Source organism: Phreatobacter sp. GW821-FHT04C01 (assembly GCF_059420385.1).
Genome location: NZ_JBWKTP010000011.1, coordinates 167844 through 222778, shown reverse-complemented (window position 1 = coordinate 222778; position 54935 = coordinate 167844). Strand labels below are relative to the sequence as shown.

Below are 54935 nucleotides of genomic sequence, written 5' to 3'. Positions count from 1 at the left end.
CTTCTATCGCGCTTTCGAGCGTGCGCTCGACGGTCTCGCCGACCGTCACGCCTTTACCCTGATGCTGCTCGATCTCGATTATTTCAAGGAAATCAACGACAGCCACGGCCACCACGCCGGCGATGTCGTGCTCGCCCAGGTCGGGCGCCGGCTGCGCCAGGTCTGCGGGCCGGAGCCCGAGATCGCCCGGCTCGGCGGCGACGAGTTCGCCATCATCATTTCGTCGAGCTCGCAGGCCGCCCATGTGCTCACCGCCTGCGCGCTGATCTCGGCCGAAATCGCCAAGCCGATCACGGTCGACGGCAAGAACCTCAATGTCGGCGTGTCGATCGGCTTTCTGCAGGTCGACCGGCCCTCGGGCGACCGCGACGAACTGATGCGCCGCACCGATCGCGCGCTCTACGCGGCGAAGGAACGCGGACGCGGCTGCGCCGTCGCCTTCGACGTCGAGATGGACAAGGACGTGGCGCAGCGGCGCTTCTTCGAGCGTGAATTGCGTGGGGCGGTCCTGACCGGCGAGATCGACGTGCACCTGCAGCCGATCTTCGCCTCCGACGGCGAGACGCTGGTCGGCATGGAGGCGCTGGCGCGCTGGAACCACAGCTATCGCGGCGCCATCATGCCGGGCGAGTTCATCCGGCTCGCCGAGGAGACCGGGCTGATCCACCAGCTGGGCAACATGGTGTTGCAGCGCGCCTGCCGGGTGGCGGCGCGCTGGCCGGGGCTGTTCATCTCGGTCAACGTGTCGCCGGTGCAGATGCGCCGGCCGGACTTTCCCGACGTCGTCATGGCCGTGCTCGCCGAGACCGGGCTGGAGCCTGGCCGCCTGGTGCTCGAGATCACCGAGAGCGTGATGATCGACGATCCGGAAAAGGCCCTGGTGGCGCTGCGCGGCATCCGCGATCTCGGCGTGCAGATCGCGCTCGACGATTTCGGCACGGGCTTTTCCTCGCTGTCCTACCTGCGCAAATTTCCGATCGACAAGCTGAAGGTCGACCGTAGCTTCGTGCTCGATCTCGACGAGGGCGTGGAAGCGGCGACGATCCTGCATTGCGTGATCAATCTCGGCCGGGCGCTGGGGTTGCGGGTGATCGCCGAAGGCGTCGAGACCGCGGAACATGCGCGTTTCCTGCGGGCCGGCGGCTGCCACGAGATGCAGGGCTATCTGTTCGGCCGGCCGGTACCGGTGGCGGAGTTCGAAGCGATCCACGGGCTTGCGCCGGCGCCCGAGCGCGAGGTCGCCTAGGGGCGGGGCGCGAGGGCTCCAGGTCCATCGACTGTTTCGCCGGCTTGCCTGTCGCCGTGTCGGCGTGGCTATCATCACCGGCGATTCGCCGGCTGCCTTTGTTCCGCTTGGTTCAGCCTGCATCCAGCCCGGCCCACGGGGAGCGGGCCGGGCGCTGCCAGGTGCAGGCCGTGCCGGCAGGCCGCGTCATTTGCCGGCGCGCGGGAGGAACCACTGACGTCAAGGCCGGACATGAAGCGCAGGACGCGCCTGACCATCGCGATCGGCGCGGCGCTCGCCGCCGCCAGCCTGGTGGTGGCCGTCGTGGCGCTGAGGCGGCCGGTCCCGGCGCCCGAGCGGCTGCAGCCGGGCCGCTGGGCGGTGGCGACCGGGCTGAACGGCGCGGCGCTGGGAACGCCTGTTTCCACCTGTATCAGCGCGCAGGACGCGCTGGCCGCCAATGGCAGTCACGACGATATCGCCGAGGCCGCGCGGCGCGAGGGGGCGGCCCATTCCTGCCGGGTCAGCGCGGTGCTCGTCGCCGGGCAGACGATCACCGTCGACATGGTCTGCCAGGGCCAGCCGGCGCGATCGACCATGACCTATGGCGGCACGCGCTACGAGGGCACCATGGCCACCGGCATCGGCCGGCCCAATGCGCAGGTCATCGCCATGAAGGGCCAGCGCATCGGCGACTGTCCGTGAGCGGAGGCGGAGACGCCGGCGCCGCACCGCGCCCGGCCCTGCGCTCCGGCCGCTCGACAGGACCGTCCGCTTCAGGCAGTTTCGCGCCTGAAACGCCCCGTCATATCCCGCCCCGAAGAGTTCCCGACATGACCGAAGTCCTGCCGCTCGATCCAGCCGTCAAGGCGGCGCTGGAAGCCACGACCACCGCGACCTTGACCACGATCCTGCTGAAGAAAGGGCTGCGCAAGACCTGGATGGCCGGCCCCATGCCGTTCTCGAACGCCGACAGGCGGCTGGTCGGGCGCGCCTTCACGCTGCGCTTCGTGCCGGCGCGCGAGGACCTGGCGACGCCGGAAAGCTGGTCCTCGCCGAGGTCGACCCGCGGCGCGATCGAGGCCATGCCGTCGGGCGTGATCGCCGTGGTCGACGCCATGGGCATTCAGGAGGCCGGCATTTTCGGCGATATCCTGTGCGCGCGCATGCACAAGCGCGGCGTCACCGCGCTGGTCACCGACGGCGTGGTGCGTGACGCCGCGGGTGTCGACGCCTCCAACCTGCCGGTCTGGTGCTCGGGCGCGGCGGCGCCGGCCTCGGTCGCGGCGCTGACTTTCGTCAATTGGCAGGAGCCGATCGGTTGCGGCGGCGTGGCGGTGTTTCCCAACGACGTCATCGTGGTCGATGGCGACGGCGCCGTGCTGATCCCGCAGGACCTGGTCGAGGTGGTCGCCAAGCTCGCGCCCGAGCAGGAGCATCTCGAAGGCTGGATCATGGGCGAAGTGGAAAAGGGCGTGCCGCTGCCCGGTCTCTATCCGCCTAACGCGGAAACGAAAGCTCGTTACGAAAAGGAAACGGGTCGGAAAGCATAATCGCTTCCACCCTTGCGGCTTTTTCCTGGCCGCGATCCTTTTTCGGCCATGATTTGTGGCCATTGCGCTCGGTCCATGCTGGTTCGCTCCGTTCCCCGCATCGCGCTCGTCCTGTTTGGCCTCGCCCTGGCGGGGTGCGGCAGCGTCCCCATGCAAACCGCGGAACCGGGTGGCGATCACCCGTTTCCGACGCTCACCCAGACCAGCGGCCAGTCGTCGCACGAGATCCACGGGATCGACGTGTCGAAATGGCAAGGCCGGATCGACTGGGAGGCGGTGCGCGGCTCCGGCGTGACCTTCGCCTTCATCAAGGCGACCGAAGGCGGCGACCGCCTCGACGACCGGTTCCGTGAGAACTGGGAAGGCGCGCGGCGCGCCGGCATCGCGCGCGGCGCCTATCACTTCACCTATTGGTGCGGCTCGATGTCCGACCAGATCGCCTGGTTCCAGCGGCATGTGCCGAACGAGCCGGACGCGCTGCCGCCGGTGCTCGACGTCGAATGGAACTTCGATTCGCCGACCTGTCCGCGCCGCGTGCCGGTGCATGTCGCCCAGCAGAAGATGCGCGAGTTCCTGCACGCCATGGAACGGCATTACGGCAAGAAGCCGATCATCTATGCCGACATCACCTTCCATCGCGAAGTGCTGGCGGGCGGCGAATTCGCCCAATATCCGTTCTGGGTGCGCTCGGTGCGCGCGCTGCCGCACGAGCGCTATCCGGGCCGGCGCTGGGCGTTCTGGCAGACGACCGCCACCGGCCGGGTCGCCGGCGTGACCGGCAATGTCGACCGCAATGTCTTTGCCGGTTCGCGGGCGCAGTGGCAGCGCCTGGCGCAATCCGGCTTCCGCCATCAGGCGGTCGCCCAGGCTTCGACCAGCCATCCGCCGTCGGCCGCGCCGCAGGTGGCCTCGGCGTCGGCGGCGCCAGCCCCGGCGACCGATCCGCGCGGCGGCCATCAGGCCGAGCCGGTCCTGGCCGCGGTCGCGACCCAGCCCGCGACCGTCGAAGCCGGACGGGTGATGTCGGAGACCGCCAGCGCCAATCCGCCCGCCGCCGCCGTGCCGGCGCCGGACACGCCGGCGATGGTCGCACCGCTGCCCCGGCCGCGGCCAAGGCAGTAAATTCCTCGTTGCCGATGGTCCCTTGGCGACGGTCTGAGAATCCGTTTCGGTAAGGTCTCACGTCGCCTTGGCCGGGCTTGTCCCTGATACCTACGATTTCAGTCGGGTTGTCCGCGGAAAACATCGCGCCGCGGAAGCGTCGGGACGTTTGGGCACAATTCGTGGGTGCCCGGGACAAGCCCGGGCAAGACGATGTGTTGGGCCCATGGCGAGCTGGGCCACGACGCGGGTCCAGCGCCCGCCGTTCCAGGGACAATTCTCGCCTTCCGGGCTTGTCCCGGCCATCCACGACTTCTCCGTCTTGAATGCGCGGTCTCCGGGCCGAGCCCGGGGATGACGAGCGGCGGCGAATTGTCCAGATGAGGTGGTAAGGTGGCCTCTTACAGCCAGCGCCGAACCCGGGTCCGATAGGCGGCCCATTGCTCGCCGAACCGCAAGCTGAGATGCGCTTCCTCGGGCAGAATGGCGAAGCGCGTGATCAACATCAGATAGACCACCGAGGCGGCGAGATACCAGGGTGAGGCCTGGAGCGCGCCGAAGCCGGCGATGATCAGGGTCTGGCCGAGATATGTCGGGTTGCGGGTGAAGCGGAACGGGCCATTGGTCACCAGATGGCTGGCCGGGGCATGGGGCAGGCTGGTGGTCCCGCCGCGGGCCAGCGTCGCCGAGGCCCAGACCGAAAGCGCCAGGCCCGCGGCGAGGCAGATCGAGCCCTTGATGCGCAGGAGTTCGACAATGCCCTGGTTGATCGGCAGCAGCGTGGTCAGCGCCCAGCCGAGCGCGAGGCAGCCGACAAAGATCGCCGAGGGCCAGGGGAAGCGGCTTGGGCGTTCGAGATAGGCGCTCGCAGGCTGTTCACTCGACATCAGGTCCTCGACATTGGCCGACGCTATCCGGTCCCCGCGCCGCCGCTCGGCCGCACGGCCGATCATGACAGGTCGCATGGGGACTTCTATAACGCTTGGCAAAACTTGTCCCAGGGAGGATGTCCCATGCTGCCCAATGCGCCGCGCCCGTTCGATTTCGACCTCGGCGAGACCGCCGACATGCTGCGCGACACGGTGGCGAATTTCGCCCGCGCCGAGATCGCGCCGCGCGCCGCCGAAATCGACAAGACAGATCAGTTCCCGATGGACCTGTGGAAAAAGTTCGGCGACCTCGGCCTGCTCGGCGTGACGGTCGAGGAGGAGTATGGCGGCACCGGCCTCGGCTATCTCGAGCATTGCATCGCCATGGAGGAGATTTCCCGTGCCTCCGCCTCGGTCGGCCTGTCCTACGGCGCGCATTCCAACCTTTGCGTCAACCAGATCCGCAAGAACGGCAATGACGAGCAGCGTCGCCGCTATTTGCCGAAGCTGATGTCGGGCGACCATGTCGGCGCCCTCGCCATGTCGGAGCCGGGTGCCGGCTCCGACGTCGTGTCGATGCGGCTGAAGGCCGACAAGAAGGGCGACCGCTATGTCCTGAACGGCACCAAGATGTGGATCACCAACGGTCCCGACGCCGACGTGCTGGTGGTCTATGCCAAGACCGATCCGGCGGCCGGCTCGCGCGGCATCACCGCCTTCCTGATCGAGAAGAGCTTCAAGGGTTTTTCCTGCGCCCAGAAGCTCGACAAGCTCGGCATGCGCGGCTCGCATACCGGTGAGCTGGTGTTCGAGGATTGCGAGGTGCCGGAAGAGAACGTGCTGGGCGCCGTCGGGCGCGGCGCCGCCGTGCTGATGTCGGGCCTCGACTACGAGCGGGCCGTGCTGTCGGCCGGGCCGATCGGCATCATGCAGGCCTGCATGGACGTGGTCATGCCCTATGTCCACGAGCGCAAGCAGTTCGGCAAGTCGATCGGCGAGTTCCAGCTGGTCCAGGGCAAGCTCGCCGACATGTATGTGTCGATGAACGCGACCCGCGCCTATGTCTATGCGGTGGCCAAGGCCTGCGATCGCGGCCAGACGACCCGTGAGGACTCGGCCGGGGCCATCCTCTACGCCGCCGAGAACGCCACCAAGATGGCGCTCGACGCGATCCAGCTGCTCGGCGGCAACGGCTATATCAACGACTATCCGACCGGACGGCTGCTGCGCGATGCCAAGCTCTATGAAATCGGCGCCGGCACCAGCGAGATCCGGCGCATGCTGATCGGCCGTGAATTGTTCGAAAAGACCGCGTAGGAACGGCGGCGCATCCGTCATCCCGGCGTGATGGGACGGCGGGGTCCGCATGTTCTTCTACGCATCCAAGATCCTCTGGTGGCTGGTCACGCCGTCCAATGTCCTGGTCGGGCTCGTCATTCTGGGCGTTTTGCTGCGGGCGACGCGTTTTGCCCGCTGGGGCCGGCGTTTCGGCGTGCTCGGTGCGCTCGGGCTGGTCGTCGCCGGTCCGCTGCCCACGGGGGTCTGGCTGGCGCGGCCGTTGGAAAACCGCTTCCCCTTGATGTCGCAGGACATGCCGGCGCCATCGGGCATCCTGGTGCTCGGCGGCTCGATCGACCAGGTCACCACCGCGGCGCGCGGCGGCCAGGTGACCATCGGGGCCGCGCCCGGCCGGATCACCGAGGCGGTGGCCCTGGCGCGGCGCTATCCGCAAGCGAGGCTGGTGTTCACCGGCGGCTCCAACGCGGTGTTTTCGCGCGATGGCCTGGACGAGGCCGAAGCGGCGAAAAAACTGTTCATCGAGCTCGGCATCGCCGCCGAACGCATCACCATCGAGCGGGAAAGCCGCAACACCTGGGAAAACGCGGTCTTCACCAAGCGGATCGTCAATCCGAAGCCGGGCGAGCGCTGGGTCATGATCACCTCGGCCTGGCACATGCCGCGCTCGGTCGGCATTTTCCGCGTGGCCGGCTTCGACGTCGTGCCATACCCGGTCGATTTCGAGACGCGCGACAATGACCGCGAACGCTACATGCCGATCCTGCCGGTGAGCCGCGGGCTCGACCTGGTCGACCGCATGTCGCGCGAATGGATGGGATTGCTGGCCTATCGGCTCGCCGGCCGCACCGACGCCGTGTTGCCGGCGCCGTGAGGCAGGGCATCCTGCATCGGGTGCAGAGCTCCTCCGGCCCCCTCAATCGGTGGCGATGTCCGGCCTGGGCAACGTCAGCCGATAGACGCCCTTGAAATCGTTCGGGTCGGCAGGCTTGCCCTTGCGCAGGATGGTCAGCCGGCCTTCCAGCGCCAGCCGGATCGCGGCGCGCCGGACCGGCTGCAGCAATGAATGCCAGTCGACGTCGCGTTTGGCTGCAACATCCTTGGCGGCATCTTCAGGGGAAATGGACTTGTCTGCCCCCTTGGCTTCGGCAAGCCTGAGGATGGCGTTTTCGAGATCGGATTCGAGTGATGTGCTCATATCTTCCTCATGCCGCGTGGAAGGCCGCGCGTCGAGGCCTCTTGATCGCCGGGCTGGTCACTCTGTCGGCTTTTCAGGCGGTCGCCGCCACCGCTTTCGAATCGGGCCGGCCGGTTGTCGCGGTCACCGACAATGCGACGCTGAGAGCCCTGGAGGAGGGCGGCTTCGGTTTCGGGCGCGGTCTCGGCGGCCCAGGGGCCGCCTCCAACGAGACGCTTTCGCGCGACAATCCGGCCTATCGCCACATCGTCTCGACCATTTCCGACGATGTCCGCCAGCTCCGCAAGGAGATCGAGGCGAGCGGTCGCCGGCTTCTGGAAATCACCGACGACAATGTCGGCCGCATCTTCGAACTCGCCTGGCTGTCGTCGCCATCGGCCCGGTTCCGTCTGGTCGGGCTGGTCACGCGTTTCGACCGCCGGGATTTCCTGCCCGACGAGAGCCGCGAGGCCAGTTGCGGCGAGCTCCGGCTGGTCTACCGGCTGGCCTATCGTTTCGAGCGCGGCGGGCGCAACTACGCCTCGCGCATGCCGTTCTCGATCAATGTCGTGTTCGACCTGCCGCGCCCGGCCGAGGGGGGATGCGCCGCCGTCGTCGGCCGCTTCGTGCCGCGCCAGGCGATCGGTGACGCGCAGGCGCGCGCCGCCTGGCTGACGGCAGGCCCGCTGGCCGCGGCCGGCGCCTTGCCGAAGCAGATCGAGATCAATGCGCAGGTGGTGCGGTTTCCCTCCGGGCTGGAGACGACCTTTGGCGGCCAGGCCGCCTATGTCATGCGGATCTTCGCCGTCGCGCCCGGCGCGGGCGTGCCGGTGCTCTCCGACAAGGTGCTGGAAAACACGCCCGACGTGGCGCGGCTCGGCGCCGATGCGGCCCTGCGCGACGAGCTGGTGGCCTTTCTGGCGTCGCGCGGCGCGGCGATCGATCAGGGCGTCTTCGCGATTCCCGACCGGTTTCTCGCCACCAAGGCGATTTCCTATTCGACCTATGGCTCGGCGCGGCTCGCCAACAAGCCGTTCACCCAGCTGTTCGGGCCGGCCGGCGCGGCATTCGCCGGCATGTCCTTCGACGGGCTCGGCCTGGTGCGCACGCCCCAGGCACTGCTGGAGCGGTTGGATACGGCGAGCTGCCAGGGCTGCCACCAGTCGAACGCCACGGCCGGTTTCCACCTGATCGGCGAGGACGACCCGGCGATCTCGCCGCTCAACCGGGTGCTGATCGGCGTGTCGCCGCATTTCCACGCCGAACAGCCGCGCCGCCAGGCCTATGCCGAGGCGATGATGGCGGGGCGCGAGCCGAACCGGTTCCGGCCGCTGCCGGCGGCGCCGCCGGCAGTCTGGGCCGGCGACCAGCGGCCGGCCTATCGGGCGGCGACGCTCGGGCTCGCCTGCGTGCCGGCGGAGGCGCGCCGGCATCTGGGTGAAGCCTGGTCCTGTTCGGCCGGCGCGACCTGCACGAGCCTCGCCAGCAACGCGGCCGTCGGCATCGAGCTCGGCCAATGCCTGACCACCGAGCGGCGCCAGGAATTCTCCGGCCAGGCCTGCCTTGCCGGCCGGATCACCACGACGGCCGCCGCCCAGCCGTGGCGCGACCGCTTCGCGGTGACGGCGCAATTGAACAGCCGGGCGACCGCGATCAATTTCACCGCCCATACCTGCCGACCGCCGGTCGGCGGCGCGCCGGCGGGCCTCGCCTATCGCAAATGCACCGACGAGGACCGGCGCTTTTCGGCCTTCCGGCCGGGCGCCGCGCCGCCCAACGAGATCTGCGGTTTCGCCGGCGGCAAGGCCTTCGACATCTGCGTCGCTTCCAATGATTTCGCCGCCTGCCTCGGCGCTTCGATCGTGCGCGGCATGCGCGCGACCTGCGGGCCTGAGCAGTTCTGCCGCGAGGACTTCATGTGCCAGGCGCTGCCGTCGGACCTGCCCGCCGGCGACAGGGTCACCGGGCTCGGCTACTGCTCGCCGACCTATTTCCTGTTCCAGATGCGGCTCGACGGCCATCCTGATCCACGGCGGAGGGGGTAGGATAACGGGAATGATCGGTCAGTCGTGAAGACCCCGCCGCCAAGCGAATGGCGCCGCTGAATTGACCCTCTCCCAAAGGGAGAGGGTGGGTCCGTCAGGACCCGGGTGAGGAGCGTGAGCCCTCAGAACTGGCGCTGACGCTCGTCGCCAATAGAGCCTATCCGGAGAGGGACGACCCCGCACCCGGCAGCTGACGCTGTCACCCTCTCCCTATGGGAGAGGGTTGTTTTACCGGTGCTTTTCCTCAGTGGCGTCGGCTCAGGTACCCGCGCCGCAACGCCTAACCCCGCTTCGCCGCCTCCACCGCCGCCCGCAGCGCCCTGACCGCGGCGTCGGGCGTGGTGATCACTCGCGCCTTGCCGACGGCTTCGACCGCCCCACGCGCCCGCGCCAGCGAGAACTGGCCGAGAATGATCGCGTCGACGCCGGAAAGCTTTGCGGCGGCCTCCGCCACCAGCCGGTCATGACCTGCGCCGTCGCCGGCCTTGAGGGCGGCGAGCGCGCCTTCGGCGACGATGCCCTGGATCTTGACGTCGAGGCCGCGCGCGTCGGCCTCGTCCTGCAGCTCGCGGGTCAGCGAGGCCAGCGAGGGCGGGAAGCTGACGAGAATGGCGATCTTTCCACCGTGGCCGAGCGCTTCGCTGAAGGCGGCTTCGTTCGGCCGGAACACCGGGATCGGCAGGGCTTGCTTGACGGCGTCGATGGCCGGTCCGAAGGCCGAACAGGTGAACAACATGGCGGCTGCCGGGCCACCCGTGCCGCGGGTCGCGGCGGCATAACGCCCGAGCGTCAGGAAGCGGTCGACCATATCCTGGTCGAGGCTGCCGCGCGCGGCGAGATCCACCGCGAGCGCGGTATCGAGCAGGTCGAAACAGGCGGCTGCGGGCCAGAGCTCCCGGAACGCCGCGCGCGCCGGCAGCACCGATTCCTCGAGGGCATGGACAAGCGCGATGCGGGGCGGAGGGGCGGAGGGGGCGCTGGTCATGTCGGTTGCTTCCGGAGGCTGTTCAGAATGGCGATGGTGGCGGTGTCACGCGCCGCGGCGATGGCGTCAACCGGGCGCCCGGCGGCTTCTTCGGCAATGCCGGCGACGAGGGCGGCCCGCACCTCGGGCGTCAGCGACGGCGTCCCGAGGCTCGCCCAGCGGCGCTCCTGGCTGGGGCCGAGCGTTGCCAGATAGTGCTCGATGCCGCCGTCGCCGCCGCCGAGATGATAGCCCATATGGGCGCCGACCACGGCCCAGCGCAGGCCCGGGCCGCTGACCAGGGCCTTGTCGATGTCCTCGACGCTGGCGGTGCCGTCGGCGACCAGCGCCACGGCTTCGCGCCAGAGCGCCGCCGAAAGCCGGCCGGCGATATGGCCGGGGGCAGGGCGCTTGAGCACCACCGGCACGCGCCCGAGCCCTTCATAGAAGGTCCTGGCGCGCTCGATCACCGCCGCATCGGCCCCGAACAGCTCGACCAGCGGCATCAGATGCGGCGGGTTGAACGGATGGGCGGTGATGAAACGCGAGGCGTCGCTCATGCCGGCGGAGAGATCGGGCCAGATCAGGGCCGAGGTGCTGCTGGCGATCACCGTGCCGGGGCCGACCGCCGCTTCGATCTGCCGGTAGAGGGCCTGTTTCAGCTCCAGCTTTTCCGGAGCGTTCTCCTGCACCCACGCCGCGCCGGCGCAGGCCTCCTCCAGCGTCTCGCAGATCGTCAGCGGCCGGTCGGCGAGATCATGCAGGGCGGCGAGCTGCTCGACCATGGCCGCCGCGCGCCTGGCAATGTCGGCCCGTACCGTCTCCGAGGGGTCCCAGACCCGGACCTCATGGCCACCGACGGCCGAAAACAGGGCCGCCCAGCTGATCCCGATGAGGCCGGCGCCAATGACGGCGACCGGGGAAACTGCACTGATCATGGGTCTGTCCTAATTTGCCGGTCGTCGATCGCAGGCTGCGGTCGCACATCGTCGTCGCCGGCGCCTGCATAGGCGAGATGGGGTTTGAGCGCACGCATCCGCGCCGCAATGTCCTGGCTGCCGGCATCGCCGGCCCGGGCCAGCCGGTCGGCCACCGCGCGGTAATCCTCGTCGGATTTGTGCTGGTTCAGCTTGCGTTGGCCCTCGACGGTTGCCACCGTCATGTCGATCACCACGATGCCGTCGAGCATGGCCTCGCGCTTGACCGGCTCCATGGTCGAAAGCGCCCAGGGCGGCTTCGGTGCGAGCCGCTCCTCGAAGGTCGAGAGCAGGGCGTCGCCATGGTCGCGATGGACATCGCGACTCAGCCGGCACGCCGGGCCCGTCAGGTGCACGGCCTCGTAGAGCCAGGTCGAGACATGGTCCGGCGTGGCGTACCAGTCGTTGGAAACATAGGCGTCGGGCCCCCAGACGGCGACCAGGAAGGGGCGGCCGTCGGCGAGCCTCGCGAGTGGGTTCGCGGCCGTCACGTGGAAGCGGATGCGGGCGGCTTCGCCGTCGCGGTGGAGCGTGAAGGGAACATGCGAGCCCCGCGGCCCCGCGGTATCGCTCGCGGCCACCAGGCCGAAACCGCGCCGGGCGGCGAAGTCGAGCGCGCCGTCGCGGCCCCAGTCGAAGGCCGGCCGCAGGATATGCATGGGCTGGGCTCCCCTTTTCTTTTCGCGTGCCTGGCGAGGAGGCGCGAGATTGCACGATCGGCGCGGCGCATCCCAGGGGTATCGGGCAGGGAAGCTACGCGCTGTGGACAGATCCGGGCGAAGCGGTCACGCCGGCTGAAAGGGCTCTGGTACGACACACGCGGTGAGACCGAAGTCGCAGTTCGCCGACACCCGCGCCACGGCGAGCGGCCGTGCATCCCGGGCAGCTTCGACGGCGTCTTGCCCGGGCTTGTCCCGGGCATCCACGACTTGCATGTCCATGGTCAAGCAGTTCGCAGTCGTGGATGGCCGGGACGAGCCGGGCCAAGACGTGAATGACCCTCGGGAGGTGCGCGCCGGGTCGCCGGCCAATGCTCTAGAGCCGCACGGCGTCGAGGCTGTCGGAGCGGAACTGGCGCCGGTAGATCACCGAGACGACGGCGGCGGTGGTCACCACGAGCACGATCGGGCCGGCGAACCAGCCGAGATAGCCGAGCGCGAAAAAGAAGGCGCGCTGGCCGCGGTTGAAATGGCCGGCCGCAATGGCGTTCATCTTGGCCGCGCGGCCGGCCATGGCGATGGCCTCGTCGGTGCCGCGCCGGTCGCCGTCGGGCGTCGCGCCGATCAGGATGGCGCAGTAGTTGAACAGGCGGTAGGCCCAGGCGAATTTGAAGAAGGCGTAGACGAAGATGATGGTCAGGCCGGCGACCTTGACCTCCCATTGCTCGCGGCTCGGGTGATAGCCGAAGGGCAAGGTCTGGACGAATTCCACCGCCCGGTCGGTGGCGCCGATCAGCGTCAGTCCGCCGCCGACCGCCAACAGCGAGGTGGAGGCGAAAAAGGCGGTGCCCTGCTGAAGGGTCATGTTGATCTGGCCATCGACGATGCGGTTGGACCGGTGCAGCATTTCGTGCATCCAGCGCTCGCGATAGACCGCCATGGTGGATGTCAGGCCACGCTTGGCGCCGATGACGTCGACGAGCCAGGAATAACCGGCCCAGGCGATCGCGAACCAGGCAAAGGCGAAGGCGTCGAGGGGCGTCAGACCGAGCATGTCAATCGGTAGCGCATCCGGGGGCAGGCCGTCGAGCCCCGCCCGAGGCGAATGGGGGGCGTGGCGAATGGCGAGTCGCGAATGGGGCATGATGCGAAAGGCCAGGCGAATAACCTTCTCCCTTCGGAGAAGGTGGCGCCGCATCGCGAGTGCGAACGCAGCTCGCGTTCGCTCGATGCTATGAGGCGCCGGATGAGGGGCGCCGCCGTCCGGCGAGGCCATCATGCGTGGTGAGCGTATCGCGACCAGCCTCACCCGCGAAGACGCGGGCGAGAGTTATTGGTCCGGCTTCTCGCATCGTGCCCCATTCGCCATTCGCCATTCGCTACTCGCCCCCTAATCGCCTGCGATGCTATGGGAGAGGCCGACGACGAAATCGACCAGGGAGGATGACATGCCGCAGACGATTACCACCGGATACAAGGCGCTGCTCGCCGATGCCGAGCGCGAGATCGAGACGCTCTCCGTGGACCAGGCCAAGGCGCTCTACGGCCAGGATGGCGTGGTGTTCGTCGACCTGCGCGATCCGCGCGAACTGGAGCGCGAAGGCAAGGTGCCCGGCGCCTTCCATTGCCCGCGCGGCATGCTGGAATTCTGGATCGACCCGGAAAGCCCCTATCACAAGCCGGTTTTCGCCGAGGACAAGAAGTTCGTGTTCTTCTGCGCCGGCGGCCTGCGCTCGGCGCTGTCGGCACAGACGGCGCAGAAAATGGGGCTGAAGCCGGTGGCCCATATCGAGGGCGGTTTCGGTGCCTGGAAGAAGGCGGAAGGCGCGGTCGAGGCGGTCAAACCGCGCAGCTGACGCCGGCTCATCGATCAGCCGCATCAATCGTAACCTTCAACCGAATGCGTTATTGGTGATGCCGGCCTTGGCTCATCATTGCGGCTCCACCGGTCGTGGGGTCGCACATGAAACTCGTCATCGCCAACAAAGCCTACTCGTCCTGGTCGTTCCGGCCCTGGATCCTGATGAAGGCCTTGTCGATGCCGTTCGAGGAGGAAGTGATCCGGCTTTATCAGCCGGACACCCAGAGCCGCATCGCGCGCTATTCCCAGGCCGGCCGGGTGCCGATCCTGATCGACGGCGCGGTCGTCGTCTGGGACAGCCTGGCGATCGCGGAATATCTCGCCGAGACCTTGCCCGCGGCCGGCGTCTGGCCTGCCGACCGCGCGGCCAGGGCCCATGCCCGGTCGCTCTCCAGCGAGATGCATTCGGGTTTCATGGCGTTGCGGGCGCGCCTGCCGATGAATCTCCGGCGCCAGCCGAAGGCGATCCCGCATGACGAGGACGTCGACGCCAATATCGACCGGATCTGCCAGGCCTGGATCGAGGCGCGCGATCGCTTCGGCGGGGCCGGGGAGTTCCTCTACGGCGATTTCTGCGCCGCCGACGCCATGTATGCGCCGGTGGTCAACCGCTTCCATGCCTATGCTGTGCCGGTGCCGCCGCGGGTGAGGGCCTATATGGAGGCGATGATGGCGCTGCCGGCCTGGAAGGAATGGCTTGCGGGCGCCATGGCCGAGCCCTGGTACGAGCCGCGCTACGACGACATAACCTGAGCCTTCACGCAAACGCGATCCGCGAATTTTCGCCGGGGCCATTTCCGCCGCCGCCGCGCCGGGCCATGATGGCCGGGGCCTGGTTCTCCATCGGGCCCCGAGGCAGGAGGTTGCGATGGCACGGCGAATGGCGGTCTGGGGCTTCGCTCTCTTGGCGGCCGTATGGGCCGCCCAGGCCGACGCCGCCGAACTCAGGGTCATGGCGACCGGCGCCAGCAAGGCGGTGGTGCAGGCCATCGCCACCCAGTTCGAGGTGATGAGCGGCCACCATATCGTGCTGACCAGCGACACGGCCGGCGGTGTGCAGCGGCGCATCGAGGCCGGCGAGACCGCCGACCTCATCGTGGCGACGCCCGCCGTCATCAATGCCCTGGCCGCCAAGGGCCTGATCCGGGCCGGTTCGCGCACCGATCTCGCCCGCACCGGCATTGGGGTGGGGGTGCGCGAGGGCGCGCCGATCCCCGATATTTCCTCGGTCGAAGCCATCGAGCGGCTGCTCAAGTCGGCCTCGACCATCGCCTATGTCGATCCGGCGTCGGGCGGCACCAGCGGCATCTATTTCGCCGGGCTGATCGAGCGGCTCGGCCTCACCGAGGCGATGAAGCCGAAGCTCCGGCTGAAAGCCGGCGGTTATGTCGCGGAACTGGTGGCCAATGGCGAGGCGGAGGTGGTGTTCCACCAGATCAGCGAAATCCTGCCCGTGCGCGGCGTCACTCTGGTCGGGCCGCTGCCGCCGGAGATCCAGAGCACCACGACCTACACGGCGGGTCTTGCCGCCGTGCCCGTGGAAGACGAGGCGGCGCGCGCCTTCCTGATCTTCCTGACCAGTCCGGCCTCGATTCCGGTGCTGATGGAAGCCGGCATGGAGCCGGCGCGGACGCCGTAAGGCGACATCACGTCCGCCGTTCGCCTGGATGACAGGACAATCAGGACGGGATAACCAGGACGGCCCCACAGCCTCAGCCGGAGCCCTCAGCCTTGGCCGTCCTGAAATCCTCGTTCAACCCTGCAAGTCCCGATGCCAAGGCCAATGCCGAGGCCTGGGGAGCGATCATCGCCGACCTGAAGGAGAAGCGCGCGGAGGCCGGTCTCGGCGGCAATGCCAAGACGCGCCAGCGCCATCTCGATCGCGGCAAGCTCTTGCCGCGCGACCGGGTGATGAGCCTGCTCGATGCCGGCTCGCCCTTCCTGGAGCTGTCGCAGCTGGCCGCCAACGGCCTCTATCACGACAAGATCCACGGCGCCGGCCTGATCACCGGCATCGGCCGGGTCGAGGGCCGCGAGGTGATGATCGTCTGCAACGATTCGACGATCAAGGGCGGCACCTATTATCCGATGACGGTGAAGAAGCACCTGCGCGCCCAGGAGATCGCGCGCGAGAACCGGCTGCCCTGCGTCTATCTGGTCGATTCCGGCGGCGCCAACCTGCCGCACCAGACCGAGGTCTTCCCCGATCGCGAGCATTTCGGCCGCATCTTCTTCAACCAGGCCAATCTGTCGGCCCAGGGCATTCCGCAGATCGCCGTCGTCATGGGCTCCTGCACCGCCGGCGGCGCCTATGTGCCGGCCATGTCGGACGAAACCGTGATCGTGCGCAAGCAGGGCACCATCTTCCTCGGCGGTCCGCCGCTGGTGCGCGCCGCGACCGGCGAGATCGTCTCGGCCGAGGATCTCGGCGGCGCCGACGTTCATGCCCGGCTCTCGGGCGTCGCCGACCACTATGCCGTCGACGACACCCATGCGCTCGCCATCGCACGCCGGATCGTCTCCAATCTGAACAGCCGCAAGACTATCGACATCGCGCTGACCGATCCGCGCGAACCGCTCTATGACCCCGCCGAGCTCGAGGCGCTGGTCCCGACCAACCTGAAGACCCAGTACGACATTCGCGAGGTGATCGCGCGGCTCGTCGATGGCTCGGAATTCGACGAGTTCAAGGCGCTTTACGGCCAGACGCTGGTGACCGGTTTTGCCCATATTCACGGCATGCCGGTCGGCATTATCGGCAATAACGGCATCCTGTTCTCGGAAAGCGCGGTCAAGGGCGCGCATTTCATCGAATTGTGCTGCCAGCGCCGCATTCCCCTGCTGTTCCTGCAGAACATCACCGGCTTCATGGTCGGCCGCCAGTTCGAGGCCGGCGGCATCGCCAAGGACGGCGCCAAATTCGTCACCGCGGTCGCCTGCGCCCAGGTGCCGAAGATCACCATGCTGGTCGGCGGCAGCTATGGCGCCGGCAATTACGGCATGTGCGGCCGGGCCTATTCGCCGCGCTTCCTATTCACCTGGCCGAATTCACGCATCTCGGTGATGGGCGGCGAGCAGGCGGCGAGCGTGCTCGCCACCGTCAAGCGCGAGAATTTCGAGGCCGAGGGCAAGGCCTGGAGCGCCGAGGAGGAAGAGGAGTTCAAGGCGCCGATCCGGGCGAATTACGAGGCCGAGGGCCATCCCTATTACGCCACCGCCAGGCTCTGGGACGACGGCATCATCACGCCGAGCGAGACCCGCCGCGTGCTGGGACTGGCCTTCAGCGCCGCGCTCAACGCGCCGGTGCCGGAGACGAAATTCGGCGTGTTCAGGATGTGAGGCGGGGGGAGGGCGCGCGCATCGCGCAGTGACCCTTCGAGGCGTGCGCGCGAACCACAGCCCTCACCTCTCCCCGGCGGGGAGAGGTCGGCCGAAGGCCGGGAGAGGGGGAATTGAGCATTTAGAACAAGGCCTTGACCGTTTCGCATGGCGCTTCATCGTCAAGCGCCACGCCCCCTCTCCCGACAACTCGCTACGCTCGCAGTCGACCTCTCCCCGCCGGGGAGAGGTGAGGTGGTGGTTCCGTCGCGAGCCTCGAAGACCGGCCAACCGATGCGCCGGCGAGGCCGGCGCATTCGTCACGGCCCGCTCCTGGCCTTTCACCCCAGCACCGGCCAGGCCTTCTGCTTCGGCCGGAGCTTCTCGAGCACGCGGCTCAATCGCAGCACGCCGTAATCGTCGAAGCGCCGGCCGATGACCTGGACGCCAACAGGCATGCCGTCGCTGTGGAAGGTCCAGTTGACGCTGGCCGCCGGCTGCTCGCTCATGTTGGAGGCAACCGTGAAGGGGATGTGCTCCAGCGCGGTATGCGGGTCGTCGGTCGGCGAATGGGCTTCCGCCGCGTAGCTGACCGGGCAGGTGACCGGCGAGAGCACGAAGTCGTAGGGCTGGGTCGCCTTGATGCTCGCCTCGCGCATGGCGTGGACGGCGGTATAGGCGCGCATCACGTCGGTGCCGGTGAAGGATTTGGCCCGCCAGGTCGCCCATTCCACGATATAGGGCAAAAGCTGCTTCTTCTTCGCCTCCGGCAGGTCGGCGATGTCGGCATAGGAGCGTGCCTCGAAGAACCGGCAGATGCCGTCGAGCATTTCCTTGGTCAGGTAGCCCTTCAGCTCCTCCACCTCGGCGCCTTCCTTGGCGAGCGCCCTGGCCGCGGCCTTGACCGCCCTGACGATGGCCGGATCGGCCTTCAGCCCCGCCGGCATTTCGGTCAAGAGCCCGATCTTCAGGCCCTTGACCTTCAGGCCGCCGAGCTTCCTGGCGTAATCGACGGGGTCGTAAGGCAGGTCCATGAAGTCGCGCGGGTCGGGCCGCGAGATCACGGTCATCAGCAGCGCCGCATCCTTGACGGTGCGGGTCATCGGGCCGGCGACGCGGCCGAGGAAGGGCGGATGGATCGGCACCCGGCCGAGCGAAGGCTTCAGCCCGAACAGCCCGCAATGGGCGGCGGGAAGCCGGATCGAGCCGCCGATGTCGGTGCCGATATGCAGCGGGCCGTAGCCGGCCGCCCCCGCCGCGCCGGCGCCCGACGACGAGCCGGCGGTGTTCCTGGCGAGGTTCCAGGGATTGCGGGTGATGCCGTGCAGCGACGACAGGCCGGCCGAAAGCATGCCGTAATCCGGCATGGTGGTCTTGCCCGTGATGACGGCGCCGGCCTCGCGCAGGCGCGCCGGCACCGGTGAATCCACCGGTCGCGGCGTCATGTCGGCGATCGGCACGCCGACCGGGCAGGGGTCGCCCTCGGTCGCCATGTTCTCCTTCACGGTCGCCGGCACGCCGTCGATGGCCGAGAGCGGCTCAGCCCTGGCGAAGCGCCTCTCGGCGGCCTTGGCCGCCGCCAGCGCCTGATCGGCCGAGACGATGTACATGGCGTTGATCTTCGGCTCGCAGGCCGCGATGCGTTCGAGCACCGCCTTGGTCACCTCCACCGGCGACAGGGTCTTGGCGCGATAGGCCTTGGCAAGCTCGGCGGTCGACATATCAGGCAGGGCAGTCATGGATGGCTCCGGAACGATGGCGCAGCATCCTCCGGCGCCGGCCCGCTCGGCAAGGCCACGGGCTCGCGGGCAAGCCATGCGGCATCGTCTCCCCGGCCGTTCGGAGCGCTGGCCTTCGCCGCCAGAACCGTTAAATTCGACGGTCAAATCAGTGCCGGTTCGAGGTTCCCGATATGCTGTCTTCCGTGCTCATCGCCAATCGCGGCGAAATCGCCGTCCGCGTCATCAAGACGGCACGGCGGCTGGGTTTGCGCACGATCGCGGTCTATTCGGACGCCGATGCCGGGGCACTGCACGTGCGCATGGCGGATGAGGCCTATCCGATCGGTCCGGCGCCGGCGCGCGACAGCTATCTGGTGATCGACAAGATCATCCAGGCGGCCAAGCAGTCCGGCGCCCAGTCGATCCATCCGGGTTACGGCTTCCTGTCGGAGCGTGCCGAATTCGCCGATGCCTGCACCGAGGCCGGGATCGTCTTCATCGGCCCGCCGGCCAGCGCGATCCGCGCCATGGGTCTGAAGGACGGTGCCAAGACGCTGATGCAGAAGGCCGGCGTGCCGGTCGTGCCGGGTTATCACGGCGCCATGCAGGACCCGAAATTCCTCAAAGAGAAAGCCTATGAGATCGGCTATCCCGTGCTGATCAAGGCGGTCGCCGGCGGCGGCGGCAAAGGCATGAAGAAGGTCGAGAAGCTCGTCGATTTCGACGAGGCGCTGGCCTCCGCTCAGCGCGAGGCGGCGAGCTCCTTCGGCGATCCGCGCGTGCTGATCGAGAAATATGTGCAGTCGCCACGCCATATCGAGATCCAGGTGTTCGGCGACACCTTGGGCAATGTGGTGCATCTGTTCGAGCGCGACTGCTCGCTGCAGCGCCGTCACCAGAAGGTGATCGAGGAGGCTCCGGCCCCCGACATGCCGCCGGCCATGCGCGAGGCCATGGGCCGCGCGGCGGTCGAAGCGGCCAAGGCGGTCGGTTATGTCGGTGCCGGCACGGTCGAATTCATCGCCGACGGTTCCAACGGACTGCAGCCCGACAAGTTCTATTTCATGGAAATGAACACCCGCCTGCAGGTCGAACATCCCGTGACCGAGGCGATCACCGGCCAGGACCTGGTGGAATGGCAATTGCGCGTCGCCTCGGGCGAGCGGCTGCCGCTGTTGCAGGACGAGCTGCAGATCCACGGCCATGCCGTGGAGGCGAGACTCTATGCCGAGGATCCGGAGAAGGGCTTCCTGCCGTCCACCGGCACCCTGCACACGCTGCGCTTCGGCGACGGCGAGGGCGTGCGGGTCGATACCGGCGTCGAGCAGGGCGCCGAGGTCTCGCCCTTCTACGATCCGATGATCGCCAAGGTGATCGCCTATGGCGAGACCCGCGACGAGGCCTTGGATCGGCTCGGCGCGGTGCTGGGCGAAACGGTGGTGGCCGGGCCGCGCACCAACCTGGCCTTCCTGAAGGCCCTGACCGAGGCGCCGGGCTTCCGCTCCGGCCATTTCGACACCGGTTTCATCGACCGTAATCTGGCGGCGCTCGGCGCCGTGCCGCGCCCGGCCGATCCGGAGACCGTCCGGCTCGCCGCGCTGAAACTGCTCGACGGGGTGTGGAGCGACCGGCAGTGGCGCGACCAGCTGCGCTCCAACGAGGGCGTCTCGCCCTGGGCCGCCACCGACGGCTTCCAGCTCGGCGCGGCGCGGCGGGTCGGCATGCCGCTGGTGGTCGATGGTGAACGGGTGCAGGTTGATCTCGTGTCGCCCGCGTCGAACAGCGGAACAGGCGCCAATCCGAATGTTCGTGCGGTGTTCGGCGGCGGCGAAAGCGCCTATCGCGACGACTACGTGCCCTTGAGCGCGGACCCCGCCTTCACCCTGACCCGCGACGGGCTGTTCGTCGTCCGTGACGGCCGCCAGACCGAGGTGCGCCGGTTCGACCCCTTCGATGTCGATCTCGACCATCTCGACGGCGGCGGCGCGGTCAAGGCGCCGATGCATGGCAAGGTGATCGCCGTGCTGGTCGAGCCGGGCCAGCAGGTCTTGAAGGGCGACCGGGTCGCGGTGATCGAAGCGATGAAGATGGAGCATACGCTGGTGGCGCCAAGCGACGGCACGGTGACCGCCGTGATGGTTTCGGCCGGCGAGCAGGTGGGCGAGGGCGCCGCGGTTGCGACCATCGAGGCGGCGGCGGAGAAGGCCGCGTGAACGGCGTCGCGGTGAAGCTCGCGGCTGCCTCGGTGGCGGCGCTGGCCTTGCTGACAGGCCCGGCCGAGGCCTGCCAGTGTTACCCCTGGTCGCGCGAGGATGTGGTGGCGCGCGCCGACGTGCTGGTCGAGGGCACGGTGGCGGTGGTCACCCGCGTGCAGCGCGGCCAGAGCCAGGCGACGATCGATGTCAGCCGCCAGGAAAAGGGCATACCGGTGACGTCCATCACCGTGCTGACCCCCGACAATCCGGCGAGCTGCGGCGTCGATTTCCGGGTGGCGCAGCGGGTGGTGCTCGCCGCGGTGCGCGATGGCCCGGTCTGGCGCACCAATCTGTGCATGGCTCTGGCGCTTCGCCCCGTGCCATTTATCCCCAACCGTTGATCGGCTGACGGATATCCCGGCCTTGGGCCTGCCGCCTGCTTCGCGCTAGGATGGCGCCATGGCTCTGCATCTCATCAAGCTCTGCGTCGGCGCGGAATCGGTCGAGGACCTGCAGGAATGGGTCGACCGGCGCATGAAGACCTATGGCGAACAGGTCCACACCACGCGCATGCAGCCCAAGCGTCATGACGAGCTGATTGGCGAAGGTTCGCTCTATTGGGTGATCAAGGGCACGATCCTGTGCCGCCAGAAGCTTTTGGGCATCCGTCCCTTCACCGACAGCGAGGGCATTTCGCGCTGCGACCTGCTGCTCGAGCCGGTGATCGTGCGGGTGCAGCCGCGCCGGCGCGGCCCGTTCCAGGGCTGGCGCTATTTTCCTCAGAGCGACGTCCCGCCCGACATGTCGAGCGGCGTGACCAAGGGCATGCCGCAGGAACTGGCCAAGCAATTGGCCGAGCTGGGGTTGTTGTAGGGATTGACGCGTGTCGCGGGTGAGGCGCCGTCGGGCAGAAAGACAGCCGGAATATCTCTACGTCATCCCCGGCGAGCGAAGCGAGGGAAGGGGATCCAGGGGCCGACAGGCTGCGCTTTCAGCGCAAAAAACCATAGGCGGTTGATTTGTCTTCTGGGTGATTTCACAGCGTCTTGGACGGCGCCCTGCGGCTCCTGGATCCCCTTCCCTCGCTTCGCTCGCCGGGGATGACGTAGTGAATTCTTCTGCCGCCGTTCGCCAGGTTTTCCCTCATCCGCAACACTTCGATTCAAGCGATCACACCGCCCTATCACACTGCGATATTGTCGATCAGCCTGACGACGCCGATCCGGGCCGCGACCAGGATGCGCAAGGGTGTGCCGGGCCGCGGTGCGCCGAGGTCGTCGGCGGCGCGGCATTCGAGGTAGTCGAGCGTAAATCCACCGGCGGTGATCGCCTGACGGCCGTTCGCCATGGCTTCCTCGATCGCCACGCCTGCGCGGATGGCGGCCGCCGCCTCCTGCATGGTCCGGTGCAGCAGCGGCGCCTTGGCGCGGTCTTCGGGGCTCAGATAGACATTGCGCGAGGACATGGCGAGGCCGTCGGCCTCGCGGATGGTCGGCGCGCCGCGGACATCGACGGCGAGATCGAGATCGGCGGCCATGCGCCGGACCACGGCCAGTTGCTGAAAATCCTTCTCGCCGAAGATCGCCATATCCGGTCCGCACTGCGTGAACAGCTTGGCGACGATGGTGGCGACGCCGCCGAAATGGTGCGGCCGGGCGACGTCGTCGAGCCCGGCCAGCGCCGGGCCTTCGAGGCTGATGCTGGTGGCGAAGCCCTTGGGGTACATCACGTCGACGGTCGGCGCGTAGACCGCCTCGCCGCCGATCGCCGCCAGTTTTTCAAGGTCGGCTTCGAAGGTCCTGGGATATTTGGAGAAATCCTCTGATGGAGCGAACTGGGTCGGATTGACGAAGATCGACACGATGACGCGCGCGCCCTCGGCCTTCGCCGCCTCGACCAGCGAGACATGGCCGGCATGCAGGGCGCCCATGGTCGGCACCAGCGCGACCTCTTCGCCCTTGGCCCTGAAACGGGCGACCAGCGCGCGGAGATCCGCGACGGTGCGGACAATGGCCGGCATCGTGGAGGTCATGGCAGGCGTCCTCGGCTGAAATCGGGCTTCAGGCAGTTTCGTCTTCGGCGCCGGGCCGCGCCATCCACCAGACGACCAGCATGGCGACCGGAATCCAGCCGATGCCGGCCAGGGCATAGAACACCGGCTCGCCGATCGGGCCGAAATTGCGCGCGGCCTTGTACATGAGCGCCATGATCAGCAGCGCATAGAACACCACCCAGGCCAGCAGGATGAAGGTGCCGATGAGCTTGCGGGTGCGCACGTGCATGGGTTCTGGTCCAGGACAGGATGCCGCCTTGTCGGGCACCGGCGCGGTCTATATCTCTCCCTGACCGTCCATCACAAGCCCAGGGGATCGCCGCATGCCGGCCGGCCAACCCGTTTCCGCCTCGACCGATCATGACCGCATGGTGCGCCTCTGGCTTCTGGCGATCGCCGTGCTGGTCTTCGCCATGGTGGTGGTCGGCGGCGCGACGCGGCTGACCGATTCCGGGCTGTCGATCACCGAATGGCGGCCGGTCATGGGCGCCATCCCGCCGCTCGGTCACGACCAGTGGCTGGCCGAATTCGCCAAATACCAGGCGAGCCCGCAATATGACGCGATCAATCGCGGCATGAGCTTGAGCGATTTCCAGTTCATCTACTGGTGGGAATGGGCGCACCGGTTGCTCGGCCGGGTGATCGGGGCCGCCATGCTGCTGCCCTGGCTGTTCTTCGTCGCCAAGGGGTGGCTCAAGGGGCGGCTCGCCGCGGTCACCTTCGGCATCGGCCTGATGATCGGCCTGCAGGGCCTGGTCGGCTGGATCATGGTGGCCTCCGGGCTCAATGCCGGGATGGTGGCGGTGGCGCCGCTGAAGCTGATGTTCCACCTCACCCTCGCCTGCCTGATCTTCGCGCTGCTGATCTGGGTGGCGCTGGGGCTTGGTCCCCAGCGTGAGCGGGGCCCGGTCGCGCCGAAGCTGCGCGCCGGCGGCATCGCGATCCTGGCGCTGCTGTTCGTGCAGATCATGCTGGGCGCGCTGGTCGCCGGCAATGACGCCGGCATGCGTTTCAACGACTGGCCGCTGATGGACGGCGCGCTGGTGCCGCCGCTCGACCAGCTGTTCGACAAGCCGAGCACGCTCGAGGCCTTCGTCGACTCACTGGCCTTGACCCAATTCAACCACCGGCTCGGCGCCTATGCGCTTTTCGCGCTGGCGATCTGGCACATGCTGAGCGCCCGCGGCACGGGTTTCGCCAAGAGCGCGGTGGTGCTGCTCGGCCTGGTCACGGCCCAGGCGGTGATCGGCATCACCACGCTGATGCTGGTGGTGCCGCTCTGGGCCGGCCTCCTGCACCAGGCTTTCGCGGTCCTGGTGCTCGGCCATGTCGTCGGCCATGTGCATGGGCTGACGCGGGCACCGCGGATGCCGGAGCAGCCTGCGGCGCAGGTTCTTTCGGCCGTCTAACTCGGAGTTACATCGGCGGGAACTACATACGTCACCCCCGGCGAGCCGGAGCAGAAGCTCTTGCTTCTGCGGAGGCGAGGGAAGGGGGGCCAGGAGTTGCTGAGCACGACCTCGCCCCAGCGAAACCAACTCGCCGATATGCACGGCAAGAGCCGACGAGGCCGCCCTGGACCCCCTTCCCCTCGGCTTCGCCTCGGCCGGGGGTGACGTAGAGGTTCAAGTGCGACATTGGGCTCGGGGCGGATGGCCAACCGTTCCAGCTGGCCACCGCCCCGTGCTTCTCCCCGATCAAACCGCGCGCAGCGATTCCTCAAGATCGGCGATGATGTCGGCGGCGTCCTCGATGCCAACAGACAGGCGCACGACCTCCGGGCCGGCGCCGGCCTGGGTCTTCTGGTCATCCGACAATTGCTTGTGGGTGGTCGACGCCGGGTGAATGATCAGCGAACGGGTGTCGCCGACATTGGCGAGGTGCGAAAACAGCTTGACCTCGGAGACCAGCTTGACGCCGGCCTCGAAGCCGCCCTTCAGGCCGAAGGTGAACACCGCGCCGGCGCCGCGCGGGCAATATTTCTGGGCGAGCCCGTGCTGCTTGTCGCTCGGCAGGCCGGGATAGCTGACCCAGGCGATCTTCGGGTGCTTGGACAGCCAGTCGGCGATCTTCAGGGCGTTCTGGCAATGCTTGTCCATGCGCAGCGGCAAGGTTTCGATGCCGGTCAGGATCATGAAGGCGTTGAACGGCGACAAAGCAGGGCCGAGATCGCGCAGGCCGAGCACCCGGCAGGCAATGGCGAAGGCGAAATTGCCGAAGGTCTCGTGCAGGACGATGCCGCCATATTCCGGGCGCGGCGACGACAGCATGGGATAGCGGCCGCCCTTCGACCAGTCGAAGCTGCCGCCGTCGACGATCAGGCCGCCAATGGAATTGCCGTGGCCGCCGAGGAACTTGGTGGCGGAATGGACGATGATGTCGGCGCCATGCTCGAACGGCCGGATCAGGTAGGGCGAGGCCAGCGTATTGTCGACGATCAGCGGCACGCCGGCCTTGCGGGCGATGGCCGAGATGGCGGCGATGTCGGTGATGTTGCCGGCCGGATTGGCGATGCTTTCGATGAAGATCGCCTTGGTCTTCGGGGTGATCGCCGCTTCGAAGGCGGCGAGGTCGTCCTGGTCGGCCCAGATCACGTTCCAGCCGAAATTCTTGTAGGAATGGTTGAACTGGTTGATCGAGCCGCCATAGAGCTTCTTGGAGGCGACGAAATCGTCGCCGGGCTGCAGCAGCGCATGCATGACCAGGAATTCGGCGGCATGGCCCGAGGCGACCGCCAGCGCGGCGGTGCCGCCCTCGAGCGCCGCGACCCGCTCTTCCAGCACCGCGTTGGTCGGGTTGCCGATGCGCGTATAGATATTGCCGAAGGCCTGCAGGCCGAACAGCGAAGCGGCATGGTCGACGTCGTCGAAGACGAAGGACGTGGTCTGGTAGATCGGGGTCGCCCGGGCGCCGGTGGTCGGATCCGGCTGGGCGCCGGCATGGACGGCCAAGGTCGAGAAGCCGGGAATACGGTCGGACATGGTTTCCTCCTTGAGTTCGCGACCTTGGATATGGCGCGAATGACGATTGATGGGTCTCGTTGGGGTTATCGAGCGGGGTGTCGTGACGTCAAGTCAGGGCGAGCCGGTCGTCATGAAAGGGGGGATGAGCACGGGGTTGTGCTTCGGGCCTCCCCTTGGCCGCGAAAGGCGCTACGTCATCCCCAGCCGAGCGAAGCGAGGGGAAGGGGATCCAGGGTCGACAGGTTACGCTCGCAGCGCATGAAATCTATCCGCGGGTGATCCCGTCCCGGTGATTTCGCGGCATTGCGGTATCTGCTCTGCAACCCCTGGATCCCCTTCCCCTCGCTTCGCTCGGCCGGGGATGACGTCGAGTCTATGCCGACTGTTGTCCCGCCTGGGATATTCAATAGTGCTATCCGGACAGCCCCTCAATCCTGCCCTTCGCTGCTGCCACCACCGAATGTCGGCCTGAGCCCGAGCTTCTGGAACTTGCCCTGTTTCAGCTGCGGCGCGCGCTTGGACGAGAGGGTCCGCGAATTGACGCCCATCCAGGCGATTTCCGACGACAGCCGGCCGAGCTCGATCTTCGGGCAGCGATTCATCACCACCTTCAGCCCGGCGGCCTCGGCGCGGGCCGCGGCGGCGTCGTTGCGCACGGTGAGCTGCATCCAGATCACCTGGGGTTTCGGTTCGAGCGTCAGCGCCTCGTCGACGACCGCGCCGGCGGCTTCCGAATTGCGGAAGATGTCGACCATGTCGATCGGTTCGGGAACCTCGGCGAGCGAGCCATAGACAGTGCGGTCGAGGATCTCCCGGCCGGCCAGGACCGGATTGACGGGATGGACGCGGTAGCCGCGGTCGATCAGGTATTTCAGCACGAAATAGCTGGGGCGGACCTCGTTCGCCGAGGCGCCGACCATGGCGATGACCTTCACCGACGACAGGATGCCGCGGATATAGCCATTGGAATAATCGTCGTGATTCACTTGTCCTCCCAGCGCGGCTCGCGTTTGCCGAGCAGCGCACCGATGCCTTCTTCCGCGTCGCGGGCCAGCATGTTGTCGACCATGACGGCGCTGGCATGTCGATAGGCGTCGGCAAGGCCCATTTCCAGCTGCTGGTAGAAGGCTTTCTTGCCGATCTTGACGGTGAGCGTGGATTTCGACGCGATGGTGCGGGCGAAAGCCTGGGCGGCGCCATGTTCCTCGCCCGGCGGCACGACCCGGTTGACCAGGCCCATGCGCAAGGCCTCCTCGGCGCTGACGAGTTCGCCGAGCAGCAGCATTTCCATGGCGTGCTTGCGGCTGACATTGCGCGACAGCGCCACCATGGGGGTGGAACAGAACAGGCCGAGATTGACGCCCGGCGTACAGAAGCGGGCGTCGCTGGAGGCGACCGCGAGATCGCAACTCGCCACCAGCTGGCAGCCGGCGGCGGTGGCGGTCGCCTGAACCGCGGCGATGACCGGCTGCGGCAAGGTGACGATCTGCTGCATGACGGCCGAGCAACGGTCGAGGATTTCGGTGAAATAGGCGCGACCGCGATCGGCATCGGCGCGCCTGGCCGTCATTTCCTTCAGGTTATGGCCGGAGGAGAAGACCGGCCCGTTGGCAGCCAGCACGACGGCGCGCACGGACGGATCGGCGGCGATCGCCTTCAGCGTTTCGGCGAGCGCCGCCAGCATGGCTTCCGACAGGCTGTTGCGGCTCGCCGGATCGTTCAGCGTCAGCGTTGCGACGCCGCCCTGGTCGTGGCGCAGGAGAATGGTCGTGGCCTGTTGCGGCGCGGGCGAGGGGGCGTTCATGACTATCTGCCGTTCGCTGGGGTGTCAGGCTCAAATTGGCCCGCTATCGTTCCGGCTTCAAGAGAGCTGCCGGCAGGCAGCCCTGCCGGGAGCCGAAACACCGATGTCTCATGCCGTCATGTCCATTCCGCAACTGGACGCCTTCCTGGCGCGCGACTTTCCGCAGGTGTTCACCGCCGACAGTCTCTACACCATCGTTTCGCTCGGCTATCGCGAATGCGTCATGCGCTGCCGGTTCGACGAGCGCCATCTGAGGCCGGGTGGCACGATCTCCGGTCCGACCATGATGACGCTCGCCGATGTCGGGCTCTATGTGGCGATCCTGGCCTCCGTCGGTCCGGTGGCCATGGCGGTGACCACCAATCTCAACATCAACTTCCTGCGCAAGCCGGCGCCGCGCGACCTGATCGCCGAGACCAGGCTGATGCGGCTCGGCCGCAGGCTGGCGGTCGGCGAAGTGGCGATCTATTCGGAAGGCGATGAGGAGATGGTCGCCCACGTCACCGGCACCTATGCGATCCCCCAGGAACGCCCGGACGCCTAAGCGCCTGCAATTTCGTACGAAAATCCATGGTATTGAAATACCTATTTTATAAGCCTTTGAAATGACTGAAAAAACGTACGCACTCGTGCATTGACGCGATGCGGTGCCTCGCTTATAGCCTTGCGCCATCGCGCCGGAGGATCCTGTTCTCCGGCGTTCGAATTTCCTCTTGTTCGGATGAGACCATCATGAAGACCTTCGTGGCCAAGCCGGCCGAGGTCGACAAGAAGTGGGTTCTGATCGACGCGAAAGGCCTGGTTGTGGGCCGCCTCGCGACGATCGTGGCCATGCGCCTGCGCGGCAAGCACAAGGCCAGCTACACCCCCCATGTCGATTGCGGTGACAATATCATCATCATCAATGCGGAGAAGGTGGTGCTCACCGGCCGCAAGTGGGACCAGAAGGCCTACTACCACCACACCGGTTACGCCGGCGGCATCAAGGAGCGGATCGCCAAGACCATCCGCGACGGCCGTTTCCCGGAGCGGATCATCGAGAAGGCCGTCGAGCGCATGATTCCGCGCGGCCCGCTCGGCCGCCAGCAGATGTCGAACCTGCGCGTCTACGGCGGCGACAAGCACCCGCATGAGGCGCAGTCGCCGGTCACGCTCGACGTCGGCGTCATGAACTCGAAGAATGTGAGGATCTGACGATGGCCGAGACCGTTACGTCTCTCGAGGGCCTCGCGTCCCTCAAGTCGGCAGCGCCCGATGCACCGAAGCATGTCCAGAAGCTCGACAAGCAGGGCCGCGCCTATGCCACCGGCAAGCGCAAGAACGCGGTTGCCCGCGTCTGGGTCAAGCCGGGCAATGGCACGATCACCGTCAACGAGCGTTCGCTCGAGGTCTATTTCGCACGCCCCGTGCTGCGCATGATCCTCAAGCAGCCGCTGGTCCTGGCCAATCGCGACACCCAGTACGACATCGTCGTCACGGTGGCCGGCGGCGGCCTGTCCGGCCAGGCCGGCGCGGTGCGCCACGGCATTTCCAAGGCGCTGACCTATTATGAGCCGGACCTGCGCGGCCCGCTCAAGAAGGAAGGCTTCCTGACCCGCGACAGCCGCGTGGTCGAGCGCAAGAAGTACGGCAAGGCCAAGGCCCGCCGCAGCTTCCAGTTCTCGAAGCGCTGATTGGGTCTTCCGACCTCACGACTTTGGAAAAGCCGGGCCTCGCGCCCGGCTTTTTCTTTTTGGGGAAGATGCGGACGGGAGCGTCCACCATCGGCCGAAATGGGCTCGCCCGGGGGTGACGTCGGTGGTTCGCGAAGCCTCGGCCGAGGGTGACGGAGGGGGTTCCGTGCAAGCCGGCTTCGGCCCCATCCCTCACACCGCCGTCGCGATCCACCAGGTGTTGCCGACAGGATCCATGACACCGCCGCGCCGGTCGCCGTCGCCTTTTTCCGTGGGGGCCTGGACCGGGGTCGCGCCCGTCGCCAGTGCCTTGCGATAGGTCGCGTCGACATCGGGCACATAGACGTGCAGCCAGACCGGGAAGGCGGGAAAACCCTCGGTGGCATCGGCGATCATGACGACCGAGTCGCCGATCCGGATCGAGGCATGCATGATGCTGCCGTCCTCGCGGGCAAGGCGCATCACGGTGGTGGCGCCGAAGATCTCGGTCGCGAAATCGATCAGCTTCGGCGCATCCCTGGCCATCACATAGGCCGAGACGGTGGAGTGGTCGGCAGGCTGAAACGGTTGGGCTGGCATGACCTCGTCCTGTTTCCTTGTCGGGTGACCGGTGGTCCGGCATGATCCCGCGCAGCGGGGCGCCCCTCCGGTCGCATCGTCCTCACAAGCGCGGCAAGCGGCGCATTGTTCTCACGGTTCGGAGCCCGGTCGCAATGCGGCGATTGATCGTTCTTATCCTTCTGGCGCTGGCTCTGCCGGGGCTGGCCCAGGCCCAAGCCCCGCAGACCCTGACCATCCGCGGCCTCGGCGACGCGCCCGTGACGCTCGATGTGGCGGCGCTCGAAAAGCTCGGGCCATCGGAGGTGACCGACAGCCGCGAGGTGACCGCGCCTTCCGGCCGGGAGCGCATCGACATCGTCTATCGGGGCGTCGAGCTGGCCAAAGTGCTGGAGGCCCATGGCATCGAGCGGCTCGACCGGCATGGCGTGCGCGCCGCCACCGTCATCGTGATCGCGCGCGACGGCTACCGGGCAAGTTTCAGTTGGGGCGAATTGTTCAACACGGCAGGCGGGCGGCGGGTCTTCGTCATCACCGGCGAGAACGGCCGGCCGAACAGCGCGCGCGAGGGCGCCTTCAGCCTGCGCGCGTTCGCAGACCTCCGGCCCGGCCCGCGCCATGTGCGCGACATCGCCGAGCTCGTGATCGAATTGCCGCGCTGAACGGATCGGGGGGCGATATCCCGTCTCCAGCCTTGCCTTGGCGCAGCCGGACGAAGCGCTCGGCTTCGACACAAAGTACGGGAACCCTGGTGCGGGAATCCTGGAAATTGCAGAAGTAATGCGAACTCGCCACCGATGAGTGTCCGATGTCCGACCAGGCGCATTCCGAAACGAAGCCGAACCGGTTGCACCGGCTCGGCAGGGCGCTGGGGGCGCGGCCCAGGCTGTTGATCTGTGCCGGCGTGATCACCGTCGTGGCGATCGCCATGCCCGGCGGGTTTGCCTTGCACACCCGTCTTCTGCTGGGCTGGGATGGCGGTGTCTGCCTCTATCTCGTCCTGACATGGCGGATGATGCTGCAGTCCGACGTTCACCAGTTGAGGCTACGCGCCGCCGCCCAGGACGAGGCGGAATGGGTCATCCTGGTGCTGACGGTCCTGGCGGCGGTGGTCAGCCTCGCCGCGATCGGCGCCGAGCTGCATGGGGTGAAGACCGCCAGTCCGGAATCGCAGCCCTGGCGCATCACGCTCGCCGCCTCGACCATCCTGGTGTCGTGGTTCTTCCTGCACACGGTGCTGGCGCTGCACTATGCCCATGACTATTACGCCCGCGAAAGCGCCGGGCGCGGGCTCGAATTCCCCGACCACATCAAGGAGCCGAGCTACTGGGACTTCATGTATGTGTCCTTCACCATCGGCGCGGCGTCGCAGACCTCCGACGTGGAGATCGCCTCACCCCGCATCCGTCGCGTCGCGCTGGCGCATACCGTGCTGTCTTTCCTGTTCAACACGACGATCCTGGCGCTGGCGATCAATGTCGGGGCGAGTTTGTTGTGAGGCGGGGGCTATGATTTCAATGCTTCGCATCAGGCTCGTCTTCGAGAGTGATTAAGGCGCCTCGTCTTGGCCGGGCTCGTCTCTGATATCCACGACCTATGTTTCTTTGTTCCGGGGCTTCTGCGGAGCGATTGTTGCCGCGGACAAACGGTCTGAATTCATGGATGGCCGGGACAAGCCCGGCCAGGACGAGAATTATCCTTGGGGCATGCGGCCTGAATCGACCGGGCGCAAGCCCCGTGCCGCTGCCGGGGGATTTGAAGCGAACACATCGTCTTGGCCGGGCTTGTCCCGGCCATCCACGACTTGCTTCGGCAAGGCCGGCCAAAAAGAAGCGAAAAGCGATGGGCCGGTGATCGCCCGTCAGTCGTTGCCTCCCGTTGGGCGTGCGCGACGATCGCCTTTCTCCGAGTCCGAACAAGGTGCTGGCCCGATCTCCTCAAGCTTTTTGCCTGCATCGTCTGGACGGCACAGGTCTTGCCGCGCAGTGTCGCAGATCAAAACCATCATCGCCGGTTTCAGCCGGCTCGAGGAATTTTCATGCCGCTCGACATTTCCCCCGTGCCCCAGGCCCAACGCGACGCGGCCTATAACAATGGCGCGGCGGTGCCGGGCTGGACCGATAAATTCGCGGCCTGGACGCTGGAATCGGCCGCGATCCGCACGCGCCACCAGGCCACCATGGACCTGCCTTTCGGCCCCGGCGAGCGCCAGAAGATCGACCTCTTTCCCGGTCGTGACCCGCAAGCGCCTTGCTTGGTCTATTTCCACGGCGGTTATTGGCAGCGCAATTCTCGCGAGATGTTCGCGGTGCTGGGCGAGGGCGTCGCGGCCCATGGCTGGTCGGTGGCGATCCCCGGCTACACGCTGGCGCCGGAGGCCTCGCTCAGCGACATCGTGACCGAATGCGGCATGGCGCTCGACTGGCTGGCCGGCGAGGGGCGGGGACGTGGGGTTGCCGGCCCGCTCATCGTGTCCGGCTGGTCGGCCGGCGGGCATCTCGCGGCGCTGGCGCTCGCCCATTCCGCGGTGCGGGCGGGCCTTGGCATATCGGGGGTGTTCGAACTGGCGCCGCTGCGCGACACCTATCTCGACGAGAAGCTCAAGCTGACCATGATCGAGATCGCCGACCTCTCGCCGATGCGCCGGCCGGCGGTAATGAAACCGTTCGCCGTCGCCTACGGCGCCGACGAGCTGCCGCAGCTGGTGGCGAATTCGGTCGGCTTCCATGCCGCGCGCCAACGCGTCGGCGCGCGGGGCGAGCTGATCCCGGTCGCCGGCGCCGACCATTTTTCTGTGCTCGACGAATTGCGCGGAGCGGATGGTCTTCTCACCCGCGCCGCGCTGTCGCTCGTCTGATCAGACCGCGACGGTCAGACCGCGATCTTGCCGCCGCCCTTCTTGGTGATCGCCACGATGGACGGACGCGGCGGCATGTCCGGCTTGAAGTCGGGCCAGCGGGTCGAGGGGTTCTCGAAGGTCGCCGGTTCCGCCCGCGGGTTCTCGTCGTCGGCCTCGCCCGGATGCTGGACGGCGACGAAAAAGGTCTCGCCGTCGGGGGTGAATTCCGGCCCGCACATCTCGGCGCCCATCGGCACCTTGAAGAACAGCTTCGAGGTGCCGCGCGCCGCACCCTCGGTCTCCACCGCCCAGATGCCGTCATTGCGGCCGGTCTTGGACGGCATGTTGCCGTCGGTGGCGACCCACAGCCGGCCCTCGGAATCGATGGCGCAATTGTCGGGCATGCCGAACCAGCCGTCCTTGGTGGTGTTGGCGTTGAAAGTGGCGCCGACGGCGGCCACCGAGGGATCGCCGCAGCGCACCAGGATGTCCCAGGTGAATTTCAGCGCGGCGTGATCGCGGCCGTCGGGCAGCATCTCGATGATATGGCCGAAACGGTTGTCGGAACGCGGATTGGCGGCGTCGACCTGGGCGCCGGTGCGCCTGCTGTTATTGGTCAGCATGACATAGACCTTGTCGGTCTTCGGATTGGCCTCGACATCCTCCGGGCGGTCCATGCGGGTGGCGCCGAGCAGGTCGGAGGCGCGGCGCGCCTCGATCACCACGTCGGCCTGAGAGGCGAAGCCGTTCTCCTGCGTCAGCGGCCCCTGGCCGTGGATCAGCGGCAGCCAGTCGCCGGTGCCGTCGACATTGTAGCGCGCCACATGGAGCGTGCCGGTCTCCAGGAGGTTCATGTCCTCGGCCCGATTGCCCGAGACCTTGCCGGCGGTGACGAATTTATAGACGTAGTCGAAACGCTCGTCGTCGCCGGCATAGATGACATATTGACCGTCGCGCGCGGTGATGCCGGCGGCGCCCTCGTGCTTGAAGCGGCCGAGCGCGGTGCGTTTCTTCGGCACCGAGTTCGGATCGAAGGGATCGATCTCGATCACCCAGCCGAAGCGGTTGGCCTCGCGCGGCTCCTTGTTGACGTCGAAACGCTCGTGATAGTCGGCCCAGTTCATCCAGCGGCCGGGAATACCCATGCGCCGGTAGTTGCGATATTCCGGGTGATCCTCGGCGAGCGTGCCGGAGAAATAGCCGTTGACGTTTTCCTCGCAGGTCACCCAGGTGCCCCAGGGCGTGCGGCCGCCGGCGCAATTGTTGAGCATGCCGCGCACCTTGCGGCCCTCCGGATCATAGGCGGTGCGCATGCGCGGATGGCCGGCGGCCGGGCCGGTAATCTCCATCTCGGTCTCGGCGGTGATGCGCCTGGCGTAGCGGCTGTCGGCGACCACGGACCAATGCGCGCCGTCCTTGCGGATCTCGATCACCGAGCCGCCATGGGCCATCATCTCGACGCTCGCCAGTTCCGGCGTCATCTTGGCGAAGGGCGTGCCGCCGCGCGCGGTGACCCGGCTGTCCTGCACGCCGATGCCGGGGAACATCAGTTCCTCGTTGGTATATTCGTGATTGACGCAGAGCAGGCCGTGGCGCGACGGGTTGGCGGCCCCCGGCATGGGAATATAGCCGAGATAGTCGTTGTTGTAGCCGAACTGCTGCGCCTGGGCGGCGCCCGATTGGCTCTTCGGATCGAAGGCGGGCGCGCCCGGCAGCACCGGATCGCCCCAGCGGATCAGTACATTGGCGTCATAGCCCTCGGCGACCTCGGCCTTGTCGGTCGGGGCCGAGGACAGCTCGTTGAAGGCGAAGGACGGCGTGGTGTTGGCGCCGGCGGCCTCGGCCGTTGCCAGCGCCAGCGGCGAGACCGTCGCGGTGATCGCGCCGACGCCGAGAATGCCCTTCATCAGGTCGCGCCTGTTGAAGCGCACCGCGATGATGTCGCCGATGGTCGGATTGTCGGAGAGGTTGGTGCCGGCGTTTTCCGCTTCCTCGGCCTGCTGCGAGCGATTGAGGGCGGTTTCGTGCGCAAGGGGGGCGGCGGGATGGATGTCGTCAGTCATAACCTGCTCCAGAATGGGTCACCTTAGTCCGGATCTCTCACACCGGCTACGGTCGGCCCGAAGGGTTGCGCTGCAGCGGACATGCGCGGTGTCGACCGGCTCGACCCATAGGAAACGCGCTGTTGGCCGCCTTCATGGCACTTGTCGCATCGCAGCAACGGCGCAGACCGTGGCCCGTGCGAGAGATTCGGGCGGGATCTTGCATGGCAAGCGCGACAAGCCGGTGACTGACGCACGGGCACCGGCGCCGTTGAAACATTTGGCCCGATTCAGGCCGTCCTGGCGTCATCGCGCGGACATGCCGGCTGGATATTCGATGTCGGGCAACGGAAGCGAAAGGCCTTCTTTACGGCCTTGGCCTTATGCTCATCGACGGTGGGTATGTGTTGCGTTGGGAGTGGGTCATGGAGCGGGTTCTCGGGTTCCAGACGATCGAGGCCGATCTCGCCAAGCTGATGCGCGCCGCCGAGCGCGCGGGCCTGGCACTCGGCTGCATCGATCCGGAAGAGACGCAACTGGTGCTGCCGGGCGATCCGGTCGCTTCCAGCTGGTCGCTCGGGCGCATCGGCGCCTGGACCATTACCGGCGCGCTGGCCGTCGCCTTCCTGGTGCTGTGAACCGATCCGTCAGGACATTGTCGAAGAGCCGGCCCGGTCTCGACGCGATCCAGCCATGAATGAGCCGCGACGGCCCGCTTCAACGGAGCGATGAAAGCACGGTTCGCGGTCCTTGCCGATCTCTCGTTTTTCGCTGGCTTCCTGGCCTTGTTCCTTGCGCTTGGCGCGGCTGCACTCGCCGCCCTGACGCTGGCGGGGGAGCTCGGCGCGGTCCGCGCCCCGCTCGACATCATCAACCATTTCCGGCCGCTGATCCTGCTCGCGGCCATCGCCGTGCTGGTGCCGGCGGCCATGCTGATCCGGCGGCGGGCCGGCGGGGTCGCCGTGGTGCTCGCCGGTCTCGTGCTGATCGCGCAGGGGCGCATCGTGCTGCCCGAACATATCCGGCCGCCGGTGGCACTGGCCGCGACGCCGGGGCCGGAGGCAAACACCATCACCTTTGCCTCTTACAACATGCTGAGCCAATACACGTCGCCCGAGCGGTTGGCCGCCTGGGTGAAGGATGAGGGCATCGACGTCATCGTTCTGCAGGAGGTCGGCGGCGGTGGTCGCAAAGCCGTGGCGGAGCTCGCGCGCATCCTGCCGCATGTCCACGCGCCCGGCGGCGACGTGGCTCTCCTGTCGCGTTTTCCTCTGTCGGGGCAGGATCTCGTGGGCCGGCTCTACGACGAGGGCGTCAGGACCCGCCCCGACCTCGTCGCCGCGACCGTGCATCCGCCGGGCAAGGCGCCGTTTCGTGTGATCGGCGTCCATTTCGGCTGGCCCGAGCCGGCCCGGTCGGGCCAGCCGATCCAATTCGACTGGCTGGCACGGGAATACCTGGCGTCTGCGCCGACCGCGCGGGTCCTGCTGGCCGGCGACTTCAACTCGGCGCCGGGCTCATTCGCTTTCCGCCGGTTCGAGGCCCAGCTGCCGCTGACGCGCGCGACCCGAGGCCTGATGAGCTTTCCGACGGGGCGCGGCGTCTTCGGGTTCAAGACCGGGCGGCCGGTCCTGCCGATCGACCATATCTTTGCCGGCGCCGATCTCGCGCCGCTGCAGGTGGCGCGCGGTCCCGATCTCGGATCGGATCATTTTCCGGTCGTCGCGCGTCTCAGCCTGCGCTGAGCCGGCCGGCCGAGCCTCCCGTCGTTCCGAAAAGAAAAACGGGCGCTCGCGCGCCCGTTGGGAGGTGACCGCCACAAAGCGGCGGCTGGGAGGAAGCTTCAGCCGGAACTCTCGCCCCGGAATGCCCTGCCATGTCCGAGCTGGCGGGGCGGACGAGCGATCGTCCGCCCCTGAACCGGCTCAGGCCGAGTAGTACATGTCGTATTCCACCGGGTGCGGCGCCATTTCGAAACGCATCACCTCGGCCATCTTCAGCTCGATATAGCTGTCGATGAAGTCGTCGTTGAACACGCCGCCGGCCTTCAGGTAGTTGCGATCCTTGTCGAGGCTGGCGAGCGCTTCGCGCAGAGAGCCGCAGACGGTCGGGATCTTCTTCAGTTCCTTCGGCGGCAGATCGTAGAGATCCTTGTCCATGGCGGCGCCCGGATCGATCTTGTTGGTGATGCCGTCGAGGCCGGCCATCAGCATGGCCGCAAACGCCAGATAGGGGTTGGCGGTCGGATCGGGGAAGCGAACCTCGACGCGCTTGGCCTTCGGGTTGGACGTCCACGGAATACGGCAGGAGGCCGAACGGTTGCGCGCCGAATAGGCGAGCAGAACCGGGGCTTCATAACCCGGGACCAGGCGCTTGTAGGAGTTGGTCGACGGGTTGGTGAAGGCGTTCAGCGACTTGGCGTGCTTGATGATGCCGCCGATGTACCACAGGCATTCCTGGCTGAGGTCGGCATATTTGTTGCCGGCGAACAGCGGCTTGCCGCCCTTCCAGATCGACTGGTGCACGTGCATGCCCGAGCCGTTGTCGCCGAAGACCGGCTTCGGCATGAAGGTGGCGGTCTTGCCGTAGATGTTGGCGACCTGATGGATGCAGTACTTGTAGACCTGCATCTGGTCGGCCATGTGGGTCATGGTGTCGAACTTCATGCCCAGTTCGTGCTGGGCGGAAGCCACCTCGTGGTGATGCTTCTCGACCTTCACGCCCATCTTGGCCATGGAGGCGAGCATCTCGCCGCGCATGTCCTGCAGGCTGTCGATCGGCGGAACCGGGAAGTAGCCGCCCTTGGTGCGGACGCGGTGGCCAAGGTTGCCGCCTTCGTAATCGGTGTAGGAATTGGTCGGCAGCTCGCTGGAATCGACCTTGAAGCCCATGTGATAGGGCTCGGACGAGAACTTCACGTCGTCGAACACGAAGAACTCGGCTTCCGGGCCGACGAAGATGGTGTCGCCGATCTTGGTCGACTTCAGATAGGCCTCGGCCTTCTTGGCCATGCCGCGCGGATCGCGGCCATAGGGCTCGCCGGTGGTCGGCTCGAGCACGTCGCAGACGATCGAGAGCGTGGTCTCGGCGAAGAACGGATCGACGACGGCGGTCGACGGATCGAGCATGAGCAGCATGTCCGACTCGTTGATGGCCTTCCAGCCGGCGATCGACGAACCGTCGAACATCGTGCCTTCGGCGAAGATCTCTTCGTCGATCATGGTGATGTCGAAGGTGACGTGCTGCCACTTGCCCCGCGGGTCGGTGAAGCGGAGATCGACGTATTTCACGTCGTTTTCCTTGATCAGTTTCAGAACGTCCTTGGCAGTCGTCATGGGTGCTTCCTTTGTGGTTTGCACGTTCACTCAAAACGGCGGGCTTGCCGCCGTCGTTGGAATTGGCCGCCGAAAGTGGGATTGGCCGCCGGGATCAGATGGCGTCGAGACCGGATTCGCCGGTGCGGATGCGGATCGCTTCCTCGATGGTCGAGACGAAGATCTTGCCGTCGCCGATGCGGCCCGTCTGGGCGGCGCGCCGGATCGCCTCGATGGCCTTTTCGACCATCTCGTCGGGCATGACGATCTCGATCTTCACCTTGGGGAGGAAGTCAACGACATATTCGGCGCCGCGATAGAGCTCGGTATGGCCCTTCTGGCGCCCGAAGCCCTTCGCCTCGGTGACGGTGATACCCTGGAGGCCGACCTCCTGGAGGGCTTCCTTCACCTCATCGAGTTTGAACGGCTTGATGATCGCCTCGATCTTCTTCATTCCGGTCTGCTCCTATGGTCCGCGGGCCGGCGGATGGTGCCGACGCTCAGACCATTTCGCGGGCTTGCAGGAGCCGTGCCAGACCCGCCCGAATGGAAAAGGCACGTGATTTCAAGGGCTGCGCGCAATCCTGAGTGGATCGACCCCACATGTGGCCCTCGATGTGAGCGGAAAATAGGCATATTGATTAAATTGCGGGCAGGCAAGTTGTTCCGAGGGCGGATGACGCAAGAGGAGAGCTTTCTTGTTTGCTCAATTCTTGTGCAAATTTCCCCGAATAGCCTGTCCTGAGCTGTAAGGGTTGACGCTGGATCCGCCTTGCGGCCAGTGTTTGACCATGCCTGCATTGCTAACGCCCACGGAAATGGCCGAGGCCGACCGGCTGACGATTGCCGCCGGTCCGTCAGGCGAGGTGCTGATGGCGCGCGCCGGTCTTGCGGTTGCCGATGCGGTGTCGCGATCGGCCCCGCTGGGCGGCCGGGTCGCGGTGGTCTGCGGCCCCGGCAACAATGGTGGCGACGGTTATGTCGCGGCCCGCATTCTCAAGCACCGCGGCTATCGCGTGACGCTGTTCGCGGAAGGCCCGCCCGACGACCGGGCAAGCGATGCGGTGGCAGCCGCCGGCGAGTGGCATGGGCCGGTCGAGCCCTTGTCGGAATGGTCGGAAGCCTCGGCCGGGCTGGTCGTCGACGCGCTCTACGGCGCCGGGCTGTCGCGTGACATCACCGGGGTGGCGGCCGAGCTGATCGCCCGGCTGAACCAGTCGGCTTGCCGGGTGGTGGCCGTCGACATTCCCTCCGGCATCGACGGCGCCACCGGCCAGCCGCGCGGCATCGCCGTCGAGGCCGATGAGACCGTCACCTTCTACCGGCGCAAGCCCGGCCACCTTCTCATGCCCGGGCGGCTTCATTGCGGAACGCTGCGGGCCGCCGATATCGGCATCACCGACGAAGTGCTGACGGTGATCGCACCGAAGACCTTCGCCAACGAGCCGGGCCTGTGGCGTGGCCTGTTCCCGTTCCCCAAGGTGACGGCGCATAAATATGATCGTGGCCATGCGGTGGTGGTCTCGGGCGGGCTCGCCGAGACCGGCGCGGCGCGGCTTGCCGCGCGCGGGGCGCTCAGGGCAGGGGCGGGGCTCGTGACGCTGGCTTCGCCGCCGGAGGCGCTGAGCGTCAACGCGGCCCATCTGACCGCCATCATGCTGGCGCGCATGGCCGGCCCGGTCGGTCTCAACGAGATCCTGGCCGACCCGCGCCGCAACGCCGTCTGCCTCGGCCCGGCGCTTGGTGTCGGCGACGGCACGCGCGCGCTCGTCGCCGAAGCGCTGGCGAGCGGCGCCGCCGCCGTGCTCGACGCCGATGCGCTGACGAGTTTCGCCGGCGAAGCCGACCGGCTGTTCACCGGCATCAAGGCCTGGCCCGGCCGGCCGGTCGTGCTGACCCCGCATGCCGGCGAGTTCAAGCGGCTGTTCGGCCCGGCCGAGGCCGCCGCCAAGCTCGAGGCGGCGCGCGCCGCCGCCATGCTGTCGGGCGCGGTGGTGGTATCGAAGGGGCCCGATACGGTGGTCGCGGCGCCCGACGGGCGCGCGGCGATCGCCGCCAATGCGCCGCCCTGGCTGGCCACCGCCGGCTCCGGTGACGTGCTGGCCGGCATCATCACCGGGCTCCTGGCGGCGCGCATGCCGGCCTTCGAGGCGGCCTGCGCCGGTGTCTGGCTGCATGGCGAGGCAGGCCTTGCCGCCGGCATCGGGCTGATCGCGGAAGATTTGCCGGAAGCGCTGCCCACGGTCTTGAAGGCGTTGCTCGCGGCCGGGTGAGGCCAGGCGACAGAGAGGGCCGATTCCGTGGCGGCGACGACGCTCGAAGCCGTTTCGGCGCGCAAGATGGCGGCCGAAAGCACTCCACGTCATCCCCTTCCCCTCGCTTCGCTCGGCCTCAGGCAAAGCATTTGCTTTGCCTTGGGATGACGTAGCGTACGCGTCGGCAGCCGTTCCGGCCGCAAACCAACACGTCGCCTGCGCTTCAGCGCCGGCCGTTCAACCAGGCTTCGCAGCCGCGGATCGGATTGAGCTGGCAGGAATCGCCCGCATAGCCGTTGGCCCGTTGCATCGCGGCTTCCAGCTGCCACATCCGCGCCGTCCACTGGGGCATGTAGGCGAAGCACTGGGGCTGCGGCATCACCACGCCCTGTGCGGCGTAGAGCGCCCGCTGCTGCTGGGAGGCGGCCGATTCCTGCATGCAGCGATAGGCCAGGGCCTGGACCTGGCGATATTCGGACTGGATATCCTGCGCCATGGCGGCCGGCGCGAGCGCGCCCATTGTCAATGCGGCAGCGATCGACACCATCAGCGCGCGGGCCATGACCATCTCCGTTTGCAGGGGCGGACCGCTTGCCGGCCCGCGAACGGGATCAGGTCTAGAAAGGATGCCCAGTCACGCCCATTGCCGGCGCTTGGTGATCGTTGATCGGGATGGGGCAGCGATCGGGGCGAGGGGCGTTCAGCCGGTATTCTTTTCGCTCGCCGCGGCGATCATCGCTTCCGCCATCCGCTTGAAATGGGCGCTCGGCCCCTCGGCGCCGGCGCTCTGGCGGCTGATCCTGGCGCCTTCCAGCAGCAGCCACAGCGTGTCGGCGACCAGTTCGGGCTCGGCGAGCCGCGCGCGCACGCACAGGCCGACGAAGCGGTCGCGGTGCGATTTCTTGCCCGCCTCGATCACCCGCCGCGCCGGATGATCGTCCTCGGCCAGGTCGATGGCGGCGGTCGCCATCTCGCAGCCACGTTCATCGGCTTCGATACAGGCAGCGCCACATGCGATCCAGGCGCTGATCTGGCCGTGCGGATCGCCGGGATGCTCGGCCTCGAGATGGTCCCACCACAGGATCGACTCGTCGACCGCCCGCTGCATACATTCGACGATCAGCTCGTCCTTCGAGCGAAAATGCCGATACAGCGTCATCTTGTTGGATTGGGCGGCCTCGGCGATCGCGTCGACCCCCACCGCCCGGATGCCATGACGATAGAACAGGTCGCGCGCCGTCGCGACGATGCGATCGCGGGGGCGCAATGTGGCGGCGTCATCCATCCTGTCATGTTGCAAGATCGTGTCCGACATGGCGCGCTCGCGAGTTTCCGATCCGTAACAATACAGACTGTTACTGACCGGTAAGTATTTGGTATTGGAGTGGCCCGGTCAAGGGGTCGTTCGGGTTATGGCTCGGGCGGATGACGCACTCATTGCGCGCGCTCAGGGGGGCCTGTAGACGCGTTGCGGCCGAGTGCAAGGCAGTTTTCGGCAGGACAGGGCTTATGGCGTCACACCGCAAGGAGCTAACCGTCGATCAGTTGCTCGACGATCCGATGATCCGCGCCGTCATGCGGGCCGATCGCGTCGATCCGGTCCGGCTGAGGGCCATGCTGGCGCGGCAGACGGCAAGCCTCGGCGAATCGCAGCGCACTCTTGCCGCCGCGACGCCATCGGTGGCCCGGACGCTTGCCAATCTCTGCGCGGCCGCTGCTTGCCGGAACGGGGCCGGACCATGGTAAATTTCTTCATCCACCGCCCGATCTTCGCGTCGTCGATCGCCGTCATCATGGTGCTCGCCGGCGCGATCGCCTATTTCCTGCTGCCGGTGGCGCAGTTTCCCAACATCACGCCGCCGCAGGTGGTGGTCAGCGCCAATTATCCCGGCGCCAGCGCCCAGGTCGTCGCCGATACCGTGACCACGCCGCTCGAGCAGGCGATCAACGGCGTCACCGGCATGACCTATATGTCGTCGGCCAGTTCCAATGACGGCTCCTCGCGCATCACCGTCACCTTCGATGTCGGCTATCCCCTGGCGATCGCCGCGGTCGACGTGCAGAACCGCGTGTCCCAGGCCGCCTCCGCCCTTCCCGGCATCGTCAACCAGGGCGGCGTGTCGATCACCAAGCAGAACCCGAACTTCGTGCTGATCGTCAACCTGACCTCATCGGACGGTTCGGTCGACCCGATCGCGCTCAGCAATTTCGCCTATTTGCAGGTCGTCGATCCGCTAAAGCGCGTGCCGGGGGTGGGCGACGTGCTGATCTTCGGCGAGCGGCGCTACTCCATGCGCATCTGGCTCGATCCGGACAAGCTGGCCAATCTGGGCATCACCGCCGTCGACGTGCAGCAGGCGGTGGCCGAGCAGAACGTCCAGGTCGCCGCCGGCAAGATCGGCCAGCCGCCGACGCCATCGGGCACCGCCTTCGAGATGCAGGTCAATGCCGCCGGGCGGCTGAGCGATCCGCAGGAATTCGGCAATATCGTCGTGCGCGCCAATGCCGCCGCCGGCTCGGTGGTGCGGCTGCGCGACGTGGCGCGCATCGAACTCGGCGCCCTGCAATATTCGTCGACGGCCTTCTACAACGAGCAGCCCACCGTGGTGCTCGGCGTGTTCCAGGCGCCGGGCTCGAACTCGCTGCAATTGCAGAAGAACGTCGAAGCCAAGATGAGGGAGCTGCAGGCCCGTTTCCCGCGCAGCGTGGAATACGGCCTGCATTACGACACCACGCGCTTCGTCGCGGCCGCGATGGAAGACGTCGTCAAGACGCTCCTCGAGGCGCTGATCCTGGTCGTCGCGGTCGTCTTCATCTTCCTGCAGAGCTGGCGCACCACGATCATCCCGGTCATCGCCATTCCGGTCTCGCTGATCGCCACCATGGTGGTGATGCTGATGCTCGGCTTCTCGATCAACATGCTCAGCATGCTGGGCATGGTGTTGGCCATCGGCCTGGTCGTCGACGACGCCATCGTGGTGGTCGAAAATGTCGAGCGGCAGCTGGAGGCGGGGCATCCGCCGCTGGAGGCGGCCCAGCTCGCGATGAAAGAGGTGACCGGCCCGATCATCGCCACGACAGCGGTGCTGATGGCGGTGTTCATCCCCGTCGCCTTCATTCCGGGCGTCGCGGGCCAGCTCTACAACCAGTTCGCGCTGACGGTGGCGATCTCGGTCGGCATCTCCGCCTTCAACTCGCTGACCCTGAGCCCGGCCTTGTCGGCGGCCTTCCTGCGCCATCGTCCGCCGAGCAATTTCTTCCTCTACCGATGGTTCAACGCCGGCTTCCATAGCTTGTCGCACGGCTATGCCGCCTCGGTTCATGGGCTGGTCAGGCTGCGCTGGCTGGTGCTCGCGCTGTTCGCGGTGGTCATCGGCGCGACCTATTGGATCTCGACACGCATCCCCTCGACCTTCCTGCCGGTCGAGGACCAGGGCTATTTCTTCGCGGTGGTCCAGTTGCCCGACGGCGCCTCGCTCGAGCGCACCGACGCGGTGTCCAAACAGGTGCGCGACACGCTGCTGGCGACGGCCGGCATCGACAAGGTGATGTCGATCAGCGGCTTCAACTTCCTGACCGGCGCGGCGCAGTCGAGTTCCGGCGTGCTGTTCGCCATTCTCAAGCCGTGGCACGAGCGTGGGCCGGGCCTCAGCGCCACCGACATCGTCAATGGCGTCCGCCCCAAGCTGTTCGGCGTGCCGCAGGCGCTGGTCTTCGCCTTCGAGCCGCCCTCGATCCAGGGCCTCGGCGCCACCGGCGGTTTCGAATTCCAGCTCGAGGATCTCTCCGGGCGCGGTGCCGCCGCCGTCAACGAGGCCATGCAGGCGCTGCTGGCGGAGGCGCGCAAGCAGCCGGAGCTCAATCCGCAGACCCTGTTCAGCACGTTCTCGACCTCGACGCCGCAGTTCCGCTACGACCTCGACCGCAACAAGGCCAAGCTCCTCGGCCTCAACCTGCCCGACGTGTTCAACACGCTGCAGATCTATCTCGGTTCGCTCTACGTGAACGACTTCAACCTGTTCGGCCGCACCTTCCGCGTCACCTTGCAGGCCAACCAGGGCGCGCGCGCGGCCGCCGCCGACCTGACCCGGCTCTATGTCCGCAACGCCTCGGGCGCCATGGTGCCGCTGTCGACGCTCGGCACGCTGCAGCCCATTGTCGGGCCGGAGACCGTGACGCATTACAACAATTACGGTTCGGCCCTGATCAATGGCAGCGCGGCGCCGGGCTTCTCCTCGGGCCAGGCCGTGGTGGCGATGGAACGGGCGGCGGCCACCGCCCTGCCACGCGATTTCGGTTTCGAATGGACCGGCATCACCTTCCAGGAGCTGAAGGCCGGCTCGATCGCCATCGTCGTCTTCGCGCTCGCCATCGTCTTCGTCTTCCTGATCCTGGCGGCGCAATATGAAAGCTGGTCGATGCCGTTCATGGTACTGCTGTCGGTGCCGCTCGCGCTGTTCGGGGCGCTGCTGGCGATCTGGCTGCGCGGCCTGCAGCTCGACGTCTATTCGCAGATCGGCTTCGTCATGCTGATCGGGCTGGCGGCGAAGAACGCCATCCTGATCGTCGAATTCGCCAAGCGTCGCCGCGAAGAGGGGCTCAGCATCATCGATGCCGCGACCGAGGCGGCCCGGCTCCGGCTCCGCCCGATCCTGATGACGGCCTTCGCCTTCATCCTCGGCGTGGTGCCGCTGATGCTGGCGACCGGGGCGGGTGCTGCCAGCCGCCAGTCGCTGGGAACGGCGGTGTTCGGCGGCATGCTGGTCGCGACCATCCTGACGCTTGTATTCGTGCCGGTGTTCTATGCGATGATCGAACAGTGGCGTGAGAAGACCCTGAAGCATCCGGTCGGAGCGCCCCCGCATGGGGCGACCGGCCATGCCCAGGCCGCGGAATAAGACGGGAAATTGCCCATGCCCCTTGGAAAAGTCAGGTTCAGCGTAGCAATCGTGGCGGTCGCCGCGGCGGCCGGCGCCTATTTCGTCCTACGTCACCAGCCCGGCGTCGAGCGTGCCGCGGCGGCGCCAGGCCCGGCGGCGCAGGCCATGCCGGTGCCGGTGGCGGCGGTGGTCAAGCGGACGATGCCGATCTATCTCGACTATGCGGCACGCACGGAATCGATCCGCAACGTCGTCCTGCAGGCGAAGATCACCGGCTATATGGGCGTGCAGAGCCGGGCCGACGGCACCGATGTCAAGGAAGGCGATCTGATCTACCAGATTGACCAGCGCGACTATCAGGTGGCCCTCGACAGCGCCAACGCCCAGGTCGACCGGGACGCCGCGTCGCTCGAATATCTGCGCTCCAACCTCAATCGCGGCAACGAGCTCGCCCGCAACGGCTATCTGGCGCGGGATTCGTTCGAACAGCGCACGAGTTCGGTGCGCCAGGGCGAAGCGCAGCTCGCCATGTCACGCACGGCCGTGCGCGGCGCCGAGCTCAATCTCAGCTATACCGAGATCCGCGCGCCCTTCACCGGGCGCCTCGGACGCAACCAGGCGCCGGCCGGCACGCTGATCAGCGCGGCCGGAACGCCGCTCAACACGCTGGTGCAGCTCGCCCCGATCTACGTGACCTTCAATCCGAGCGAGACCGACCTGGTCGAGATCCAGAAGGCGCGGGCGGTCGGCAAGATCGAGGCGCAGGTGCGCGTGCCCGGCGAAACCCAGGGCCGGCACCGCGGCGAGCTGACCTTCATCGACAACAGCGTCGATCGTGCGACCGGCACCATCGTTGCCCGCGCGACGATCGACAATGGCGACCTGGCCCTGCTGCCCGGCCAATATGTCAATGTCCGGCTGGTGATCGGCGAGCGGCGTGACATGCTGCTGGTGCCGCAGGTGGCGATCGGCTCCAACCAGCTCGGCAAGTTCGTCTATGTGATCGAGGAGGGGGGCAAGGTCGGCATCCGGCTCGTCGAGCTCGGCCCGATCGACGGCGACCTCGTCGCGGTGGTCAAGGGGATCCGCGAGACCGACCAGATCATCAGCGGCAACCTGCAGAAAATCTTCCCCGGCATGCCGGTCGCGCCCTTGCCGCCGCGCCCGCCGGCGGCTGCCCCGGCACCGGCGGCTTAGGCGCATCAGGCGTGGCCGGCCGCGGGCCGGCCGCCGGGCTTGGTCAAATGCCGAGAAAGGCGCTGCGAATGGCGTCGTTGTCGATCAGGTCCTGCGACCGGCCGTTCAGGGCCGTATGGCCCTTTTCCAGCACATAGGCGCGGTGCGAAATGCGCAGCGCCTGGCGGGCATTCTGCTCGACCAGCAGAATGCCGGTGCCGCGCTTGTTGATCTCGCCAATGAGGTCGAACAGTTCGCGCACCAGTTTCGGCGCCAGACCCAGCGACGGTTCGTCGAGGATCAGCAGCTTCGGGCGGCTCATCAGCGCGCGGGCGATCGCCAGCATCTGCTGCTCGCCGCCGCTCATCAGGCCGGCCAGCTGCCGGCGGCGCTCGGCGAGCCGGGGAAAGATCGCGAACATCTCGTCCAGCGCCTCAGTCAGCAGCGCGCGGTTCTTCTGGACGTAGCCGCCCATCAGCAGATTCTCGTAGACGCTCATCTGCGGCATGATCAGCCGGCCCTCCGGGCAGAGCGCGACGCCGAGCGGCACCATGTCGTGGCATTCGGTGCGGGTGACGTCCTGTCCGTCGAAGACGATGCGGCCATGCTGGGGCCGCAGCGCGCCGGCGATCATCCGGACCGTCGTGCTCTTGCCGGCGCCATTGGCGCCGAGCAGGGCGACGATCTCGCCTTCGGCCACGGTCAGGCTGACGTCGCGGACCGCGACCGCTCCGGCATAGGCATAACTGATCTCATGGACCTCGAGCATGGCGGATCAGTCCACGTGCCATGGCGGCGGGCAGACACCTTCGCGCGCCAGCTCGTCCCAGACATTGCAGGCATCGACCAGGACCGGGCCGCCGCAGGGCAGGATCACATAGGAAACACCCTCGGCGATCTTGGCGGCGCTGGCGCCCAGGGCGAAGGCACGCTTGAGGTGGAAACGCATGCCGTCGCGCGACTTGCGGGCGGCATGGCCGACAATGAGCGCGATCTCGGCGATCAGCTCCGGCAGGTCGCCGCGCGCGGCCTCGACGATCCTGGCGTAACGGGCCTCGATCTCGCCGGTATCGACCCAGCGCGACCAGCTGGTCGAGAAGGCCATGACCGGAAAGGCCTCGACCGCGCCGGCGATCGCCATGCAGTCGTGGATCTGCGCCCGCGTCAGGCCGGATTCCTCGGCGCGCGGCATGTGGATGTCGCCATAGGCCTCGCGGGCGGAGGCGAGCAGCACCAGCCAGACCACTTCCCGCTCGAAATAGGTGAAGCTGCGCTCGACCAGCGTCAGTTCCCGGTAATAGGCGTCATAGGCCTCCATCAGGTCGGGATCGTGGGCGCAGAGCATGCGGTGATAGGGCAGCAGGTAGCCCCGGGTCGCCTGGGCCTTGGCCAGCGCCTCGGCGCCGCGCGCCTTGCGCGCTTCGGCGGTCATCTCTTGCTTCTTGATGAAGGTCATTCGTCGGTTCCCAGATAGGCGGCGATGACGCGCGGATCGCGCGTCACCGCTTCAGGTGTCCCTTCGGCGATCAGCACGCCGGTCTCGAGCACCATGACGATGTCCGAGACGCGCATGACCGCGCTCATGTCGTGTTCGACCAGGAGAACGGTCGCCCCGGCGTCGCGGATGCGGCGGAGGATGTCGACCATCTCGGCCGTCTCCGTGTGGTTGAGGCCGGCGCAGGGCTCGTCGGCGAGCAGCAGCGACGGGCGGGCGGCGAGCGCGCGCGCCACTTCCAGGCGGCGCAACTGGCCAACCGTCAGCTCGCGCGCCTCGCGGCCGGCGAGGTCGCTCAGGCCGGCGATGTCGACGGCATGGCGGGTCACCGCCTGAACGTCGCGCGGGCCGGTGCGGCCGAACAACGCGCCGATGCGGACGTTCTCCAGGACCGACATGGCCGGAAACGGCTTGGCGATCTGAAACGCCCGGGCGACGCCCTGCTGAGCGATGCGCTCCGGCGAGATGCCGGTGATGTCGCGTCCCTCGAAGACGATCCGGCCCTGGTCCGGCGGGAAATAGCCGGTCAACAGGTTGAAGAAGGTCGATTTGCCGGCGCCGTTCGGCCCGATCAGGCTGCAGATCGAGCCCTTGGGCACCGACAGCGACACGTCCTGGATCGCCTTCAGGCCGCGGAACGACTTGCTGAGGTGGGAGACGGCGAGAATGGGGCTGTCCATCATCACTGCTCCCGGCGCCGCTTCGCCCGCAGGCGATAGCCGTCATAGAGGCCGATCAGCCCGTTCGGCGCGGCGAGCACCAGGACGGCGATGAGCAGGCCGGTCATGAACATGTGGATGTCCAGGAGCTCGCCGAGCAGCACCTGGGTGACCAGCGTCATCAATCCCGCGCCGAGGATCGGCCCGACGATCGTGCCCATGCCGCCGAGCAGCGAATAGACGATGACGTTGAGATTGAACTCGTTGCGGAACACCGAATTGCCGGTGATGTAGCCGAGGTTCTGGGCATAGACGACGCCCATCAGCGCGGTGAGCATGGCCGAGACGACGAAGGCCTGGATCTTGTAGCGCGTCGTCGGCACGCCGAGCATGCGGGCCGTGTCCTCGTCCTCGCGGATCGCCAAGAGGCCGTAGCCGATGCGCGCGTGGCGCACGCAAATGGCGGCGATGACGATCAGTAAGGTCGAGCCGAGCAGCGCCCAGTAGTAGAAATTCTCAGGGCTGACGCCGCGCGGCACGATGTCGACGAGATTGAGGCCGATCGCACCGCGGAAGGCGTCGACATTGCTGATCAGCTCGTAGCAGACCTGGCTGACACCGAGCATCGCGATGGCGAAATAGATGCCGCGCAGGCGCAGGATCGGCCAGGCGATGATCAGCGCGAGCAGGCCGTTGGCGACCAGCGCCGCCACCAGCCCGGCGGTGAAGGCGGCCCAGGGGGCGGCCGCCGGCATCGCCGCCTGGGTCAGCGCCGCCACGAAGGCGCCGGTGCCGACGAAGGCGGAGTTGCCGAAGCTCCAGTAGCCGGAGAAGCCGCCGAGAATGGTCCAGGCGACGGCGAGGCCGGCGGCCAGGATGAACAACTGGCCGACCCGCACGCTATAGGGGGCGAGCATCAGCGGCAGCAGCGCCAGGATCAGCGCGCCGGCCACCGTGACGGCAATGCCGGTCCAGGCGGCACGCGGCGAGACGAAGCCGATCATCGCGACCCCCGGAAGCTGTGGCCGAGCAGTCCGGCGGGGCGGGCGATGAGCATCAGCACGAGCAACAGGAACATCATGGCGTTGGGGAAGGCCGCGCCGACGAGCTGGGCCGTGGTCGTGTTGACGATGCCGAGGATCAGGCCGCCGATCAGCGCGCCCGCCGGGCTGCCGATGCCGCCGAGCGTCACCACCACGAAGGCATTGACGGTCCACAGCGTTTCGTCGGGCGGCGAGAACGGCATGACGAGGCCGATCGCCACGCCGGCAGCCCCCGCGAAGGCCGCGGACAGGCCGCAGGTCATGGCGAAGACGTGGCGGACATTGACCCCGCAGAGGGCCGCGGCCTGCTCCTGCTGGGCAGTGGCGCGGATGACCCGGCCGAGGCTGCTGAAGCGCAAGGTCGCCGCCAGGAGGCAGAGCAGGACGACGCTGACCGCCAGCGCCGCGACGCGGGTGAGGCCGAGCGTGACCTCGCCGAAATTCAGCGCGTCGAAGGCATAGGACGGGGTGATGCTCTTGAAGTCGGGTGAATAGACCAGCACCAGCGCGTTGCGGATCATCAGCGCGCAGCCATAGGTCAGGAGCATGGAGGCGAGCAGGCTGGCACGCTGCGTCGCCCATTGAATGACCGTGCGCTGGAACAGATAGCCGAGGCCGAACATGACGAGCATGATCGCCGGCAGCGCCACCAGCGGGTCGAGGCCGGTGAAATGCCAGATCGACCAGGCGGCATAACCGCCGATCAGCACGAAGGCGCCGTGGCTCAGATTGACCACGCCGAGCACGCCGAAGAGCAGCGAGAAGCCGACCGCGGCGAGCGAGAACAGGCCGCCGAGCACCAGCCCGTCGGCAAGCGTTTGCAATGACAGCATGGGGATCGCCTTACCGGGCGCGCTTCGAGGCCCAGGTCGGCGCCGGATGAACCGCCGCCGCGGTCTTGGCCGCCTCCGGGAAGATCACCTCGGGCTTGCCTTTCAGCACCTGGCCGACGGTCGAGCCGAGCAGGATCGGGTCGCCGTCGCCATCCGCGGTGAACTTGATCCGGCCATAGAGCGAGTCCACGTCGAGGCCCGCCAGGGCGTCGCGGACCTTTTGCGGATCGAGCGAATTGGCCGCCTTCATGGCATGGACATAAGCGACGATGCAGGCGGCGCCCGATGCCGTGTGATAGGCGATGTCGCGGGTGAAATGCTTGCGGTAATAGTCGGCGAACTGCTGCGCCGAGCCGAAGAAGGCGTCCTTGTAGGGCGCGCGCTCGTCCCAGAACTGCTGGAAGAACAGGGCCTCGCCAAAGGCGCCGAGCGCCTCGCGGAAGCTCTGCAGCTGCGGCCCCAGCGACAGGTAGAGCAGGGGCACGTCGACATTCGACGAGATCAGCTGGCGCGCGATCAGGAGCGAGTTCTGGTCGTGGGTGGTGCAGAGCAGCACATCCGGCTTCTTGGCCCGCACCTGGTTCACCAGGTTCGACGCGTCGGTGATGTTTTCCGGCAGCGTCAGGACGTCGTTGATCGGCAGTCCCTTGGATTTGCCATAGGCGATCATGCCTTCGGCCAGCGTCTTGGAAAACGCGTCGTTGGACATGGCGACCATGATCGATTTCGGCGCCGGGTTCAGCACCTTGAAATATTCGACGGTGTTGTAGAGCTGGCGCGAGGCGCGCGGGAACATGCAGAAGATGTTCTTGTAGTTCTGGGTATAGATCTGGTCGGAGGCGCCGCCGGTCTGCATCATCGGCTTCCTGGCGCGCTCGACGATGGCCGCGGTCGGCAGGACGATGTTGCTTCCGAAGGAGCCGAGAAAGAAGTCGACGTTCTGGTCGAGGTGGCGCTGGATCAGCGTCGAGGCCCGGGCCGGGTCGGAGGCGTCGTCGAACAGCCTGACCTCGATCTTGTAGCGCTTGCCGGCGATCTCGACGCCGCCCAATTCCTCGTTGAAGAATTTCTGCGCGGTGAGATAGCCGTTATTGACGTTGAGACCGGTTTCGGCCGCGCGTCCCGACAGCGGCACCGAGCCGCCGATGACGATGGTGTCGGTGGTCTGCGCCAGGGCGCGGCCGGTCACCAGGGGCGCCGCGACGGCGGCGCTGCTCAGTTTCAGGATCGAACGGCGGTTCAGCATCATAATCCCCTCAAAGCCCCTCAAAGGTCACGGCCAGGCGCGTTTCGCGCGCCATGTGCCGAGGATCCGAAGGAGCCCGCCGGAGAATGGTGTTCGCCCCATGTTCGGCCTGGCGGAGGATCTCTTCTGCCCCTGCACGGAAGCGGAGGATGACGATGCCATGACGGCCGATAAAGACTGGATGCCGCATTGGATTTATGTAAGCTCTGCATAAATGGACACCTTGCAGGCCTATCGCGCCTTTCTGCGCGTCGCCGAGACCGCCAGCTTCAGCCGGACGGCCGAGGAGCTGCGCCTGCAGCAGTCGCATGTCAGCCGGCTGGTCGCCGGCCTCGAGGCGCAGCTCGGCGTCCAGCTGCTGCGCCGCACCACGCGCTCGGTCACGGTCACCGAGGAGGGAGAGCGGTTTCGCCTCCGGCTCGCGGCGATCCTGGGCGCGCTCGACGAATGCGAGACCGAGATCCGGCACCGGAAGGCCGAGCCGGTCGGCCTGATCCGCGTGGCCTGTCCGACCACGCTCGGGCGGGTGGTGATCGCGCCGATCGTCCACGCCTTCCTGGAGCGCTACCCGAAGACCCGGGTGGAGCTGCTGATGAACAACAATCTGGTCAATCTCGCGGGCGACGGGGTCGATATCGCGGTGCGCGTCGGCCGGATCTCGGACAGCGACCATCCGAGCCGCATGCTCGGCCATGTCGAGCAGCGCCTGGTCGCCAGCCGCGCCTATCTCGACCGGGTCGGCCCGATCGTCGAGCCGCTCGACCTCGCCGACAAGAATTGCCTGTGCTTCGCCTCGAGCGGCGGGGTCCAGGTCTGGCGCTTCGCCCGGGACGGGGTGATCCGCTCGGTCGGCGTGCAGGGCGACTTCATCGCCAATGACGCGGAAACCCTGATGGCGCGCTGCATGGCCGGGTTCGGACTGACCCTGCTGCCGGGCTGGCTATTGGCGAGCGACCCTGCCGCCAAACGGCTGGTGCGCGCCATGCCCGACTGGGCCGGGCCGGCCATGCCGCTGCACGTGCTCTGCGCCCACCGCAACCATCGGCCGCTGAAGATCCAGGCCTTCCAGACATTCCTGGAGACGCATCTGAAGAAGCATCTGGTGGCGGCGGCGCCGGTGCACGGCGCGACCGCCGGTCTGCCCGCGGGGTCGGTTCAACTCACCTCGAACCAGGCCACCAGCGGGCCCTGATCGTCGCCGATCGCCTGGGCCGAGATGATCCATTTGCCGGGATTGTCGGCCTGGAAGGCGATGCGCGCGGTCTGGCCGGGCGCGACCATGACGGTGTCGAGGAAAAACGGCTTCCAGCCGTCGTCGAGTCCGTCAAGCAGGCGCGCCTGGTGGCCGTGCAGGTGAACCGCCTGGAACACCCTGGTGTCGTTGCGCAGACCGGCCATGACGACCGTGCCGCGGCGCACCTTGAAGGCCGGCTGAGGGCCGGGCGCCCGGTCGGCGCGGCCGTTGAAGGCGGTGGCGCCCGCCGGCCTCGGCTCGATGCCGAGGTCGAGCCGGAAGGCGCGCTGGAATTCCATGGTCTGGGCGATCGGATTGGGGCTCAGCGGCGGCGGGGCCCCGAGCGGCTCCGGCCGGGCAGGGGCGTCGGCCGAAATCGCCAGGGTGCCCTCGAGCGTCGCCCCGGCGAAATTGGTCACCTCCAGCGGCACCTGCGTGCCCGGCGCGCCGGTGACATCCAGCATGACCTCGGCGCGCTGGCCAGGGCCAAGCACGACGCGGGCCTGTTCCAGCAGAAAGGTTTCGCAAGGCTGGCCGTCGAGCGCCATCAGCGTCAGGGGCTGGCCCGGAATGGTGAACTGCATGATGCGGGCATGGGCGGCATTGGCGATGCGCAGCCAGATCCGTTCATTGGCGCGCGCCGCGATGGTGAGCGAAGGCTGGCCGTTGACGGTGAGGTGGCGGCCGGCGACGCCGGGGGCCGCCTGCGGCTCCAGCACGAAGCCGGGCTCGGCAATGGCGCCGGAGCCGTCGAGCGCCCAGTCGTCGAGCGCCAGGGTCAGCTCGCGGTCGGCGGTCGGCAGGCTCGGGCCGTCGACGATCAGGAGCCCGGCGAGGCCGCGGCCCATCTGTCCGGCGCCGAACTCGGGGTGCCAGGGGCGATAGAGAAAGGTGCCGGCATCCTGCGGCGTGAAGGCGATGTCGAAGCTCGCGCCCGGCGCCACCGCCTGCTGGGTCAGGCCGGGCACGCCGTCCATGCGGTTGTCGAGGCGCATGCCGTGCCAGTGCAGGGCCGTCGGCTCGTCCAGGCCGTTGACGAATCGCAGCCGGAACGCCTCGCCGCGGCGGGCGCGCAGCGTCGGCCCGGGATTGACGCCGTCATAGCCCCAGACCGGGGTGGCCGGCAGGTCCGGGCCACGCAGCCTGGCTTCGCCGCGCATGGCGGTCAGCGTGCGCGGCCCGGCCTGCGCCAGCGCCGGCCGGCCCGCCGCGGTTGCGAGCAGCGCCTGGCCGGCGGCAAGCCCGAGCCCCTGAAGCGCCCGGCGGCGGCTGATGCACGTCGAAAAGGGCATGGAGCGCTCTGCCTCGGCTTGAATCGGCCTCCCTCTTATCATGGGCTGAACCTGCCGGTCGCCCCGGGGGGCGGGGCTCGTATTGCGTCGCTTCGGCGCAGCCACCGGCCGCACGGGCGACGCCTTGCGGCGGGCTATCCCGCGCCAAGTCCGCGCGGCTGTCATTTTTTTGATGCATGCGGGAAAACCCGGTGCTAAGAGGCCGCGCCCGGTGGCGGTCTGCGCCTACCGGGACGAGAAGCTATTTTCGAGCGGCCCTCGGCGGGCGTGGTGGAATTGGTAGACACGCGGGATTTAGGTTCCCGTGGCGAAAGCCGTGGGGGTTCAAGTCCCTCCGCCCGCACCACCAACCGATCGGGACCGGTCCACAGACCACGAACACGAAAGAAACTGAGCCATGCAGGTGACAGCCACCCTGTCCGAAGGTCTGAAGCGCGAATTCCGCGTCGTGGTTCCCGTGACCGATCTCGCCGCGCGCGCCGACGCACGGCTCGACGACCTCAAGGGGCGCGTCAACATCAACGGCTTCCGTCCCGGCAAGGTGCCGGTGCAGCACCTGAAGAAGCTCTATGGCAAGTCGGTGCTCGCCGAGACCATCGAGGCACTGGTCGGCGA

General features: G+C 67.3%; 54 protein-coding genes and 1 tRNA gene (2 of these 55 cut by a window edge). 30 read left to right on the top strand and 25 right to left on the bottom strand.

Annotation, left to right across the window (positions count from 1 at the left end; genetic code table 11):
* From AC07WJ_RS31630 to AC07WJ_RS31615, 4 genes are all read left to right on the top strand, one after another.
* On the top strand, window positions 1–1246 hold the 3' portion of the coding sequence (locus AC07WJ_RS31630) for a putative bifunctional diguanylate cyclase/phosphodiesterase (RefSeq protein ID WP_494938698.1). The gene continues 311 nt to the left of window position 1, outside the view; 1246 of the gene's 1557 nt are visible here — the last part of the coding sequence; the start codon falls outside the window, past its left edge; its stop codon occupies window positions 1244–1246.
* Between the two features lie 231 nt (window positions 1247–1477).
* Window positions 1478–1930 (top strand): DUF3617 domain-containing protein, encoded by a 453-nt coding sequence (locus AC07WJ_RS31625; protein ID WP_494938697.1) that lies wholly within the window; start codon window positions 1478–1480, stop codon window positions 1928–1930.
* A gap of 128 nt (window positions 1931–2058) precedes the next feature.
* Window positions 2059–2778, top strand: coding sequence for a ribonuclease activity regulator RraA (locus AC07WJ_RS31620; protein ID WP_494938696.1), 720 nt, complete (start codon window positions 2059–2061; stop codon window positions 2776–2778).
* A 150-nt stretch (window positions 2779–2928) separates the two neighbouring features.
* Entirely contained in the window at window positions 2929–3900 is a 972-nt protein-coding gene (locus AC07WJ_RS31615; protein ID WP_494938695.1) for a glycoside hydrolase family 25 protein, read from the top strand.
* 380 nt (window positions 3901–4280) lie between these two features.
* On the opposite strand, the gene AC07WJ_RS31610 is transcribed toward AC07WJ_RS31615, so the two are convergent.
* Window positions 4281–4844, bottom strand: a complete 564-nt coding sequence (locus AC07WJ_RS31610; protein ID WP_494938694.1) for a methyltransferase family protein — start codon at window positions 4842–4844, stop codon at window positions 4281–4283.
* A 48-nt stretch (window positions 4845–4892) separates the two neighbouring features.
* Here AC07WJ_RS31610 and AC07WJ_RS31605 point away from each other — a divergent pair, with 48 nt between their 5' ends.
* Both AC07WJ_RS31605 and AC07WJ_RS31600 read left to right on the top strand, forming a co-directional pair.
* On the top strand, window positions 4893–6065 hold the full coding sequence (locus AC07WJ_RS31605) for an isovaleryl-CoA dehydrogenase (RefSeq protein WP_494938693.1): 1173 nt from the start codon (window positions 4893–4895) through the stop codon (window positions 6063–6065).
* Between the two features lie 49 nt (window positions 6066–6114).
* A complete protein-coding gene (locus AC07WJ_RS31600) occupies window positions 6115–6918 on the top strand; it encodes a YdcF family protein (RefSeq protein WP_494938692.1) in 804 nt (267 codons plus the stop codon).
* Window positions 6919–6960: 42 nt separating this feature from the next.
* On the opposite strand, the gene AC07WJ_RS31595 is transcribed toward AC07WJ_RS31600, so the two are convergent.
* Complete coding sequence (locus AC07WJ_RS31595) at window positions 6961–7242, bottom strand: DUF3253 domain-containing protein (protein WP_494938691.1); 282 nt, start codon at window positions 7240–7242, stop codon at window positions 6961–6963.
* A gap of 41 nt (window positions 7243–7283) precedes the next feature.
* Between AC07WJ_RS31595 and AC07WJ_RS31590 the strand changes: the two genes are divergently transcribed.
* Complete coding sequence (locus AC07WJ_RS31590; protein ID WP_494938690.1) at window positions 7284–9266, top strand: hypothetical protein; 1983 nt, start codon at window positions 7284–7286, stop codon at window positions 9264–9266.
* Between the two features lie 280 nt (window positions 9267–9546).
* On the opposite strand, the gene AC07WJ_RS31585 is transcribed toward AC07WJ_RS31590, so the two are convergent.
* From AC07WJ_RS31585 to AC07WJ_RS31570, 4 genes are all read right to left on the bottom strand, one after another.
* A complete protein-coding gene (locus AC07WJ_RS31585) occupies window positions 9547–10251 on the bottom strand; it encodes an aspartate/glutamate racemase family protein (protein ID WP_494938689.1) in 705 nt (234 codons plus the stop codon).
* A complete protein-coding gene (locus tag AC07WJ_RS31580) occupies window positions 10248–11168 on the bottom strand; it encodes a 3-hydroxyacyl-CoA dehydrogenase NAD-binding domain-containing protein (RefSeq protein ID WP_494938688.1) in 921 nt (306 codons plus the stop codon). The genes AC07WJ_RS31585 and AC07WJ_RS31580 overlap by 4 nt, the downstream gene beginning before the upstream one ends.
* A complete protein-coding gene (locus tag AC07WJ_RS31575; RefSeq protein WP_494938687.1) occupies window positions 11165–11866 on the bottom strand; it encodes an FMN-binding negative transcriptional regulator in 702 nt (233 codons plus the stop codon). The genes AC07WJ_RS31580 and AC07WJ_RS31575 overlap by 4 nt, the downstream gene beginning before the upstream one ends.
* A 376-nt stretch (window positions 11867–12242) precedes the next feature.
* Entirely contained in the window at window positions 12243–12920 is a 678-nt protein-coding gene (locus AC07WJ_RS31570; protein WP_494938686.1) for a DUF599 domain-containing protein, read from the bottom strand.
* Window positions 12921–13314: 394 nt separating this feature from the next.
* Here AC07WJ_RS31570 and AC07WJ_RS31565 point away from each other — a divergent pair, with 394 nt between their 5' ends.
* The 4 genes from AC07WJ_RS31565 (at window position 13315) to AC07WJ_RS31550 (ending at window position 17066) form a co-directional block, all read left to right on the top strand.
* Entirely contained in the window at window positions 13315–13722 is a 408-nt protein-coding gene (locus AC07WJ_RS31565; protein WP_494938685.1) for a rhodanese-like domain-containing protein, read from the top strand.
* A 107-nt stretch (window positions 13723–13829) separates the two neighbouring features.
* On the top strand, window positions 13830–14480 hold the full coding sequence (locus AC07WJ_RS31560) for a glutathione S-transferase family protein (RefSeq protein ID WP_494938684.1): 651 nt from the start codon (window positions 13830–13832) through the stop codon (window positions 14478–14480).
* A gap of 115 nt (window positions 14481–14595) precedes the next feature.
* Window positions 14596–15366 carry a molybdate ABC transporter substrate-binding protein gene (locus AC07WJ_RS31555; protein ID WP_494938683.1) on the top strand — a complete coding sequence of 257 codons (771 nt, stop codon included), beginning with the start codon at window positions 14596–14598 and terminating at the stop codon, window positions 15364–15366.
* 92 nt (window positions 15367–15458) lie between these two features.
* Complete coding sequence (locus AC07WJ_RS31550; RefSeq protein ID WP_494938682.1) at window positions 15459–17066, top strand: carboxyl transferase domain-containing protein; 1608 nt, start codon at window positions 15459–15461, stop codon at window positions 17064–17066.
* 320 nt (window positions 17067–17386) lie between these two features.
* Here AC07WJ_RS31550 and AC07WJ_RS31545 read toward each other — a convergent pair whose 3' ends face one another.
* Window positions 17387–18784: an amidase gene (locus tag AC07WJ_RS31545; RefSeq protein WP_494938681.1), complete on the bottom strand. Its 1398-nt coding sequence runs from the start codon at window positions 18782–18784 to the stop codon at window positions 17387–17389.
* Window positions 18785–18957: 173 nt separating this feature from the next.
* Here AC07WJ_RS31545 and AC07WJ_RS31540 point away from each other — a divergent pair, with 173 nt between their 5' ends.
* The 3 genes from AC07WJ_RS31540 to AC07WJ_RS31530 are packed head-to-tail and all read left to right on the top strand — an operon-like array spanning window position 18958 to window position 21834.
* Window positions 18958–20979: an acetyl/propionyl/methylcrotonyl-CoA carboxylase subunit alpha gene (locus AC07WJ_RS31540; protein WP_494938680.1), complete on the top strand. Its 2022-nt coding sequence runs from the start codon at window positions 18958–18960 to the stop codon at window positions 20977–20979.
* Window positions 20976–21362, top strand: coding sequence for a hypothetical protein (locus AC07WJ_RS31535; protein WP_494938679.1), 387 nt, complete (start codon window positions 20976–20978; stop codon window positions 21360–21362). The genes AC07WJ_RS31540 and AC07WJ_RS31535 overlap by 4 nt, the downstream gene beginning before the upstream one ends.
* Before the next feature lie 58 nt (window positions 21363–21420).
* Window positions 21421–21834, top strand: a complete 414-nt coding sequence (locus AC07WJ_RS31530; protein ID WP_494938678.1) for a DUF1489 family protein — start codon at window positions 21421–21423, stop codon at window positions 21832–21834.
* A gap of 310 nt (window positions 21835–22144) precedes the next feature.
* Here the strand turns inward: AC07WJ_RS31530 and panC are convergent, their stop codons facing one another.
* Window positions 22145–22993 (bottom strand): pantoate--beta-alanine ligase, encoded by an 849-nt coding sequence (panC, locus tag AC07WJ_RS31525; RefSeq protein WP_494938677.1) that lies wholly within the window; start codon window positions 22991–22993, stop codon window positions 22145–22147.
* 28 nt (window positions 22994–23021) lie between these two features.
* On the bottom strand, window positions 23022–23243 hold the full coding sequence (locus AC07WJ_RS31520; RefSeq protein ID WP_494938676.1) for a DUF2842 domain-containing protein: 222 nt from the start codon (window positions 23241–23243) through the stop codon (window positions 23022–23024).
* A 94-nt stretch (window positions 23244–23337) separates the two neighbouring features.
* Here AC07WJ_RS31520 and AC07WJ_RS31515 point away from each other — a divergent pair, with 94 nt between their 5' ends.
* Window positions 23338–24423, top strand: a complete 1086-nt coding sequence (locus AC07WJ_RS31515) for a COX15/CtaA family protein (RefSeq protein WP_494938675.1) — start codon at window positions 23338–23340, stop codon at window positions 24421–24423.
* 288 nt (window positions 24424–24711) lie between these two features.
* Here AC07WJ_RS31515 and AC07WJ_RS31510 read toward each other — a convergent pair whose 3' ends face one another.
* From AC07WJ_RS31510 to AC07WJ_RS31500, 3 genes are all read right to left on the bottom strand, one after another.
* Window positions 24712–25995 (bottom strand): O-acetylhomoserine aminocarboxypropyltransferase, encoded by a 1284-nt coding sequence (locus AC07WJ_RS31510; protein ID WP_494938674.1) that lies wholly within the window; start codon window positions 25993–25995, stop codon window positions 24712–24714.
* Window positions 25996–26405: 410 nt separating this feature from the next.
* A complete protein-coding gene (locus AC07WJ_RS31505) occupies window positions 26406–26963 on the bottom strand; it encodes a CoA-binding protein (protein ID WP_494938673.1) in 558 nt (185 codons plus the stop codon).
* Window positions 26960–27781 carry an enoyl-CoA hydratase gene (locus AC07WJ_RS31500; protein WP_494938672.1) on the bottom strand — a complete coding sequence of 274 codons (822 nt, stop codon included), beginning with the start codon at window positions 27779–27781 and terminating at the stop codon, window positions 26960–26962. Before AC07WJ_RS31500 ends, AC07WJ_RS31505 begins: the two co-directional genes overlap by 4 nt.
* A gap of 103 nt (window positions 27782–27884) precedes the next feature.
* Here AC07WJ_RS31500 and AC07WJ_RS31495 point away from each other — a divergent pair, with 103 nt between their 5' ends.
* From AC07WJ_RS31495 to rpsI, 3 genes are all read left to right on the top strand, one after another.
* A complete protein-coding gene (locus AC07WJ_RS31495; protein ID WP_494938671.1) occupies window positions 27885–28325 on the top strand; it encodes a PaaI family thioesterase in 441 nt (146 codons plus the stop codon).
* 188 nt (window positions 28326–28513) lie between these two features.
* Window positions 28514–28975 carry a 50S ribosomal protein L13 gene (gene rplM, locus AC07WJ_RS31490; protein WP_494938670.1) on the top strand — a complete coding sequence of 154 codons (462 nt, stop codon included), beginning with the start codon at window positions 28514–28516 and terminating at the stop codon, window positions 28973–28975.
* 2 nt (window positions 28976–28977) lie between these two features.
* Entirely contained in the window at window positions 28978–29454 is a 477-nt protein-coding gene (gene rpsI / locus AC07WJ_RS31485; RefSeq protein WP_494938669.1) for a 30S ribosomal protein S9, read from the top strand.
* Window positions 29455–29646: 192 nt separating this feature from the next.
* On the opposite strand, the gene AC07WJ_RS31480 is transcribed toward rpsI, so the two are convergent.
* Complete coding sequence (locus tag AC07WJ_RS31480; RefSeq protein ID WP_494938668.1) at window positions 29647–30033, bottom strand: VOC family protein; 387 nt, start codon at window positions 30031–30033, stop codon at window positions 29647–29649.
* A gap of 143 nt (window positions 30034–30176) precedes the next feature.
* Here AC07WJ_RS31480 and AC07WJ_RS31475 point away from each other — a divergent pair, with 143 nt between their 5' ends.
* The 3 genes from AC07WJ_RS31475 (at window position 30177) to AC07WJ_RS31465 (ending at window position 32869) form a co-directional block, all read left to right on the top strand.
* Complete coding sequence (locus tag AC07WJ_RS31475; protein WP_494938667.1) at window positions 30177–30674, top strand: molybdopterin-binding protein; 498 nt, start codon at window positions 30177–30179, stop codon at window positions 30672–30674.
* Window positions 30675–30820: 146 nt separating this feature from the next.
* Window positions 30821–31510 carry a DUF1345 domain-containing protein gene (locus tag AC07WJ_RS31470; protein ID WP_494938666.1) on the top strand — a complete coding sequence of 230 codons (690 nt, stop codon included), beginning with the start codon at window positions 30821–30823 and terminating at the stop codon, window positions 31508–31510.
* 540 nt (window positions 31511–32050) lie between these two features.
* Window positions 32051–32869 (top strand): alpha/beta hydrolase, encoded by an 819-nt coding sequence (locus AC07WJ_RS31465; protein ID WP_494938665.1) that lies wholly within the window; start codon window positions 32051–32053, stop codon window positions 32867–32869.
* Window positions 32870–32883: 14 nt separating this feature from the next.
* Here AC07WJ_RS31465 and AC07WJ_RS31460 read toward each other — a convergent pair whose 3' ends face one another.
* Window positions 32884–34914 carry a PhoX family protein gene (locus tag AC07WJ_RS31460; protein WP_494938664.1) on the bottom strand — a complete coding sequence of 677 codons (2031 nt, stop codon included), beginning with the start codon at window positions 34912–34914 and terminating at the stop codon, window positions 32884–32886.
* A gap of 404 nt (window positions 34915–35318) precedes the next feature.
* On the opposite strand from AC07WJ_RS31460, the gene AC07WJ_RS31455 reads away from it, so the two are divergent.
* On the top strand, window positions 35319–35531 hold the full coding sequence (locus tag AC07WJ_RS31455) for a hypothetical protein (protein WP_494938663.1): 213 nt from the start codon (window positions 35319–35321) through the stop codon (window positions 35529–35531).
* Window positions 35532–35621: 90 nt separating this feature from the next.
* Window positions 35622–36638, top strand: coding sequence for an endonuclease/exonuclease/phosphatase family protein (locus AC07WJ_RS31450; protein ID WP_494938662.1), 1017 nt, complete (start codon window positions 35622–35624; stop codon window positions 36636–36638).
* A gap of 180 nt (window positions 36639–36818) precedes the next feature.
* On the opposite strand, the gene glnA is transcribed toward AC07WJ_RS31450, so the two are convergent.
* Both glnA and AC07WJ_RS31440 read right to left on the bottom strand, forming a co-directional pair.
* Entirely contained in the window at window positions 36819–38228 is a 1410-nt protein-coding gene (gene glnA / locus AC07WJ_RS31445) for a type I glutamate--ammonia ligase (protein WP_494938661.1), read from the bottom strand.
* A 94-nt stretch (window positions 38229–38322) separates the two neighbouring features.
* A complete protein-coding gene (locus AC07WJ_RS31440; protein ID WP_136964319.1) occupies window positions 38323–38661 on the bottom strand; it encodes a P-II family nitrogen regulator in 339 nt (112 codons plus the stop codon).
* A 337-nt stretch (window positions 38662–38998) separates the two neighbouring features.
* On the opposite strand from AC07WJ_RS31440, the gene AC07WJ_RS31435 reads away from it, so the two are divergent.
* Complete coding sequence (locus AC07WJ_RS31435) at window positions 38999–40480, top strand: NAD(P)H-hydrate dehydratase (protein WP_494938660.1); 1482 nt, start codon at window positions 38999–39001, stop codon at window positions 40478–40480.
* Window positions 40481–40685: 205 nt separating this feature from the next.
* On the opposite strand, the gene AC07WJ_RS31430 is transcribed toward AC07WJ_RS31435, so the two are convergent.
* Together AC07WJ_RS31430 and AC07WJ_RS31425 are read right to left on the bottom strand one after the other, a co-directional pair.
* Window positions 40686–41024, bottom strand: coding sequence for a hypothetical protein (locus AC07WJ_RS31430; protein WP_494938659.1), 339 nt, complete (start codon window positions 41022–41024; stop codon window positions 40686–40688).
* 138 nt (window positions 41025–41162) lie between these two features.
* Window positions 41163–41777 (bottom strand): TetR/AcrR family transcriptional regulator, encoded by a 615-nt coding sequence (locus tag AC07WJ_RS31425; protein WP_494938658.1) that lies wholly within the window; start codon window positions 41775–41777, stop codon window positions 41163–41165.
* 194 nt (window positions 41778–41971) lie between these two features.
* On the opposite strand from AC07WJ_RS31425, the gene AC07WJ_RS31420 reads away from it, so the two are divergent.
* Genes AC07WJ_RS31420 through AC07WJ_RS31410 form a run of 3 tightly spaced genes read left to right on the top strand, consistent with a single transcriptional unit; the run spans window position 41972 to window position 46539 of the window.
* The gene (locus AC07WJ_RS31420) at window positions 41972–42208 is read left to right on the top strand and encodes a hypothetical protein (protein WP_494938657.1); all 237 of its coding nucleotides are present in this window, start codon (window positions 41972–41974) and stop codon (window positions 42206–42208) included.
* Window positions 42202–45360 (top strand): efflux RND transporter permease subunit, encoded by a 3159-nt coding sequence (locus tag AC07WJ_RS31415; protein ID WP_494938656.1) that lies wholly within the window; start codon window positions 42202–42204, stop codon window positions 45358–45360. Before AC07WJ_RS31420 ends, AC07WJ_RS31415 begins: the two co-directional genes overlap by 7 nt.
* A gap of 15 nt (window positions 45361–45375) precedes the next feature.
* Entirely contained in the window at window positions 45376–46539 is a 1164-nt protein-coding gene (locus tag AC07WJ_RS31410; protein WP_494938655.1) for an efflux RND transporter periplasmic adaptor subunit, read from the top strand.
* A 43-nt stretch (window positions 46540–46582) separates the two neighbouring features.
* Here AC07WJ_RS31410 and AC07WJ_RS31405 read toward each other — a convergent pair whose 3' ends face one another.
* Genes AC07WJ_RS31405 through AC07WJ_RS31380 form a run of 6 tightly spaced genes read right to left on the bottom strand, consistent with a single transcriptional unit; the run spans window position 46583 to window position 51794 of the window.
* The gene (locus tag AC07WJ_RS31405; protein ID WP_494938654.1) at window positions 46583–47287 is read right to left on the bottom strand and encodes an ABC transporter ATP-binding protein; all 705 of its coding nucleotides are present in this window, start codon (window positions 47285–47287) and stop codon (window positions 46583–46585) included.
* 6 nt (window positions 47288–47293) lie between these two features.
* On the bottom strand, window positions 47294–47974 hold the full coding sequence (locus AC07WJ_RS31400; protein WP_494938653.1) for a carboxymuconolactone decarboxylase family protein: 681 nt from the start codon (window positions 47972–47974) through the stop codon (window positions 47294–47296).
* Window positions 47971–48693, bottom strand: a complete 723-nt coding sequence (locus AC07WJ_RS31395) for an ABC transporter ATP-binding protein (RefSeq protein WP_494938652.1) — start codon at window positions 48691–48693, stop codon at window positions 47971–47973. Before AC07WJ_RS31395 ends, AC07WJ_RS31400 begins: the two co-directional genes overlap by 4 nt.
* Before the next feature lie 2 nt (window positions 48694–48695).
* Entirely contained in the window at window positions 48696–49676 is a 981-nt protein-coding gene (locus AC07WJ_RS31390; protein WP_494938651.1) for a branched-chain amino acid ABC transporter permease, read from the bottom strand.
* The gene (locus AC07WJ_RS31385; RefSeq protein WP_494938650.1) at window positions 49673–50548 is read right to left on the bottom strand and encodes a branched-chain amino acid ABC transporter permease; all 876 of its coding nucleotides are present in this window, start codon (window positions 50546–50548) and stop codon (window positions 49673–49675) included. The genes AC07WJ_RS31390 and AC07WJ_RS31385 overlap by 4 nt, the downstream gene beginning before the upstream one ends.
* 10 nt (window positions 50549–50558) lie before the next feature.
* Window positions 50559–51794, bottom strand: a complete 1236-nt coding sequence (locus tag AC07WJ_RS31380) for an amino acid ABC transporter substrate-binding protein (protein WP_494938649.1) — start codon at window positions 51792–51794, stop codon at window positions 50559–50561.
* Window positions 51795–52008: 214 nt separating this feature from the next.
* On the opposite strand from AC07WJ_RS31380, the gene AC07WJ_RS31375 reads away from it, so the two are divergent.
* Window positions 52009–52986, top strand: a complete 978-nt coding sequence (locus tag AC07WJ_RS31375; protein WP_494938648.1) for a LysR family transcriptional regulator — start codon at window positions 52009–52011, stop codon at window positions 52984–52986.
* Here AC07WJ_RS31375 and AC07WJ_RS31370 read toward each other — a convergent pair.
* Window positions 52950–54320: a multicopper oxidase family protein gene (locus AC07WJ_RS31370; RefSeq protein ID WP_494938647.1), complete on the bottom strand. Its 1371-nt coding sequence runs from the start codon at window positions 54318–54320 to the stop codon at window positions 52950–52952. The genes AC07WJ_RS31375 and AC07WJ_RS31370 overlap by 37 nt on opposite strands.
* A 261-nt stretch (window positions 54321–54581) precedes the next feature.
* Here AC07WJ_RS31370 and AC07WJ_RS31365 point away from each other — a divergent pair.
* A tRNA-Leu gene (locus AC07WJ_RS31365) sits at window positions 54582–54666 on the top strand.
* A 51-nt stretch (window positions 54667–54717) separates the two neighbouring features.
* Window positions 54718–54935, top strand: the start of a protein-coding gene (gene tig, locus AC07WJ_RS31360) for a trigger factor (protein WP_494938646.1). It continues 1138 nt past the right edge of the window; only the first 218 of its 1356 coding nucleotides appear in the window; it begins with the start codon at window positions 54718–54720; its stop codon lies beyond the right edge, outside the window.

Bases quoted from the DNA above. Each gene is read 5' to 3' on its own strand.
- AC07WJ_RS31625 (WP_494938697.1), top strand. From the start codon at position 1,478: ATGAAGCGCAGGACGCGCCTGACCATCGCGATCGGCGCGGCGCTCGCC.
- AC07WJ_RS31620 (WP_494938696.1), top strand. From the start codon at position 2,059: ATGACCGAAGTCCTGCCGCTCGATCCAGCCGTCAAGGCGGCGCTGGAA.
- AC07WJ_RS31615 (WP_494938695.1), top strand. From the start codon at position 2,929: ATGCAAACCGCGGAACCGGGTGGCGATCACCCGTTTCCGACGCTCACC.
- AC07WJ_RS31610 (WP_494938694.1), bottom strand. From the start codon at position 4,844: ATGCGACCTGTCATGATCGGCCGTGCGGCCGAGCGGCGGCGCGGGGAC.
- AC07WJ_RS31605 (WP_494938693.1), top strand. From the start codon at position 4,893: ATGCTGCCCAATGCGCCGCGCCCGTTCGATTTCGACCTCGGCGAGACC.
- AC07WJ_RS31600 (WP_494938692.1), top strand. From the start codon at position 6,115: ATGTTCTTCTACGCATCCAAGATCCTCTGGTGGCTGGTCACGCCGTCC.
- AC07WJ_RS31595 (WP_494938691.1), bottom strand. From the start codon at position 7,242: ATGAGCACATCACTCGAATCCGATCTCGAAAACGCCATCCTCAGGCTT.
- AC07WJ_RS31585 (WP_494938689.1), bottom strand. From the start codon at position 10,251: ATGACCAGCGCCCCCTCCGCCCCTCCGCCCCGCATCGCGCTTGTCCAT.
- AC07WJ_RS31580 (WP_494938688.1), bottom strand. From the start codon at position 11,168: ATGATCAGTGCAGTTTCCCCGGTCGCCGTCATTGGCGCCGGCCTCATC.
- AC07WJ_RS31575 (WP_494938687.1), bottom strand. From the start codon at position 11,866: ATGCATATCCTGCGGCCGGCCTTCGACTGGGGCCGCGACGGCGCGCTC.
- AC07WJ_RS31570 (WP_494938686.1), bottom strand. From the start codon at position 12,920: ATGCTCGGTCTGACGCCCCTCGACGCCTTCGCCTTTGCCTGGTTCGCG.
- AC07WJ_RS31565 (WP_494938685.1), top strand. From the start codon at position 13,315: ATGCCGCAGACGATTACCACCGGATACAAGGCGCTGCTCGCCGATGCC.
- AC07WJ_RS31560 (WP_494938684.1), top strand. From the start codon at position 13,830: ATGAAACTCGTCATCGCCAACAAAGCCTACTCGTCCTGGTCGTTCCGG.
- AC07WJ_RS31555 (WP_494938683.1), top strand. From the start codon at position 14,596: ATGGCACGGCGAATGGCGGTCTGGGGCTTCGCTCTCTTGGCGGCCGTA.
- AC07WJ_RS31545 (WP_494938681.1), bottom strand. From the start codon at position 18,784: ATGACTGCCCTGCCTGATATGTCGACCGCCGAGCTTGCCAAGGCCTAT.
- AC07WJ_RS31540 (WP_494938680.1), top strand. From the start codon at position 18,958: ATGCTGTCTTCCGTGCTCATCGCCAATCGCGGCGAAATCGCCGTCCGC.
- AC07WJ_RS31530 (WP_494938678.1), top strand. From the start codon at position 21,421: ATGGCTCTGCATCTCATCAAGCTCTGCGTCGGCGCGGAATCGGTCGAG.
- panC (WP_494938677.1), bottom strand. From the start codon at position 22,993: ATGACCTCCACGATGCCGGCCATTGTCCGCACCGTCGCGGATCTCCGC.
- AC07WJ_RS31520 (WP_494938676.1), bottom strand. From the start codon at position 23,243: ATGCACGTGCGCACCCGCAAGCTCATCGGCACCTTCATCCTGCTGGCC.
- AC07WJ_RS31515 (WP_494938675.1), top strand. From the start codon at position 23,338: ATGCCGGCCGGCCAACCCGTTTCCGCCTCGACCGATCATGACCGCATG.
- AC07WJ_RS31510 (WP_494938674.1), bottom strand. From the start codon at position 25,995: ATGTCCGACCGTATTCCCGGCTTCTCGACCTTGGCCGTCCATGCCGGC.
- AC07WJ_RS31500 (WP_494938672.1), bottom strand. From the start codon at position 27,781: ATGAACGCCCCCTCGCCCGCGCCGCAACAGGCCACGACCATTCTCCTG.
- AC07WJ_RS31495 (WP_494938671.1), top strand. From the start codon at position 27,885: ATGTCTCATGCCGTCATGTCCATTCCGCAACTGGACGCCTTCCTGGCG.
- rplM (WP_494938670.1), top strand. From the start codon at position 28,514: ATGAAGACCTTCGTGGCCAAGCCGGCCGAGGTCGACAAGAAGTGGGTT.
- rpsI (WP_494938669.1), top strand. From the start codon at position 28,978: ATGGCCGAGACCGTTACGTCTCTCGAGGGCCTCGCGTCCCTCAAGTCG.
- AC07WJ_RS31480 (WP_494938668.1), bottom strand. From the start codon at position 30,033: ATGCCAGCCCAACCGTTTCAGCCTGCCGACCACTCCACCGTCTCGGCC.
- AC07WJ_RS31470 (WP_494938666.1), top strand. From the start codon at position 30,821: ATGTCCGACCAGGCGCATTCCGAAACGAAGCCGAACCGGTTGCACCGG.
- AC07WJ_RS31465 (WP_494938665.1), top strand. From the start codon at position 32,051: ATGCCGCTCGACATTTCCCCCGTGCCCCAGGCCCAACGCGACGCGGCC.
- AC07WJ_RS31460 (WP_494938664.1), bottom strand. From the start codon at position 34,914: ATGACTGACGACATCCATCCCGCCGCCCCCCTTGCGCACGAAACCGCC.
- AC07WJ_RS31455 (WP_494938663.1), top strand. From the start codon at position 35,319: ATGGAGCGGGTTCTCGGGTTCCAGACGATCGAGGCCGATCTCGCCAAG.
- AC07WJ_RS31450 (WP_494938662.1), top strand. From the start codon at position 35,622: ATGAAAGCACGGTTCGCGGTCCTTGCCGATCTCTCGTTTTTCGCTGGC.
- glnA (WP_494938661.1), bottom strand. From the start codon at position 38,228: ATGACGACTGCCAAGGACGTTCTGAAACTGATCAAGGAAAACGACGTG.
- AC07WJ_RS31440 (WP_136964319.1), bottom strand. From the start codon at position 38,661: ATGAAGAAGATCGAGGCGATCATCAAGCCGTTCAAACTCGATGAGGTG.
- AC07WJ_RS31435 (WP_494938660.1), top strand. From the start codon at position 38,999: ATGCCTGCATTGCTAACGCCCACGGAAATGGCCGAGGCCGACCGGCTG.
- AC07WJ_RS31430 (WP_494938659.1), bottom strand. From the start codon at position 41,024: ATGGCCCGCGCGCTGATGGTGTCGATCGCTGCCGCATTGACAATGGGC.
- AC07WJ_RS31425 (WP_494938658.1), bottom strand. From the start codon at position 41,777: ATGTCGGACACGATCTTGCAACATGACAGGATGGATGACGCCGCCACA.
- AC07WJ_RS31420 (WP_494938657.1), top strand. From the start codon at position 41,972: ATGGCGTCACACCGCAAGGAGCTAACCGTCGATCAGTTGCTCGACGAT.
- AC07WJ_RS31415 (WP_494938656.1), top strand. From the start codon at position 42,202: ATGGTAAATTTCTTCATCCACCGCCCGATCTTCGCGTCGTCGATCGCC.
- AC07WJ_RS31410 (WP_494938655.1), top strand. From the start codon at position 45,376: ATGCCCCTTGGAAAAGTCAGGTTCAGCGTAGCAATCGTGGCGGTCGCC.
- AC07WJ_RS31405 (WP_494938654.1), bottom strand. From the start codon at position 47,287: ATGCTCGAGGTCCATGAGATCAGTTATGCCTATGCCGGAGCGGTCGCG.
- AC07WJ_RS31400 (WP_494938653.1), bottom strand. From the start codon at position 47,974: ATGACCTTCATCAAGAAGCAAGAGATGACCGCCGAAGCGCGCAAGGCG.
- AC07WJ_RS31395 (WP_494938652.1), bottom strand. From the start codon at position 48,693: ATGGACAGCCCCATTCTCGCCGTCTCCCACCTCAGCAAGTCGTTCCGC.
- AC07WJ_RS31390 (WP_494938651.1), bottom strand. From the start codon at position 49,676: ATGATCGGCTTCGTCTCGCCGCGTGCCGCCTGGACCGGCATTGCCGTC.
- AC07WJ_RS31385 (WP_494938650.1), bottom strand. From the start codon at position 50,548: ATGCTGTCATTGCAAACGCTTGCCGACGGGCTGGTGCTCGGCGGCCTG.
- AC07WJ_RS31380 (WP_494938649.1), bottom strand. From the start codon at position 51,794: ATGCTGAACCGCCGTTCGATCCTGAAACTGAGCAGCGCCGCCGTCGCG.
- AC07WJ_RS31375 (WP_494938648.1), top strand. From the start codon at position 52,009: ATGGACACCTTGCAGGCCTATCGCGCCTTTCTGCGCGTCGCCGAGACC.
- AC07WJ_RS31370 (WP_494938647.1), bottom strand. From the start codon at position 54,320: ATGCCCTTTTCGACGTGCATCAGCCGCCGCCGGGCGCTTCAGGGGCTC.